Genomic DNA, 57,671 nt, shown 5'->3' on the forward strand with positions numbered 1-57,671 from the left:
ATGTTCCAGATGTCATAGATATTGCAAGCTGCGACATTACAGTGTCAACACCAAATGTATTCTTCAGAGGAACCAGAATCAAGCCAGTTGTAACAATAATGAAAAATGGTGACGTTGTTCCATCAAGCGAATATACACTCAGCTATACAAATAACCTTTCAGTAGGCACTGGTAAAATTACGATCAAGGGCAGAAACAACTTCACAGGCACTACTGTAAAGACATTCAATATCACTCAGCGTTCTGTTAAGAATTGTGATATCAGCATTGATTCAGCTGTATTCACAGGTTCAAGAGTTAAGCCAGAAGTAACAGTAAACTGCAACGGCACAAAGCTTTACAGCGGTAACTATACAGTTGCATACAGCAACAATCTCAGCGCAGGCACAGCTACTGTAACAATTACAGGTAAGAATAATCTTAAGGACAAGGTAACTAAGACATTCAAGATCAGCGCAAGAGATATAAACAGCTGTAATGTAGTGATCTCAAAGAATGCTTCTAACAGCAGCAAGCCAAATGTAAAAGTAATGTATAATGGCTCTGAGATCTATAAGGGCAACTACACAGTTTCTTATTCAACAGTTTCAAATGGCAAGGTAAAGGTGACAGTTAAGGGAAAAAACAATCTCAGCGGCACTTTCACCAAGGATTATACGATCTAAGCAAAACAAAACCAAAAAGCAAAGGCTGTACAAATTAGTACAGCCTTTGTTTTATTTCCATATAATAACCTCTGATCGGCAGGGCTTTCTGAATAGCTTATGAAGTTTGCGAACTTTATCCATAAGCTTTATCGTATCATCAAAACTTCCTGCGTCAGCATTTTTACCTTTTGTATTTATCATCCAGTTTAATGCCTTGCCAGAAAAATGTATGCCATCTTTACTGCCAAGCTGCAGCTTTCTTACAAGCTTCATGAGCTTTCCATTTGCCTCGCAAAAAACAGTACCGAAGTTTCCTCCTGAATTATCCTGTTTTACCTTACAAAGATCAAGACGTTCCTGTTTACGCTTAGCCGATTCATCTTTCGACATTTCAGGAAACTTGAATTTTGCTGAAAGAATAAGATACTCATTGTTATGAAATATAGAACTTCTGTATTTGAATTCACATTCTTCTTTGGTCAGTTCAATTATAGAGCCTCTTTCACCATACTTAGTATCAGTAAGGCACAATGCTTCTACGGAAACTATGTGATCGGCAATAGTGCAGTTATACGCTTTTCCACGACCTGCGTTCATATAAATAGCACCGCCGACAAGTCCAGGCACAGAAAAAAGATACTCAATACCACCCATACCATTATCGTTTATGAAGTTTATAAGCTTTTGAAGTCTTACTCCGGCAGATACAACCACCATATCGTTATCTATCATGATCTCATTTGAAAACTCTCTTAGCAATACGATATTGTCAAAATCATGACTATCATTGATAAGAAGATTAGATCCTCCGCCAATAAACTTAACATCTCTCTTCTCAAGAACAATTTGAACAAGTTCTCCCCTGTTTTCAGGGACATATAAATTTTTGCAATTTCCGCCTAAACCGAATGTTGTATATTTATTCAGTGGTTCGTTTTTCAGAACTTTCATTTTTTTATCTCCGTCTATTTCTTTAATTTTTTGAGTATGATATTTTTAGCATTAAAAATAATATTCTTGTTTATTACAAAAGCAAGAGTACAGCCAATAACAAAGTTGACTATATTTATCCACAGAACATTAAAACTGCACAATACGCACATTACTATCAAAACGGCAAGTATAAGCAATATTTTAGGATAGTTGTACTTTATTTTCACAAACTTATTTACATCATACATTCTGTATATAGTAAGAGCAAGATAGCTTATAAGTGTAGAGATAGAACCCGCAGTTATGCCGATAACCTTTACTAAAAGCAGATCTATAAGCAGATTTATCACAGCGGCAATAACAGTTGTAATGCCAACTTCTTTGGTTCGCATATATGCAACATATATGCCCCCTTGGAAAGCTGATAAACAGCAGAACATCATTCCCAAAAACAGCAGCGGCATCTGTACATAAGCGTCATCATAATCGCCTCGTATAAGCAGGAAAAATAAAATCGGTGTTGCCGCTATCAGAAGAGCCGTAAATCCCGAAATAATGCCGTACATATTGTCATACATACTCTCATAGTAGCTGGAAGCATCGTCATCCTGTGATGCGATAGTTGCATTTTCCTGCCATGCCATGGTAAAAGTGCTTTGTACCATGGATAAAAGATTAGGGATCTTACAAGCTACCGCATAAACGGCATTAGCTGTAATTCCCAGAAAAGCTGTAATAACCAACCTGTCTGAAAGTCTTAAAACCCATGATGACAGATTATTGAATACCATTGGCCAAGAGTAAGCAAGCATACGTTTGATCTCTTTAAAAGAAAAAAGACTTGGCTTGAACGTCCATTTATCTCTTATCTTATATGCTAAGAATATACAGCCGAAAGCATATGAAACCGCCATAGCGATCAGAACGCCGTTAAGACCGTTGCTTAACTTCCATACAAGCAAAACCGTCAGTATAAGGTTTGTGCTTGATAGAATAATGGCACTTATCGAGTAGGTAAGATTGTATGACAATCCCCTCGTTACCTGCTGTAATGCGACATAGATAATATCAAAGAAGTAATATATACATATCAATACCCTGCCGACAGCTGATACTCCAGGCATAAACAGATACAATATTATAAGCGCCGCAACTGATATCGGTGCGGTGAACATAAGTATATTGGTTACTATTGAGTCAACAGCTTCCCTATCGTCCCTTTTTTCAATAAGAAAACGGAATGCCGCCGATTGTATCTGTAATGTTATTATTGGCAGAAAAAGTGAAACCATAGTGGTGATAAGGTCATATGAACCAAACTCACTTTTAGATAGATACCCTGTCAAAATAGGAAGTGTCACAACGCTGACGAGTTTAGGGAAGAAAGTTCCGATAGATAGAATTATAGTATTTTTAAGTAAATTGCCTTCTCTGCTCATTATACTTTTTAATTCTCCTTTTTATCAAGAACCGTTTTGACTGCATTGTCCAGATATTTAAGTGATTTTTCCACTTTTTCAGCTTGCTTTATATCTGCAACAGAATAGTCTGTTTTTTTGTCAATAATGCTTTCAATTTCAGTAACATTACTTATAACGCAATTATTTAAACCAAAATCAGAAAGCATATTTTTGATCTTCTGTGCAGGATTTACTTCAACAAAGTTTTTCCTATATAAAATAGAAAAAACCGTACCATGAAATGTGTCGGTAATTACACATTCTGCATTATTCACATATCCTAAAAATTCAGACGGATCAGCAGCAACAGACAAATCGCACCATTTAAAGTATTTACCTACCGAAATGACCTTATATCCACGTTTATGACAAGCGGATATAACAGCATTGACCTGCTCGTCATTCTTAAACATTCTTGTGTAAGTATATATCATAACATACTTGTCTTTTATTTGCGGTAAGGTCTGCATTTTTTTGAAGTTGTCGATACCGAAAATAAAAGTCGGATCTGTAACAACTGTAATATCATTATCTATCAAATCTGACAGTACGTTTTTTGAGTGATCGTCACGCACCGAAATAAAATCGAACTTGCTTATTCCGTCTAAAAGCTGAGTATGCGTTTTCATATCTTCTTTTTTTACAGTATTTATAGTCGGAGCATATGCGATCTTATAGCCGCTTTTCAGACCAATTCCAAAAAACTCAGGAGAGTTCAGGAATTTGCTTCTGTTGACATTCCAAATCTCATCGCTGCCAAAAACATAGATGCTGTCAGACTCAGCATTTTTCATATCCACAATAGGCATTTTTTTCTTTAAAGCATTAAAAGTTTTATACTTTTTTATTTCAAAGCTAATGCCTTCAAACCTGCGTCTATAAATATGACCACAGATCTTAACCAATGATTGTTTTAAAACAGACTGGTGATGTATGTCAAGAAATGCTACTTTATCATACTTTTCTAATATGGTCTTTAAAGACAAAGCCTGAAGGTAGCTGCCATAATTAGGACTGTCATAAACAGTAAGTATATATATCATATCATATCCTCACTAAGATTAAACTGTTCATTCGACTTCTCATTTACTGCTTCACTGCTGCTTTCTTTATTTGCACAAAGAGCTAATGATATCAGCTGGTAAATAAGGAAATAGTGTGTACGGTAATATGAAACCTGACCATAGTCAAGCATAATTACAACAAACATAAAGACTGTGGCAAACATAAAGAAGGATTTTTCAGTTTTATTATAAAGAAAAACTGACTTTACAAGCATATAAATTAAAAATCCATAATAGCTTAAAAATCCGACCAAGCCTGTATTACAAAGTAATTCTGTATAATTACAGTGTGAATACAAAAACTTTCCCGTCTTTAATACGTACAGACCTCTGAATGCAGATACTCCATTGCCAAAAACAGGCTTGTCAGTAAACCACTGCATTGCAAAATTACGCATCATATAACGTTCAGAATATGACTGTGAATCCTCGCCGTTATTTAAAACAGAATTTATAAATGACTGCATTCTATATCCGATCGTTCTATACAAAACACTGTTATTCATAATGATAAGGTAAGCAATATAAACTGCTGCAAGGATTATGATTCCTATAAAAATAAGCTTAAAAGCACGTTTTCTATATTTGATAAAAAAGTAAACAGGTATAGAAACAACTACCGCTATTATAGTCTTTTTAGTTCCTGAAAGAGCTGCGGCAAGCAAAAGTATAACAAGTATAGGGATAAAAATAAATCTGTGCTTTTCAAACAGCGAATAGAAAGTCCAAAGTAAAGCAATTATTATGCTGTAAGAAAGCAGCATAAAGGTGCCATAATTTTCAAACAAGGCTTTTCCAAGACGCCAGTAGCTGCTCATTATGTACGAACGCTCATAGAACATTGTGTATACAGAAATAATAACTGTACCGATAACAAAAAAATCCATGACCTTTGATATACCGTCTTCAACAACGGTATTGCTGAAGAAAACATACTGAACTATTGTAAAAGTATACAAAAGCATTTTCAGCATTACCTGCACAGTATCAGAGCCGTTAGCATTGAACGGAGTATAAGAAAGGGAAATAATTGAGTATAAAATAAACAGCATCATAAAAATAGTTGCAGATGTAAAATATACCTTCTTATTTTTCAAAATAGTCCATACCAACAGACCTGCCATTGCTGCATAGCTAATCAGATCACTAATGATAGGCTCAGCAGGTATAGCAATTATCATAATAAATAAAAGCAGATCTCCGATTATATTCGTTTTTTTATCATACTTTTCAAGTTTTTGTGAATTAACCATTTTTATAGTCAAATCCTCTCAAATGTGGGGTTATATAAAAACAATCACCAATCAATAGGTTTAAGCTCTTTTATACAATAATACGAGCTATCAGAATCAGCCGTTGCAGAAACGCTTTCGTTCCAGAAATCAATACTTCCCTTTTCCATCATTGATACATACTGAACATATTCTTTACTGCCTGCGGAAAAGTTACCATCCTTTACACGCTGTCTGTATTTTTCGAGATCAGTAGGCAGAAATTTATAATGACGCAGCACCATGATATTGTCTGATTTAAAATTTTTATAAAACGGATATGACATATGCGACTGATACTGAATATCGCCACGCTGAATATAGATCAGAGGGAATTTAGTGAGCCATGGTTTTTTATCGTCATCATTCTGAGTAAAAATACGAACTCTGACTCCACCCTGTAAACCGTCAATAAGCAGTTCATCTTTACCCGCTATCTTTGTATATCCGCTCTTATCAAAGTATTTATATGTATTAAGAAAGTCTGTTTTCTCTCCATTAAAAACAATGCTCTTTGGATACATATCAAGCATAAGTGCTTTCGCACGTTTGATATTATTTTTTTTACAATGCTCAATAAGATCGTAGATCGACTTATTTTCAGAGTCATTGTAGTCCAAAAACTCATCTGAATCTACAACAAGATACCACTTATCAAAGCCGTAATGAGCCATTACCCTGTTTATCCAAACCTGTCGTCTAAGACTAGTATATTTTTCACTTGCAAGATAAACATTAACATCATTAAAGCTTGAGAAATACTCAGCAGTGCCATCATCTGACATATTATCTATAAAGGCAAATGACTTTACGCCTAACTTTTTGTAATGCTCATATATTAATTTTAGGTTATCAAGTTCATTTTTTGCAGGACATATCAAAACAAGATCCTGTTTATCTGGCAAGTGATTTTCCTTGACAATCTTAATTGGATCTGAATAAAACTCTTTAGCTAATTCAAGGCCTCTTTTATTTGTCACCATTGAAAGCCTTATCAAAGCTTTCTTCCAATACTGCACATCAGCTTCGGAAGCATAAAAGCTTTTATCATCAGACTCTGCCAACTTTGTGATCTCGTTCTTTATATCTTTACTATTTGATTTAATACGTCCACGAATCAGCAGAAGCTGTTCACGAATATATGGTGGAATATACTTTAATACATCTGCCAATTTTATACCTCGATCATACGTTATTTTTTACTATCCATTCAGATAAACTTTTCATTACCCTTTCAGGCTGATACTCTTTGCTTTTTTCAAGACAATTCTTGCGCATTTCGATGATTTTATCCTGATTATTTATAGAGTCGATTATCTTCTCTGCAAGCTTATCTGTATCATGTGCAGGCACAAGATAGCCTGTTTCGTTATCAGCAACAAGTTCATTATTAAAGCGCCAGTCAGATGCAATAACAGGCAGTCCTGACATAAAACTTTCACATACCGTTGTCGGAAATCCTTCGCCAGGATAATATGTAGGGAACAACAGCATATAATATTCTGACAGTGTCGCCAAACTATCATCACCACTTAGAATACCTTTATAAGATACAAAAGCTTTGCTTTTATCAAATAGTACCTTGTAATGTTCCGTATAATTTGGATCTATCGGGCCATAAACGTCAAGCTTACACACTTGACACTGCATTTTTTCATTTACTGCTTGTATGGCTTTTATAGCGTCATCTATTCCCTTTTCAGGTGTAACTCTTGAAAAAGTACAGAACTTTATAGGCTCAGAAAATTCCGACTTTATTGATTTTTCATCAACAGGAGTTCTGGTAGAAAAGATCGGCATAACCTCAATAGGGCAATCTGCAAACTCTTTCAGCTCGTTCATAAGTGCCTTGGTTTCAGGAAGAATATAGTCAACCTTCTTTATTCCCTTTGCAAGATAATTATGCTTTTTCAGTAAACCAGTAAGCCAGCCGCCCACAACCGGATAAGCAATTTTGTACCCGCACAATCCTTTCAAAGAACTGAAGAATGGCAAAACAAACTTTATTCCGTTTTTGTTCGGCATAATTATAACAGGCTTACACTTAAACGCTACTTTAAGACACTGCATAACAAGCTTGAACTTTTCTTCTTTCCAGTTAGAGGTGTCAACAACAATTACAGAATCTTCACCGAACTGCTTTTTCAGCTGGTCATAAATTCCTCTTGTTTTGCTCATCTGACCACCAATAATAGGATTTTCTACGGCATAGCCGAGATAACCTACCAAACCGATCTTATGCTTTGGCATCTTCTATTTCCTTTCTGAAATCTGCAAAGCAATCAAGCGCTCTTCTGATAACATCATCCATATCGTAATATTTATATTCTGCAAGTCTTCCAAGGAAAATAACATTCTTCTCCTGAGCAGCTTTTTCTCTGTATTTTTCAGCAAGAGCTTTCCACTCAGCCGTAGGATATGGATAATACGGTTCACCGCCAAAGCAAGGAAACTCTTTAAGGATCGTGGTCTTTTCATGCTTCTGACCTGTCATCTTCTTGAACTCTGTTATTCTTGTATAATCATAATCCATAGGATAACGTGAAGAAGCAGTTGGCTGATATGACTCCTTGTCATAGGTTTCAAATTTGAATTTTATACTTCTGTAAAGCAGTTTGCCAAATTCATAGTCGTAGAAGTAATCTATCGGACCTGTATAGATAAGCTTTTCATACTCAATGTCATCAATAACATCTTTATAGTCAGTATTGAGCATTATCATAATATTTTTATTTTCAAGCATTTTTTCGCACATTCTTGTGTAACCATGCTTAGGATTTCCCTGATAGAGATCAGTAAAATATCTTGTATCACGATTTTTTCTGAATGGTATTCTTGAAATTACTGTTTTATCAAGTTCAGCAGGTGAAACTCCCCACTGCTTTATAGTAAAATACTTGAAGAATTTTTCATAAATATCTCTGCCGCCCTGACTAAGAACAACATCTTCACTTGTTTTTATCTCATCAATTTTTTCTTTACGGCTGTTTATGAAATCTTCCATTTCATCTTCCGAAAGATTCATATTATAAAGCTGATTAATAGTTTCAAGCGAAATAGGCATAGGAACAAAATTGCCGTTTACATATGATAAAACTCTGTGCTGATAATCGTTCCATTCAGTAAATTTAAGCACATAATCAAAAACTTCTTTATCATTTGTATGGAAAGTATGAGGGCCATAGTTATGGATAAGTATACCATCATCATTATAACTGTCATATACATTTCCTGCTATATGCGCTCTTTTTTCAATAACAAGAACTTTTTCATTCATTTCGTTGGCAATTCTTTCAGCCATTGTCAGACCGGCAAGGCCTGCTCCGACTACAACATACTTTACTTTCATATATCTTACAAACCTCTTTCAGTTAGTTTTTCAGAGAATTATCTTCAAGAAACTTGACCATCTGTGCATATACCTTTTCTGCACAGAACTTCTCCTCATAAAGATTTCGTGCATTATTCTTCATACGTTCAGTTGTTTCTCTGTCATCAGCAAGTTTCAATATCTGTTCAGCAAGCTCATTTTCGTTTGAATAATGAACACCGCAGTCATATTTATTTGCGAAATCAAGCATCATACCCTCAGGCTGTATCAGCAGCGCAAGTCTGAGTGCAAGATATTCACAGAATTTGTTCGGCATTGAATTTTCATAGTTCTTACCAGGTCTGTATGACAGCAATCCTGCGCTTGAGATCTTACCAAGTGAACATATCTGTACTCTGTCTACCCAGCCAGGGAAGATAACATTATTTGCGTCCTTTACGATCTCTTTATAAGTTTTGAGCTTTTCGCCAACTCCACAGATAACAAATTTCACCTTTGGATTTTTCTTTGCAGTGATAACAGCAGCTTTCATTACAGTTTCTAGATCAACCGTAAAACCAAACTGACCAAAGAAACAGCATACAAAATCATCTGCTTCGATCCCCTTATCACGCCAGAACCTTATATCGTCATTATTAAGCTCTACATTGTTATCAGGATATGATACATAGAAAGCCTTGTCCATAGGAGTTGAAGACCGCTTTGCGTAATTCAGTCCCCAGTCAAGGAACTTTTCACTTGTTGCGATAATGCCTGTACATCTCTTAAGTCCTTTGGAAAGCATTATCTTATAAGGGATAATGCCGACTTTCATAAACGGACGCAGTTTAGGGCTGCAAAAGTCAACATACATATCAGGGAAAGTATCTCTTATATCTGCAAACACAGGCACATTATGCTTTTTCGCATACTTTGAAACAAAATACGCAAGTTCGGGTGTTGGCATAGAACAAAGAATAACATCTGGCTTTTCTTCTTTTTCAGCCAGTTCCATAAAATGCTTGCCTTCATAATACTGATGATACAAGCGCTTTACAGACATATTTTTTGAATATCCAGGACCATGTATAAGATAAAGCCTGTAATTATCTGCGACTTCTATAACGCCGTCTTTTTCCTGTCTGAATTCTTTCTTGAAATGGTTAAGTGTTGAACACCACCACGTTACTTCATTATCAGGATTAGATGCGCAGATCTGTGCAATAAGACCCATTCTGAAAAGTCTTGGAGAATTTTCATCTATCGGAAGTATTTCTCCCGTTCTGATAAGCCAGATTTTTCTCTTTTTCATTATTATTTAATTCACCTTTCGCAAATACATTAATCTCTGCAGAAAATATCTCTTGTGTATACTTTATCCCTAACATCATCAAGACATTCATCATATCTGTTAGCAATAATAGCACTGCACATTGACTTGAATTTTTCAAGGTCATTTACCACAAGACTTCCAAAGAATGTTTCTCCGTCCTCAAGTGTCGGTTCAAAGACAACGACCTGAACACCCTTTGCTTTGATCCTCTTCATAATGCCCTGAATTGAACTCTGTCTGAAATTATCAGAATTAGACTTCATAGTAAGTCTGTAAACACCGACTACTCCGCCATGCTCTTTTTCTGCATTATATTTGCTGTTCGACTCATATCCTCCAGCAATCGCAAGCACTCTGTCTGCAATAAAATCTTTTCTCGTTCTATTTGATTCAACAATAGCCTCAATAAGATTTTCCGGTACATCAGCATAATTTGCAAGCAGCTGCTTAGTATCCTTGGGCAGGCAGTAACCGCCATAACCAAAGCTTGGATTATTATAATGTGTACCTATTCTTGGATCAAGGCACACACCATTAATTATCTGCTGTGTGTTAAGACCTTTCATTTCAGCGTAAGTATCAAGCTCATTGAAATAACTTACTCTAAGTGCAAGATATGTATTGGCAAAAAGCTTTACAGCCTCAGCCTCAGTAAATCCCATAAACAGGGTATCTATATTTTCCTTGATAGCACCATTTTGAAGAAGTCCCGCAAAAGCGTGTGCTGCCTCTGTAAGTTCTTCGTCATTAAGATCTGTACCAACAATAATTCTGCTTGGGTAAAGATTATCATAAAGTGCTTTACTTTCACGAAGAAATTCGGGACTGAAAATAATTTTATTATTGTTGTATTTTTTTCTGACTGATTCTGTATAGCCAACTGGAACAGTTGATTTTATTACCATTACAGCGTCAGGATTACATTTCATGACCAGTTCAATAACTGCCTCGACAGCAGAAGTGTCAAAGAAATTTCTCTTGCTGTCATAATTGGTAGGAGCAGCTATTACGACAAAATCAGCTGCGCTGTATGCCATTTCTCCGTCAAGTGTTGCTGTCAAGTCAAGATCCTTTTCAGCAAGATATTTTTCTATGTATTCGTCCTGAATAGGTGATTTTCTCTGATTGATAAGTTCTACTTTTTCAGGTATTATGTCAACCGCATAAACCTTATTATTCTGTGCAAGCAATGTTGCAACAGAAAGACCAACATACCCCGTTCCTGCTACTGCTATTACAGGATTTTCGATATTCATATTCATTACTCCCATACTTATTTTATATAAAATTCCTTATACCACTGAGCAAATGCTCTTAAACCATCTCTGAGTGAGGTTGACGGTTTGAAGTTAAAATCTCTTACAAGTTCATCAACATCTGCATATGTCATCTCAACATCACCAGGCTGCATAGGCACAAGCTGTTTATGCGCTTCAAAATCATAATCCTCAGGAAGCACACCTGCTCTGACAAGTTCCTGCTGAAGAATATCAACAAAGTCAAGAAGATTTTCCGGTTGATTGTTGCCGATATTATAAACTTTATATTTTACACCGTAAGCATTTGCATCAGGCGCTTTCTGCATAACATTAACAACACCTGTAACAATATCATCTATATAAGTAAAGTCACGCTTACAGTTGCCATAGTTGAATATCTGTATCGTATCCCCTGCTAAAAGCTTGTTTGTAAAGCCAAAATAAGCCATATCAGGACGACCAGCAGGACCATAAACAGTAAAGAATCTAAGTCCTGTTGACGGTATATCATAGAGTTTGGAATAAGCATGAGCCATAAGCTCATTGGATTTTTTAGTAGCTGCATAAAGTGACACAGGGTTGTCTACTTTATCTTCTGTGGAATATGGTATCTTTTTATTGCTGCCATATACAGATGAACTGGAGGCATAAACCAGATGCTCAACCGGGTGATTTCTGCACGCTTCAAGTATGTTGAAAAATCCCACAAGATTTGATTCTATGTAAGCATCAGGGTTTGTAATGGAATATCTTACACCAGCCTGTGCAGCAAGGTTCACAACTACCTGCGGCTTATATTTTTCAAATACACTTTCTACAAGAGTTTTATCAGCAATATTGCCTTTAATAAAAGTAAAATTATCAAAATTATCAAGCTGCTTTATTCTTGCCTCTTTAAGACTTACATCGTAATAATCATTTACGCTGTCCAAACCAATAACTTTTATGCCATTTACAGTTTCAAGCAGTCTTTTTGAAAGATTTGCACCGATAAAACCAACCGCTCCTGTTACAAGAACCGTCTTATTACTCAAGGTGACATTAAAATTAACCATTTGCCCCACTCCTATAAATCAAATATTAACTAGGCTTAACCCAAAAGGGCGTAATTGACCCATTTCAACAATTAATTATATCACATTTTTCATAATATGTCAACGAAAATAGCCCTATTATGCGCTATTTCCATATTTTTTGTATATTATGATGATTTTGCCGAAAAATTATCTTTCATTTTGTAAGGACATAATACAAAAAGGAGCTGTGCAACAGCCACAGCTCCTAACTCACTTTATTTCTTTTCGCTTGTCATAACTTCTTTCAGACCTGTTGCAAGGCCTGCAAGTCCCTGAATCTCACTAGGAATAATGATCTTTGTAGCCTTTCCGTCAGCGGCTTTACCGAATGCCTCAAGGCTCTTGAGCTGGATAACAGCCTCATTTGGATTAGCAGCGTTAAGCTTTATGATACTGTCAGCGATAGCCTTCTGAACCATGTCAATAGCCTGAGATTCACCCTCAGCTTCAAGTATCTTCTGCTCTTTTACAGCGTCAGCTCTGAGTATCATAGACTGCTTTTCAGCTTCAGCAGCGAGTATCTGAGATTCCTTATCAGCCTGCGCTCTAAGGATCTTAGACTCCTTCTCACCTTCAGCAACAAGTATCTGAGATTTCTTTTCAGCTTCAGCCTGGATTACCTTTTCTCTTCTTTCACGGTCAGCTTTCATCTGACGCTCCATAGCGTCCTGAATCTCTCTTGGAGGCAGGATATTTTTAAGCTCAACTCTCTGTACCTTAATACCCCATCTGTCAGTAGCTTCATCGAGTATGGCAGTGATTCTTGTATTGATTATATCTCTGGAAGTAAGAGTAGCTTCGAGGTCTAGATCGCCGACAATGTTACGGAGTGTCGTAGCTGTAAGATTTTCAATAGCTGAAATAGGACGCTCAACACCGTATGTGAACTGCATAGCATCTGTTATCTGGAAAAATACTACTGTGTCGATCTGCATAGTTACGTTATCTTTGGTGATAACTGACTGCGGCTTAAAGTCAACGACCTGCTCTTTTATAGATACACGCTTTGCGATCCTATCTATAAAAGGAACTTTTACATGAAGACCTGTTCCCCATGCAGCGTGAAATGCTCCAAGACGTTCAACTACATAAACATATGCCTGCGGAACGATCTTAATATTTGAGATAATAACTATAATTATAAAAACTATAATTGCCAGAAGTATGTAAATACCATCCATGATTAATCCTCCATAAAATTATTTTTTCTTTTCAACTATCAGCTTTGCGCTGTCCACTTTTACAACAGTGACCGGTACGCCCTTTTCTATTTCGCTTCCGTCAGCGGAACGTGCCGCCCAGTTAGTGCCATCAAGCTTTACACGACCTTTGCTCATGGTGTTATCGATAGGTTCAGTTACGATAGCTGTTTTTCCAACATCAAGCTCATAGTTCGTCGGAACAGTCTTGTTGGCTACCTTCTTTACCAATGGTCTTGTCAGTATCAGCAGAATGATAGAACCCACTACAAAAACTATACACTGAACTATGAAAGAGAGTTTAGCTATTGCGCAGAACATAGAGATCAAAGCTGCAAGTGCAAACCATACAGAAATTAGAGCCGCACCATTAGCTACCTCACATATAACAAAGAAGACAAATGCTAAAGCCCAGATAATAATTGGTACTGTTTCGGGCATAATGTCACCTCCAATTTATAATATAAATTCATTATAACATACTTTTTTTCCGTTTACAAGTATAAATAATAATTTTTTTAATATTTACTTGAATTTACATAAATTACACAACTACATATTCAAGCTGTATTAATTAAGAAAAAAATAGCTTGTATATGCATAGTTTCTATGGTATACTTATTTTACGGAGGAGATATTCATGACTATAAAAGCTATACTTTTAGCATTAGAAACATTTTTACTTATTCTTTTTCTCACGCCTTTACCTATAATATGTTCTGGAAACATAGCAGGGATAATTTTTTGTTTTGCATTGCTTGTAATTACAGCAAATTTTAATATATTTTCGTCATTGCTTTCAAAGATGTGGACGCATATTGCAGGCAAAATAACTTTAATATTTCTTTCTCTAATTATTCTTGCAGGAATTATATATGCGGCTGTACTTTCCGTGCTGATGTATAAAGCTATGGAGAATGAGCCTGATGATCCCGATGTAATCGTGGTTTTAGGCTGTAAAGTCAATGGGAACAAGCCTTCAAGAATGCTCAGACGCAGACTTGATACAGCTGTTGAATCTTTAACAGAATATCCAGATGCCATATGCATAGTTTCAGGCGGACAAGGCTCAAATGAATCAGTTTCAGAAGCATCTGCCATGAAGAATTACATGGTTGAAAAAGGTATTGACGAATCAAGAATAATTATGGAAGACAAATCGACCTCAACATATGAAAATATCAAATTTACTATGAAAATACTTGATGATCTTGACAAACCATATGATATGACTTTGGTCACAGACGGTTTTCATCAATACAGGGCAAGTCTTATTGCCAAAGATCTAGGTGTTGGTAAAATAACTGCTTTCTCAGCACATACAGAAGCTCGATACGTTGTTACCTACTGGGTAAGAGAATGGCTGGGTATAACTCATTTTTATGTTTTCGGAAACTGACTAAACTAAAAAATCCGCAGATGCACGATATCTGCGGATTTTTTCTATTTGACTTTTATGTTATTTAACAATGTGGTTTATTGCGGAAAGCAGAGCATTTATAGATGCAACAATAATATCTGTGTTTCTGCCTGCACCCCATACTGTCTTATCATTTACTGAAATACCAACATAGGCAACAGCTTCTGATGAAGAATGTCTTTCTATTGCATGTTCCTGATAAACTTCAATGGTGAAGTCCAGCGGAATAGCTTTCTTTAAAGCTGTCGCAACAGCGTCAAGTCTGCCGTTACCCTCTGCTTTGTATACAGCAGTACCCTTTCCAGGTATAACAGCAGTTATCTCTGTGGAGATCCTGCCTTCGCCCTCCTGCTTGAAATGTGCCTCTGTAACATCAATAGGCTTACGGACGTTAAGATAATTCTCCTTGAATATATCATAAACTTCATTAGGCTTGAGTTCTTTATGGAGGTGATCTGAGATATCCTTAACAGCATAACCGAAATTCTCTCTCATCTTCTTTGGAAGGTCATAGCCGTACTGCTGCTGAAGAATAAATCCTATGCCGCCCTTACCTGACTGAGAATTGATTCTGATAACATCTCCCTCATACTCTCTGCCAACATCATGCGGGTCGATCGGAAGATATGGAACAGTCCACTTATCACAGTTCTTCTCTTCTCTCCACTTCATACCCTTTGCAATAGCGTCCTGATGTGAACCAGAGAATGCGGCAAATACGAGCGCACCGGAATAAGGAGTTCTTTCATAAACCTTCATTCTTGTAACTCTTTCATAGAGTTCGACCAGACTTGGCAGATCAGAGAAATCAAGTTCAGGATCAACGCCATGTGTGAACATATTCATAGCCAGTGTAACGATATCAACGTTACCTGTTCTTTCACCGTTACCGAAGCAAGTTCCCTCGATTCTGTCAGCACCAGCAAGCAATCCCAGTTCACTGTCTGCTACGCCGCAGCCTCTGTCGTTATGTGGGTGAAGAGAAACGATAACATTTTCTCTGTTGTGAAGTGTATCGCACATATATTCTACCTGCTGTGCATAAACGTGTGGCATTGACATTTCAACTGTTACAGGCAGATTGATTATCACCTTATTATCAGCTGTCGGCTCCCATATATCAATTACAGCATTGCATATATCTCTTGCAAACTCTGGCTCGGTACCTGTAAAGCTTTCAGGTGAATACTCAAAAGTGATATGACCGTTTGCTTTTTTCTTATACTCATTGCAGAGCTTTGCACCGGTAGTTGCGATCTCGATGATCTCTTCCTTAGATTTTCTGAATACCTGCTCTCTCTGTGCAACAGAGGTAGAATTATAGAGATGAACAACTGCGTGCTTTGCACCGTCGATAGCTTCAAAAGTTTTCTTGATGATATGCTCTCTTGACTGAGTAAGTACCTGAATGGTTACATCATCAGGGATCATATTTTTTTCTATAAGAGTACGGCAGAATTCATATTCTGTTTCAGATGCCGCAGGAAATCCTATTTCGATCTCTTTAAAGCCTATCTCAACAAGCTTTGTAAAGAATTCGAGCTTTTCTTCAAGGCTCATAGGGATTATCAATGCCTGATTTCCATCTCTAAGGTCAACTGAACACCACATAGGAGCGTGATCGATATATTCCTTTTCTGCCCACTTCATACATTTTACAGGCGGCATAAAATAGCCTCTTGAATATTTTTCTGAATTTTTCATTGTATTATCCTCCTTATAAACTATACTGTATACTTAAAGCTTTTATATTTTATCAGATCATGTTGCATAGTCGGTCGAACAGCCATTTTTCGCTTATCTTATACACTTTAAAAACATAGGAAAATTTCATAAGCTGCCACCGACCTTTCATAATTATTTTAGCATAAAAAAAACGCCGCTCCTAAATTAAGGAGAGACGAGCTGACCCGTGTTACCACTCTCATTCGTATATGACTTACATCAATATACCTCTGCCGCATCAAACAATGCGTAACTCTGTAACGGGAGTACCCGTGCACGGCTACTGAATTTCACTATGCAGGCTCAAGGACGAGTTATTACGAAACTGAAATACTGACTCGCACCTACCGCCAGCTCTCTGAAAATTCTGAAATTTCGCTTTGTTTCCTCTCAAAGCCTTTCAATTATTTATTACATTATATTCTTTTTCTTTTCATTTGTCAAGAGTTATGCTTTTGTTTTAATAAAATATTAATATTCACGACTTTGTTTTCAAATCTGTTGACTTTATTTTGTGATTGTAATATAATTGATTTATAGTAATTTGAATTGAAATGAGGACATTATTATGATTAACGACAGTATAACAAAGCTGGTGTCTTATGCTCTTGAAAATGGTCTTATCGAACCTTATGACAGAGTTTACAGTATCAACAGACTGCTTGAGGCACTGCATATTGATGAATACGAAGAGCCGAATGAAAAATATTCAAATATTGATCTTGAAACTGTTCTAAATGAGATACTTGAATATGCTTGTGAAAAAGGACTATGTGAAAATTCTGTTGTATACAGAGATCTGTTTGACACAAAACTTATGGGGCTGCTCACTCCACGTCCATCAGAAGTTGACAGCAAGTTTGCACAAAAGTATAAAAACTCACCTAAAGAAGCAACAGATTATTTTTATGATCTATCCCAAAATACGAACTACATAAGACGTTATCGTATAAAGAAAGATGTCAGGTGGATGACCTCAACTGAATATGGCGATCTCGACATCACTATAAATCTTTCAAAACCTGAAAAAGATCCTAAGGCTATTGCGGCTGCAAAAAATGCAAAGCAGTCAGGATATCCGAAATGTCTTTTGTGTTATGAAAATGTTGGATATGCAGGTCGTGTAAACTCCCCTGCCAGACAAAATCACAGGGTTATATTACTTAAAATCGACGGTCAGGATTGGGGATTACAGTATTCACCGTATGTTTACTATAATGAACACTGCATACTGTTTAACAAGCAGCACACACCGATGAAAATTGACAAAGCTGCATTCAGCAAACTCTTCTCTTTTGTTGAACAATTTCCTCATTACTTTATAGGTTCAAATGCAGATCTGCCCATAGTTGGCGGTTCAATACTTGCACATGAGCATTTTCAGGGAGGCAACTATGAGTTTCCTATGGCGAAAGCGACTATTGATAAACCTCTTACTTTTAAAGGATATGAAAATATCAATGCAGGAATAGTACGCTGGCCAATGTCAGTAATACGTCTTAACGGCAACAGCAAAAATGATATAATTGATCTTGCAGATAAGATACTAAATGCATGGAGAAACTATACTGACGAAGCAGCATTTATTTTCGCAGAAACTGACGGTGAACCACACAATACCATAACACCTATTGCAAGAATGAGAAACGGCAATTACGAACTTGATCTTGTACTGAGAAATAATATTACAACCGAAGAACATCCACTTGGCGTTTATCACCCACACGCAGAACTTCATCACATAAAGAAAGAAAATATCGGACTTATCGAAGTAATGGGACTTGCCGTTCTTCCGTCAAGACTTAAACACGAAATGGAAATGCTGAAAGACGCAATACTTGCAAAAAAAGATCTCCGAGCTATTGACGAACTTGAAAAGCACGCCGACTGGGCTGAAAAATTCATCTCAGAAAACAACATTACCGAAAGCAACATTGATGATATAATCCGTCATGAGATCGGAATTGTATTCTCAAAGGTTCTTGAACACGCCGGTGTTTACAAAAGAGATGAAAATGGACAGAAAGCTTTTATGCGTTTTGTTGATTCTCTCAATAATTATTAACTAAGTGTAAAATCTACATAAAAAGTGCGACAAACTAAAAATTTGTCGCACTTTTTTACAACTAAAAAATATTGTCTATTCAAAATGTAGTAATTTTAATATATAATTATAATAATGTTTACAACTAATATTAACTATTATTTATAGATTTTCTACAAATCCCTTACCGATAGCAACGTTTTCAAGGGCAAGTTCCTTCATTTGTAACATTACCGTATGCGGTGGATCTTTCATTCCGCTTTTAGCCCAATCAATTATCATACCGCAGAAACCATGTGAATAGAAATCAGCAAAGAATTTTGCTTTGTCACTTCTCTTTCTTGTATTGGCAACTGCGTGGTAAAAGAACCGCAGAAAAAGCTGATGCATACTTTTAAACAGATATTTTTCAAATGTCTGTTCGTTGCTTTTCAAGGTGTTGGAGTAAAACTTTTTATCCTTTTGCATATTTTCAAGAAAGCCTTCAAGACGTTCATACCAGTTGTCATAGTTTACGCCTCTGGTTATATTTTTAAAAAGCTCGTTGTAGTAAATATACGCAAGGAGTTCATATTTATCTTGAAAATGATAGTAAAACGATTGTCTGTTAAGACCGCATTCGCTGGTGATATCAGATATCGAGATCTTTTCAAAAGGTTTCTGATCGCATAAAGCTTTCAGTGCGTCGCAAAGGGCGCTTTTTGTTATTGCAGAACTGGACATTAATTCAATTCCTTTCAGTTCATTTGATATAATTCAATTATATCACATTCATAAAAAAATTCAAGTTATTTTTATAAATTTTAAAAAGGAAGTGTAAACTTATGGCGAAAAAAGATTTTCTTCAAGGACAAAGCTGCACTGCTTATGATGATTTTGGCGCAAAAATAGATAAAAATGGAGTTACTTTTACCACATACGCTCCTCACGCAGCTAATGTAAAATTGTTATATAATGACGCTGAATATCAGATGACTAAGGACAGCAATGGCGCTTGGGAAGTTTATGTTGAGGGTGCTTGTGAAGGCGGCATATACCAGTACGCTATCACAAATCACACATTTCAGACTTATGTAAGATCTGACCCGTTCGCTTTTTATAGTCAGGTACGCCCTCAGACTGCGTCAGTAGTATATAACATAGACGATTACAGCTGGAAGGATTCAGAATGGATCGAAAGCCGTGACAAATGCTATGAAAAGCCTATGAATATCTATGAAGTACATTTCGGTTCATGGCGCACGAAATTTGACAGTGAAGAAGATGACAGACTTTATTCCTATGACGAAATGATCGATCTGCTTATCCCATATGTCAAAGATATGGGATACACACATATCGAACTTATGCCAATAATGGAATATCCTTTTGACGGTTCATGGGGATATCAAGTCACAGGATATTTTTCGGCTACCAGCAGATATGGTGAGCCAAGAGGGCTGATGCGTTTTATTGATGCCTGTCACAACGCTGGAATAGGCGTTATTCTTGACTTTGTTCCTGTACATTTCGTTACAGATTTTTATGCTCTGCATATGTATGACGGTGGATTTCTTTTTGAAAGCGATTATGAAGATCAGCGTTATTCTGAATGGGGTACGGCACTTTTTGATTACACAAAACCTCATGTGCTGAGTTTTATAAAATCATCTATCAACTTCTGGATAGAAAAATATCATGCTGACGGCATACGATATGATGCAGTCGCTTATCTTATCTACAAGTATGGCAGAAAAGAAAATCCTATCAACGATTCGGGTATATGGTTCCTTAAAAACACAAACTACGCTATCCAGAAAATGCACCCAGATGTAATGCTGTTTGCTGAAGATTCCACCGATTACGAAAAGGTCACAGCTCCTGTGGAATTCGGCGGACTTGGATTTGACTATAAATGGGATCTCGGATATATGAACGATACTATTAATTATGTCAAAACACCGCCTTTCGAGCGTGGAAAGCACCATAACAAAATGACATTTTCAATGAGTTATTTTTATAATAATCTTTATATACTCCCCTATTCTCATGACGAAGTTGTTCATGGAAAACAGACCATGCTCGATAAATGTTTTGGAACACATGAAGAAAAAATAGCAACTATAAAAGCTTTATACACTTTCCAGTTTACACATCCGGGCAAAAAACTTAATTTCATGGGCAATGAACTGGGTGAATATATGGAATGGCGCTATTATAAAGAACTTGGCTGGAATCTCCTTGCTTATCCGAGCCATGATTCACTGCATGAATATCTGAAAAAACTTCACCATATATATCTTAATGAACCATCACTTTTCAAATATGATTATAACTCATCATCATTCCGTTGGATAGATGCAAATAATAACAGACAGTCAATTTTTGCATTCCAGCGAAACGATCTTAACGGAAATAAGCTGTACATGGTATTTAATTTCTCAGGAGCTAAGCAAAGATATGATCTTCACGTTGATGAAAACTGTCACTATGAAGAGATACTCAATTCTGACCGTGATATATATGCAGGTTCAAACTGTCTGAATAATAATCTTAATTCTTTCAATTATACTCTTCCTTTAAATCTTGCAGCGTGCAGCTGTACAATAATAAAAAAAGCATAACATAAAAACGCAGCAGAAATCTATTGAACTCTGCTGCGTTTTTGGGGTTTTATTGAAAAACTCCATAAAATACTATGCCAAGAATAGCCGATATCACTATTATCATTATCGGTGACAGTTTTTTATTTTTCGATCGGCTGACAATCAAATTTATAACCGCTAATATAATTAGTATAACTATTGCCCATATATCAGCAGAAAAGCTTGATTGGGCATTGATCACACCAAACAATGAACTTAAAGCCATGGTCACTGCGGCAGATAAGATCATAGCTACCACACAAGGTCTTATTCCTGAAAGAACAGCCTTTACACCTGCATATTTTAAAAGACTTTCAAAAGCCGCAGCTATTATCAGAATTATAATGAACGCAGGCAAAACAACACCAAGCGTTGCAATAAATGAGCCGAGCATACCACATTGAGATGCGCCGATAAATGTTGCCATATTTACTGCCATTGGTCCCGGTGTGGACTCAGATACGGCTATAAAATTTAAAAATTCACTTTCAGACATCCAGCCATTAGACAGAACAGCTTCTCGAATAAGCGATACCATTCCATAACCGCCGCCAAATGAAACTGCTCCTATCTCAAAGAATATAAGAAACAGTTTAAGGTATATCATCATTTTTCTCTTTTACCTTTCGTACAGTCTGGCCTTTTCTTATCTTTGTGATATAATAGAGCATCAAGCCGATCACACCGCATATTAAAATATAAAATACAGATGAAAAATTCACAGCAAGTAATGAAAAAGCGGTCATAATCGTTATTACAGAAATGATTATTATACTGTTAAACAAGTTCTTTTCCAAACTTTTGAGCATTCTGATGCCTGCTGAAAAGATCAGATATATTACGCCTACCTGAATTCCTTTAAATGCAAAGCCGACATATTTCAAGCTCAGGAACTTATCAAAAAATAATGAAATGATATAAATTATTAAAAATGACGGTATACACACGCCAATAGTTGCAGCAAACGCTCCCAAAAATCCACCTATTTTGTATCCGATAAAAGTTGCGCTGTTTATCGCAGTAGGACCTGGAGTAGACTCGGATATGGCAGTCATATCAATAAACTCTTCTTTAGTGAGCCAGTTCTTTTTCTCTGAAAATTCATTTTCCAGTAAAGCAATCATCGCATATCCTCCGCCGAAAGTAAATGCACCTATCTTAAAAAAAGTAAGAAAAAGCGTTAATATTTTTCTGTCCTCAGTTTTTTTCTTCATTCACATCGCCTCACGGATAATTATACCGCACTTTACATTACAAGTCAACAATACATAAGAAAAACGACACTATAAACAGTATCGTTTTTTTGAATCATTATAAATACATATCAGCAAATTTGTTCTCGTCGCCATTGAACAAAACCATTTCAAGATAATCTCCGCTTTCATAATATGAAAACTTAACTCTGTTTGAATAGCCCCAGAAATCCCAGCGTATATCATCATCTATCTTTGAATACTGACTCTCATACCAAACAGGACAATTATCAAAACGCTCATCAGAAACGATATTTTTATATGTTCGGCTGCTGCATTTTATAATTGGTTCTGATCCATAGTAAGATTTTATCTCTTCTACAAAGTCATACAGTCTATCCGAAACTTTATCATAGTCTGCGGGAAATAAATTCATAAATCCTGTTATCTTGACTTCAACAGCAGGTTTGAGCCAGCCATTCATATTACCGCACACATCAATAAAATGCTTTGCCTGCTCTTTGCCGTCCATATTAAAATCAAATATATGAAGCGCTCCGACAGGAAGATCTGTTTCTGTAACACCGCTTTTATTTGTCTGAAAATTTTCATCTTCATAAGCTGTACTTTTAGTGGCTCTTATGAATACCAACTGTATATTCTGCTGAGCAAAACTGTTCCAACTGATCTTCCCCTCTTTTTCGGTTATAACAGGACCACGAACGGGATAATCACGCTTTCTTGGTTCATTGAACCAAAGCTGTCCTGTGTAAAGCATAATAACTAGATTTATCAAAAGAACTGCTGTACATAATAATATTGATCTGATTATAAGCTTTCTTAAAAAAGGATGCTTTTTTCTTTCTGCGGCAGGTTCTTCTATGTCATAGGACTCAACATCTGAGAATTCCATTTCTATACGCTGCTGAGCATCTTTATCCAGCTTGAACTTCTTTTTATCGGATCTTTGCATTTTTCTCCGACTCATCGGCATTTTCCTCTCTGCCAAGACACTCAGCACCGTCTGCTGTGAGGTCGGCAAAATTGTACTGTTCAAGCTTATCACGCACAGCTAATGTTATATCACAAAAAGCCTTCTGATATGCACATTTTCCTGACATATCCCTGTTGCATATTCCGTCAGGCGCAAGACATCTTGAAAAACAGTATGTACCTTCTATTGCCTCGACGACCATTCTGAGAGTGATATTGTGGGAATCAATATTTATCTGATATCCGCCCTGAGTACCTTTGAATGACTTGACAATACCTGCTGCAACAAGTTTTCTTAAAATTTTAAGCGCAAAACGCAGAGTAACACTTGCCCTGTCAGATATCGTCTTTGCATCAAGCTTGACCTTTGCACGGCAAAGCTCAGCTACTATTCGGACAGCGTAATCTGTTTCCAGCGTTATAAACATCTATACATTTCCTCTCAATGAATTAGAAAATTAATCAAGATAATCTCTTACCTTATTGCTTCTGTTAGGATGACGAAGCTTTCTGAGAGCCTTAGCCTCGATCTGACGTATTCTTTCTCTTGTAACCTTAAATTCCTGACCAACTTCTTCAAGTGTTCTGGAACGTCCGTCCTCAAGACCAAAACGCAGTCTGAGTACCTTCTCCTCACGTTCTGTAAGGGTAGAAAGAACCTGATTGATCTGTTCTTTAAGAAGTACCAAAGACGCTGCCTCTGCCGGTGCTGGCGCATCATCATCAGGGATAAAATCACCCAGATGTGAATCTTCCTCTTCACCGATAGGAGTTTCCAGTGAAACAGGATCTTGAGCTATTCTCATGATCTCTCTTACTCTTTCTACGCTCATATCAAGTTCCTGAGCTATCTCCTCTGGTGAAGGATCATGACCGTTCTTATGGAGCAGCTGTGATGAAACCTTCTTGACCTTAGTTATGGTTTCTACCATATGAACAGGGATCCTTATAGTTCTTGCCTGATCGGCAATAGCTCTTGTGATAGCCTGTCTGATCCACCATGTGGCATATGTGGAGAACTTAAAGCCCTTCTTATAATCAAACTTTTCAACTGCCTTGATAAGTCCCATATTACCTTCCTGAATAAGATCGAGAAAACTCATACCTCTTCCAACATATCTTTTGGCAATAGAAACAACAAGACGAAGGTTAGCCTCAGCAAGTCTTTTTCTAGCCTTAGAAGCTTCCTTTTCATTATCGCCTGACATCTTTTCAGCAAGCTGTATCTCCTCTTCAGAAGTCAGCAGCGGAACTCTGCCTATCTCTTTCAGATAGATCTTAACAGGGTCGTCAATGGCAATGCCGTCTGTTGAAAGAGAAATATCCACTCCGTCAGGTTCAAGTTCGTCCTCAGGATTTACAAAATCAAGAGTATCATCAACAACAACGTCATCAATGATCTCAATATTAAGACTTGCGCAGGTGTCATAGAAATTATCCATCTGCTCTACATCATAATCAAGCTTTTCCAGTGCATCTGTTATTTCCTTTGTTGTCAGTTTACCTGTCTGCTTGCCATGCTCCATAAGGTTATCCATAATGGCTTTTTTGTTCTCTGTCATAATTAACTCTCCTTTATTTTTACAAAATTCATTTACTCGTAATTGTATAATATATATGTAAAAAAACGATCAGTTCTTCTGACTTCTCATTTTTTCTATCATTTTAAGAAAATCATCATCTGATTGTTCGGTCTTTTCATTTTTACTGCCGTTATAGTTAAGCAGTACATTTATATAATCACCGACAACATTATGATCTACGGAAAGCTTATCAAACTTGTCGATAATACCTGTTATCCTGCCGACTTCATCAGGCGAAAATTCGTCATTAAAAGAAGAAACAGAACAGTCCTCCAGATTATTTATTTTTCTCACAAGGCTTTCATATATTCTGCGGTTAAAGTCAGTAACAAATTTTTCCGCAGGCAGTCGGCTTGAAATATCACCGCAAGCGTCAGGATTGTTAAGCAGATAATAAATTATCCCGCTTTCAGCCTGAGCTTCTTTAGGATGTGCATTAGCCTCAGGATTTATCTCATCTCTCGGACGATTTGTAAAGGTTATCGTGCGATGCCACTCTTTTTTATTTTGAGCAGCGATTTCTTTTTTGATTATTGACTTTACTTCCTGTTCAACCGCCATTTTAGAAATCCCCTGCTCCTGAGATATTTTTGATATATAAATATCTTTTTCCACAGGTGATTTTATAGCGGCAATAATACGGCAGGCTTTTCTCAGATAATCATTTTTGCCTACCTCTGTATCAGTATCAACACCGTCACGGCATTTGTTCAGTTCAAAATTTATAGCTCCGTCAGAGTTATTCAGCAGATATCTGAAATGCTCTGCACCGAATTTCTTTATGTACTCATCAGGGTCTTTAGCACCATTCATCTTTATAACAGATGTTTTCAGTCCTGCGTCGCTCAGTATACCTATTGCTCTCGATGTCGCTTTTTGTCCTGCCTCATCAGAATCATAGCATATAACTGCCTGCTCGGCATAATTAGAAATTATTTTTGCTTGTTCAGGAGTAAGAGCCGTACCGCATGATGCGACAGCGTTTTCAAAGCCTGCCTGATTTAATGATATAACATCAAGATTTCCTTCACATAGTAATATCTGCTTATCCTTTACAGCCTGATTTTTAGCAAAATTCATCGAAAAAAGGAATCTGTTTTTTGAATAGCACAAAGTATCCTTTGAGTTGAGATACTTCCTTTTATCGTCATCAGATAACGCACGTCCGCCAAAGCCCACAATATGACCTGCAAGATCAATAAACGGGAACATAGCTCGGTTTACAAAGAAATCAAACGTCTTATCTCTGTACTTCTGCGAGCGTGATATAAGCGAACCTGCTTCAAGTTCAGCTTCAGTATATCCCTCACCCATCATATAGGTTTTAAGAGCGCTCCAACTATTCGGTGCATAACCCATACCATATTTCTTTATGGTATCCAGAGAAAGTTTACGTTTATTTATCAGATAATCAAGGCACTCTCTGCCCTGCGGAGTTTTAAGCTGATGATAAAAAAATCTTGCAGCAGTTTTATTCATTTCGTACATTCTCTTCCGTTGATCTGTACGCTGGCTATTATAGCCATTGTCCTCAGGAAGAGGTATACCTGCACGTTCTGCAAGTATCTTGACAGCTTCCCAGTAGTCAAGATTATTATATTTCATTGTAAATGTTATCACATCTCCGCCTGCACCGCAGCCAAAGCAATGAAAATATTCCTTATCGGGGTGAATATGGCATGACGGAGTTTTTTCATTATGAAAAGGACAAAGGCATATGTAATCACGTCCTGTACGTTTCAGCGTAACATAGCTGCTCATTACCTCTGCAATAGGGTTTGCAGCTTTTAACCGTTCAAGAAAATCAACAGGCAGCGCCATATTTACACCTCCCGACAATGCCAAAAATTATACTAATATATGTTCCAACCCTCAGGGATAAAGAGATGCTTGAAAGTCTGTATAGCAAAGCTGTCAGTCATGCCAGAAATGTAATCACATACTGCTTTATCAATACCATAATGATATGCCAGATTTATATACATGGCAGGCAGTTTTTCAAGATGATTTACATAGTAATCATAAAGCCTTGCTATCATCTCCTGCGCCTTGCTCTCCTCAGATTTACATTTTGGATTAGTATAAACGCTGTCAAACATAAATCTGTGCAGCGCTTTATAAGCTTTATCCACTTCGTCGGACATCTTCACCGTATACTTATGTGTATCAGTGATCTCGTCTTCCTCATTTTGCTCAACAGGAACTATTCCGTTCTCCACAAGTGAGGATACCAACGCAGTTATTCTTTCAGATTTCGAGTGTCCCAGAACTTTTGTTATCCACGACGGAATATCCTCTTCGGAAATTATTCCTGCTCGGATAGAATCGTCGATATCGTGATTTATGTAAGCAATAACGTCTGCAAACCGTACTATATAGCCTTCAAGGGTATCTGCTACCTGGTTTGTGTGCTTTAATATCCCATCACGAACCTCAGCGGTAAGATTAAGACCTTTGCCGTCATTTTCAAGAATATCAACTACTCTCAGGCTTTGCTCATAGTGATGAAACCCGTCAGGTGAAAGCTGATTAAGCGCACGTTCACCTGCATGACCAAAAGGCGTATGCCCAAGATCATGTCCCATTGCTATCGCTTCTGCAAGATCCTCGTTAAGACGCATTGCTCGTGTTATGGTCCTTGCGATCTGACTTACCTCAAGTGTGTGGGTAAGTCTTGTTCTGTAATGATCTCCCGCAGGCGAAAGAAAAACCTGTGTCTTATGTTTTAACCTTCTGAACGAATTACAGTGTATTATCCTATCTCGATCACGCTGGAAATCCGTTCTCATGCTGCATTTTTCTTTAGGATATAGTCTGCCTTTTGAATTTGATGAAAGGCAGGCATATTCACAAAGCATCTGTTTTTCAAAAAGTTCATACTGTTCTCTTGGCAGCATATATATCATCTCCCTAAAAATGCTTTACTGTTATACTTTAACAAGCATATTTCAAGTTCTAATAATATATACCCTTAAAGGCCTTAAAAAGCCTTTATTTTTCAGATAAAGGCTTTTGTTTTGGAATATCAAACAAATTATACACAAGTCTTAATATATCCGATTATGCACTTTTACGTTCATTCATACCCTGCAAAATCAGCCATAAGATCCTTTTCTTCATCGATCGCAAGCTGACCGTTTGAAATATCCGTAAGCTTTTTTAAAAGCGGAGATACAAACTCATTTTTCACGAGTACAGATATATTTACAGTATCAGCAAAATCTTCTTTTTCTGTAATGACTTTAAATTCAGGCAGTGCATAAGACACTTTTCCATACATAGTGTAATCACAAGAAAATGATATCCTTGAACATTCACACATAACCAGTTTTCTTGCAGCGTTCACCGCCATAGAACAAGCCTGAGAATATGCTCTAACAAGTCCGCTCGCTCCAAGCAGTATGCCGCCGAAATATCTTGTCACCACAACGCACACATCTGTCAAGCCTGCTTTATTTATTACATCAAGGACAGGGATCCCCCCTGTTCCCTGCGGTTCTCCGTCATCTGAATAACGTGATGCATTGCCCTCACGCACAACATATGCATACACATTATGTCTTGCCTTACGGTTTTCTGACTTTATCTTATTTATAAATTCTATCGCTTCATCTGCTGTTTTCACAGGGCATATATGCCCGATAAATTCAGACTTTTTTTCTATAAAGCTTTCACTTGCATATTCATAAACAGTTGTATAGCTCATCACTTTCACCGTCCTGTTTTTATCAAGAAAAAAGAGCGGACAAAAAATCCGCTCTTAAAAATCTTAGTCAAGCTTGAATCTCTTCTTGAATCTGTCAACACGTCCGCCGCTGTCTACAAGCTTCTGCTTTCCTGTGTAGAATGGGTGGCACTTAGAACAGATTTCAACCTTGATATCCTTCTTTGTAGAACGAGTCTTGATCACGTTGCCGCAAGCACATGTGATCGTAGTCTCTTCATAATTAGGGTGAATACCTTCTCTCATCAGAAAAACCTCCTTCCAAACTAAAAATTATGACTCATAGAAGCCCATCATCCTTAGTTCAGACAGTAGTTCTATGTAGCGTTCTTAAAAGATGTCACTTAACTGACTAAAACATTATACCACTTACAATTTGATTTGTCAAGTTTTTAATATTTTTTTTACAATTAAAATCTTCTTCCGCCGCCCATATCTCCCATTCCGCCGCCGAAGCCTGAACCTGTGGAGTTAGATGTTATGATATCTGAAATAGTTATCTCATCACTCATGTCTCCAGCAGTAACTGTATAAGTTTCTCCCTCTTTAAGATCAGGAGATGAGAAAACAACACCCTGCCATGTCTTATCATTTGTATATGAAAGTATTACATTTCCGCTGCTGTCCTTGACTGTAAATTCAGTACCTGCTGATAAAGTCTGTGAAAAATCGTGAAGAACTGCATACTGTGTAGAATTCTCTCCGAAACATTCTTCCATTCCCACTGCACCGCTCGCTATGATAGTTCCGCCCTTTATTGTTGCTTCACCGTTGTAATCAAGCGCTCCATTTCCGCCATTAGTCGGGCCGCTTATATAAACTGTACCGCCCTCCATATAGAAATCACCGTTTGAGTCAAGTCCGTCACCGCCTGCATCGACATTGAGCGTACCGCCTGTTATGCTCAGATATACTCCTTCCTGTGCAGCGAACTGGTCACGGCCCATTCTGTCGTCAGAGCTTGTATCACTGCCGCCTGCACAGTTTACACCATCATCAGATGATGTAACGTCTATATTTCCGCCGCTTATAGTTACTGTAAGACCTTCAATGCCCTCGTAACTTTTGCTTATTGTAATTTCTCCGTCGCTGATAGAAAGATTATTGTCGCTGTGCATACCGTCGTCACCAGATGCAGCATTAAGTGTTCCTCCGCTGATTATCATATCTCCGCCACAGTGGAAGCTGTCATCAGCTGAATCTATATTGAAAGTTCCTGCTGTTATTTCAAGATTTCCTTCTGCCTTTAATCCCTTTGCAGATGTTGACTCACTATCTGTATCTGAAGTCTGATCCTGTGATGAAGCACTCAGCGTTTCTACATTAAGTTCAGTTGTATTATCTGTCTGCTGCATATCAGGCGCACCACCATTTGTGCCATCTGGCGGTGTAGGAGGATCTCCGCCCATATCTCCTCTTGGACCTCCGCCTCCGTTGCCCATATCATTCTGCCAGTCACCATTAGGAGTGCCGTCAGACTTCATAGATGCGTTTGCACTTCCGCCGCCTGTTGTAATATTAAATTCTCCGCCGTCAACAGAAAGTACAGTTTCAGCTTCTATTCCGTCACCATTAGCAGTAATGTTAAATGTTCCGCCTGAGATGCTGATAAATCCCTTTTCAGTATCTTCAGTATTTGTAGACCTTATACCATTAGTACCTGCTGAGATGTTGAATGTTCCTCCGGAAATTTTAACGCTGTCCTTGCCCTCGATAGCCGTTGATACTGACGTAACAGTAATATTTTCTCCTGTTATAACAAGATCGTCCTTTGAAACGATACCATGCTTGTAATTAGCATTTACCGTCAGACTTCCCTCCCCATTGATAGTAAGATCCGCCTTAGAGAAAATAGCAGCGTCTGTATTTTCATCTTCAGACAATTCATACTCTCCGCTGTCGGATATTACATTTTCCGTATTATCCTCCATGGTTATGTACACCTTATCAGCTTTTGTTACAAGTATCGGTGCATTATCTTTGCAGGTAAGATCAAGTCCATTGAACACAAGTCTGACTTCAGCCTTTTTGTCTGCGTCTACTATGATCCTGCCATCTGAACAGCTGCCTGATAAAATATAAGTTCCTGCACTTGTTATAGTAATATCCGTTCCGTTAGCCTCAACACCGCTTCCACTCAACTGAACATCAGTATCAGAGAATGTGATCGTTGCGGCTTCTGATTCATCGTAGCCAACGTCCATATCTTCTGCTGATATCTTATTGTCTATATTGCTTGCTGTAACAGAAGACGAGGCTGAGCTGCTGTCCGTACTGCTGCTTTTAGAACAGCTTGTCATAGCTAATAAAGCGATAGCTGCTGCAAAAGCGGCAATTCTTTTAAATTCTGTCTTAGAGGAAACTTTCTTAATGTTTTTCATAATGCGTCACTCCTTTTACTAATATGTTTATATTTTAAAATTTTTAATATTATTTTTTGCTTTTTATATACCCGACAAATCTTCGGCAGTTTTCTGTCGGGTATATACAGTTTATTTTCACGGATATTAAAGTTTCTCCTGCTCGCTTATAACCTGAGCGCAGGTAATCTCAAGATTACCATTTCTGCATCTGATCTCATCGATCATTTCTTTTTCGCTTACGTCTGATTTTATTACGATATTATAAGTAAGTTTAAAAAGGCTGCCCATATGCGTTGTCTTTACAGATACCAGCTTTGCGCTCTTAGTATACTTATCAAAAATGTCATTGAATACGTCTGTATAGTCAAGGCTTTCAGGAATAATAACAGACAACATTTTTTCATTGCTTCCTGTTTCACCAAATGGTGAGAGCGTATAGATAATGCCTATCACACATACGACCGCAGTAAATATTACTGCAAGGAGCAGATGATTTGTACCTGTTGCAAGTCCTACCGCCATAGACAGGAAGATAGCACATATGTCACGGGCATTTCCTGGGATAGAACGGAACCTTACAAGACTGAAAGCACCCATTACAGCTACGCCTGTGCCAAGATTTCCGTTTACAAGCATTATAACGACCTGTACGATAAGAGGAAGAAGAGCAAGGGTAAGAGTAAAGCTCTTTGAAGTTTTCTGCTTTATGCTGAATGAAAATGCTATCACCGCTCCAAGTACAAGCGATACAATGGTACAAAGGATAAATGTTCCGGTAGTCATTACCGTTGATGTCGATGTAAGATCGATAGTTTCAGTTAGAGTTGTTATATTAAGCACAATAGATCACCTTTCCGTCTTTGATTTTTTTACTGCATTCCTTTTTGAACGCTTCTCCATATTTGGAGAATGAAGCAGGATATATTTTCAGCTCATCGAGTATCTCAGAAAGCCACATCGGCATTGATCCCGGTATTTTGATCTCCATTATTTTAAGATCAGGCGGGAGAAGTTCGTTTCCCCATATTCCCTTATCAAGCTCCAGTGCCTCTTCACGATACAAAATGTGATTATCAAATGTTACCCTGAGTGCAGGATCTTCTATGCCATAAAGTGCGATCCTGTCATAGCTAAGATACATCGCCGGAGATATTTCCTTGTAGTATTTCAGAAAATATGATATCTCATTTTCGATCTGCTTATTTTTTTCGGGAGATATTCCTTCAAAAATAAACTTATTCGATTGATCCAGAGTCATATCTATTCTTCTTTTATAAACTACGCCTTTGTATTTTTTCTTGAGTTCAACAAAAACGAGTGAATTTTTATCAGGTGTTCCATAGCTTCTGACTCTCAGTTTTTCCTTATATACAGGCTTTTCCATAGAGGTCCTTATAAGCTGATGCGACGGAGTATCATAATAGATGTTGCATATGGTAGTTTTACCATACTGATCGATCTTCATTTTACCATCGAATCGTTCCATAAGTGCCCGATAGTCCTTTTCGTCTATCAGATACTTTTTTTCCACTCTTTCAAAAATTTTCTGAACAGAGTTCAATGCATTCATTCCTTTCGTGTTTTTCTCTATGTCTATAAGTATACAGGCTTTACTTTAAATCAAGCTTAATCTAATGTGTAATTAAAATGAAAATTAATTGTACATTAATTTCACATTACATTTTCAGCACTGCAGTGAAAACGATCTCACCTTTTTCGGCTTTACAGGTTATCTTGCCCTTATGCGCCTCGCAAACGGCTTTTGCAATAGAAAGTCCTATTCCGTTGCCTGTCTTTGTATCATCTTCACTTCTACTGCGTGACATATCGGCACGATAAAATCTGTCAAACAGTCTGTTAAGATCCCCTTTAGGCGGAACTTTACAGGTATCAGATACTCTTATCTTCACATTTTTTCCATTAGCCGTTCTGTAAAGCTCTGCTTTTATCAAGCCGTTGTCATCAGAATATTTTACAGCATTCTCTATAAGGATAGATATAAGCTGCCTTACAGCACCCTCATCACCATTGAACCTTATGCCCTCTTCAGTAATGATCTTTAATGTTTTTCCCTTTGTCTGAGCAAGGGTTTCAAATGGTGCAGCCGAATCATCAAAGGCTTCTGACAGGTCAAATTCATTAAAAGTCAATTTGATATCATTTTCTTCCATTTTAGAAAGCCTTAACAGATCAGCCACCAAAATATTCAGACGTTGTATCTGATTTTTTATACTATCCGTCCATTCACTTGGCTCAGAAGTCATTTCAATAACTTCTGTATTTGCCATAATTATAGCTATGGGCGTTTTTATTTCATGACCTGCATCGGTAATGAATTGTTTCTGCTTTTCATAGTTTTCTATAAACGGTTTTACAGCACGTTTTGACAAAATCAATATCATTGCGCAAACAAGCACATATCCAGCCGCAGCTATACCAAGTGAAATGGCTATGAACTGTGATTTGGTTTCATTATCCTTACGGCAGTCAAGGAAAATATACAGTTTTCCGCTATCATCACAATCACTAACAAGATACTTGTAATTTCCGATATACCCGCTTGTGTTATCACTTTTTCTGACCTCATCAGCATATTCTACTGCCTCATTAGATGTTACAGCAGCTATATGTCCTGTATCGACCTTATCAAGACTGTTGCTGCCGTTATACCACACAGTAAAATACCTCGTCTGATATTTTGTTTCTTCGTTAAAGAACTTCTTTTTTATATCAGGCGAAGGCTTATGATCTTCATTATCATCTGACATACTGCTTGTATCTGTTTCATCAGTGCTGTCAGGCGGTGTTTTCTGATCGTGAGGTTTATTGAATTCAGGAAATCTGCCGTCATTGTCAGCTATAAGCTCAAGCAGCTGATCTTCCTCATTATTTATGCGATAAACGTTTACTATATTTATTGAACCGATTATAAGCGTTTCAACTATCAGCAGACTTATTGCTGCAATAAGCACGAATCTCCGCCTGAGCCGTTTTATCATTTTGCAGCCTCTTTCTCCTCTATGGTGTATCCCACTCCTCGTGAGGCTTTTATCTCAATATCTGCTTTAATAAGATTAAGTTTTTTTCTGAGATATGAAATATATACCCAGACAACGTTTATCTCAGCATCTGAGTCATAACCCCATATCTTCTCCATAAGCCGCTCAGTGGAGATAAGCATATTATGATTAAGCATAAGCATTTCAATGACCTGAAATTCCTTATTTCCAAGCTTCTGCGTACCTTCGGCAGTGGAAATGGTAAAGTTCTCTCTGTTGAGCGTAACATTTCCCATTTTCAGAAGATTGGGGGCAAATTCACTTTTTCGTCTTGTCATCGCCCTTATTCTGGCAAGCAGTTCTCCCATTGCAAAAGGTTTTGTAAGGTAATCATCAGCACCGCTGTCAAGTCCTTGTATCTTATCATCAAGCTCGGACTTTGCAGTGAGCAGCAGTACAGGCGTTTCAATTCCAGTTTCTCTAAGACATTTTAAAACATCTATGCCGTTCATACCAGGCATCATGATGTCAAGAATGATACCGTCATATGTTTCACTTAAAGCATAGGCTCTGGCATCAAGTCCATTATAGACCTGATCCACATAATAGTTATTGTGTTTTAATATTGCTGTCAGAGCATTAGAAAGTTCTTTTTCATCTTCTGCAAGAAGCAATCTCATAATAAACACTTCCCTTTTTAGTATAATTTTATATTATGATTATACTTTGTCTGCCTTAAATTTACCTAAAAAAATTATAGCACAAATATTCGGATATAGCAAGTACAATTTTACTTGTTGTTTACAAAAAAGACAGCCGAACCTTCAAAGTACGGCTGTTTTATCATAAAGTGAATCAATATTTTTTACTGAACGTAAGATACGAAACAAAGCTTAACGTTTCCTTACTGTTATTTATATACTTATGCTCTTTGTCACATTCAAAGCACATGGCATCACCCTCAGGTATTTCATAGAACTCTCCGTCTATTTTTAATGTAAGCGTACCTTTGGTCACAATAACATATTCACAGGAATGCTCTCCGTGTGAGTCGCTTTGATACATTCCGTCAGCTTGTATGACTGCGCCATACACTTCAAATTCTCCTGTCTTTTCAAAAGGAAAATACTTATAGACTGCATACTGACCTTCTTCATTTTTTATGGGGGTAAGGTCATCTCTGCATATCTGGCAGGCTTCACTTACAGGCGCTTGGATAAGATCGTCAACGGTTATACGCATTCCGCCTATTATCTTTGCTATCGTGCTTATAGTAGGATTTGAATCCCCTCTTTCTATCTGCCCCAGCATACTCTTGCTCACACCCGTGATCGCAGCTGCATCGTCAAGCGAGAGTTTTCTGCTTAGTCTGATACGTTTTAAATTTAAAGATATGTTTTTTGAAAGATAGTCCATTCTACTCCCTTCCCTCCGAAAAAATAAAAAATGACGCTTTTAAACCCTCAGATCTAAAAGCGTCATTGCTCAAAACAATATTATAATATAATAAAGTATAACTTATTTTATTGATTTTGTCAAGCATAAGTTTACCTTAAAAATTAGGAATTGATCTTACCAACCGGGTGGACCTCATTCTGTATTCTTGTATCAAATCTGAAAAACTCCTTATCCCCTGCCACTATTGCACGGTTTATAGATGTATAACCATATTTTTCTCGTATCTTATCCACAGCTGTATTTATACGGTCACGCTTATCGAGCATCAACGGATTTGTAAAAAAATCCAACTGCATAGCCGATCTTTCATCACACAGATCATACACCCCTACTGATATAGATCTTACCGCTGTATCCTTATCCCAGTTGTATGAATCCTGAAAAAGCTTCATTGCGTATTCAGAAACAGTAACGCCGTCGCTGGTAGGTATTCGCAGCTTGCACTGCCTTGTATATGTTCTCAATTTACTGTCCCTCACATTTATAGAAACTCCCATTGCTTTTGAACCTATCCTGCGTAGTCTTGCAGCCACGCTTTCAGAGAGTGCTGCTGTAAGTATATGCACATCGTCATTGTTCATAAGATCACGATAGGCTGTTGTACCATTGGAAAGAGTTTTTACAGGAGGTTTATTCCAATAAAAATCTATGGGCGTTTTATCCAGTCCGTTTGCATATATCCAAAGATCTCTTCCACGACAGCCTAGCCAGCCTTCAAGCGAGTCAACAGGTGTTTTTGCAATATCTCCAATAGTTTCTATGCCATGCACTTCAAGCTTTCTGGTGCAGTTTTTACCAACAAAAAGAAGATCGGCGGCAGGAAGTTTCCATATTTTATCCCTGAAATTATCTTCCGTTATCAGCGTTACTGCGTCAGGCTTTTTCATATCAGAACCAAGCTTTGCAAAAATTTTATTAAAGCTTGCGCCTATTGAAACTGTAATGCCCAATTCATGTTTTATAGTATGACGTATCTCTTCGGATATATCTTCAAGTTTTCGTCTTGCGCAGGTAACATCAAGCCAGCACTCATCTATACCAAACGACTCTATTCTGTCGGTATAACGTTCATAAATACGTTTAGCACGTTTTGAATAGTCAAGATAAATGCTGTAATGCGGAGGGACTGTAATAAGTGAGGGACATTTTTTCTTTGCCTCCCTTATCGTTTCACCTGTTTTTACGCCGCATGATTTTGCAGCCTCATTTTTCGCAAGTATTATTCCATGCCTTTCCTCGACACGTCCCGAAACAGCCACACACTTTCCTCTCAGAGATGGATTTAAAAGACATTCTATTGACGCATAGCAATTATTTATATCAACGTGCAAGATCTGCCTGCTCATAGTATTACCCCCAGCAATATAATAAACGTACGAACATTAGTTCTTATATTTATTATATACCAGAACATTTGTTTTGTCAAGAACAAATGTTTACGTTTGTTGTAAAGGCAGAAAAAAAGCGCCCGCCGTAAGACGAACGCTTTTATGTACTAAAAAATTACTCAGCCTGAGGAGCGCCAACAGGACATACACCTGCACAAGCACCACAATCAAGACATGTATCAGCATCGATAACGTACTTGCCGTCACCCTCTGAAATTGCGCCAGCAGGACATTCTGCTGCACAAGCGCCACAGCTGATGCAATCATCGCTAATCTTATAAGCCATATTATTGACCTCCTTTAATAATACTATCAGAACCTCAAAACGGTATCTCCGCTTTGCTTGGTTCTATAATAATATAATACCACATTTACAAAAAAAATCAAGACTTTTTTGTTATTTTACGAAAATTTCATAATTAGTTATGCAAAACTAACCAATTAAATATAACTGCCGTCAGAGCTATTTATCCGACGGCAGATGTAAAAAATTATCAAATGTTTTTCATTTCTGACTCAGAAAGAAGCTTAAAGTTTTTCTCAGTCAAAGCTGTTACAGCCTTTTCATTGCTGTCAACACGGAGTATCAGACAAGCTGTATTTTCTGATGTGTTAAGGAATGCAGCGTACATATATTCCACGCTGATATTATCCTTATAAAGTGTTTCCATAACTTTAGCCATACCGCATGGCTCATCATCTATCACAACTGCGATAACATTTGATTTCGTAACAATACAGCCATGTTCTTTAAGGACTTTTTCAGCACTTTCCGTATTGCTTACGATAATTCTCATTATACCGAAATCCTTTGTATCAGCAATGGAAATAGCTCTGATATTTATACCTGCTGCACCGAGAACGCCTGTTATCTCGGATAATCTTCCGGGTCTGTTTTCTACAAAAACCGACAACTGTTTTACTGTCATAAAACAACCTCCCTTATAATTGGTATGCCGAATCCTATACTAACTTTCTCTTATCTATTACTCTTACGGCTTTACCCTCAGAACGTGGTATGCTCTTTGGCTCTACAAGGCTGATCTTTGCCTTTATGCCGAGAATAGAATGTATATCAGAACCGATCTTTCTTTCAAGCTCTTCAATAGATTTTATAGTATCGGAGAACATATCATCTGAAAGCTCAACTCTGATCTCAAATGTATCAACGTTATTTACTCTGTCAACAACTATCTGATAGTTAGGTGTAGCATTTGACATCTTAAGAAGAACAGATTCGATCTGTGACGGGAATACGTTTACACCCTTGATGATCATCATATCATCGCTTCTGCCCATAGGCTTGCACATCTTAACAAGAGTTCTGCCGCATGAACATTTTTCTCTTGTAAGAACGCAGATGTCTCTTGTTCTGTATCTGAGAAGCGGGAATGCTTCCTTTGTGATACTTGTAAATACAAGCTCACCCTTAGAACCCTCAGGAAGAACCTCACCTGTGTCAGGGTCGATGATCTCAGCAATAAAGTTATCCTCATTGATGTGCATTCCTGTCTGTTCTTCACACTCAAAAGCAACACCAGGACCGCTTGTTTCGGTAAGTCCGTAGATATCATATGCCTTGATGCCGAGAAGTTTCTCGATCTCTTTTCTCATTTCCTCTGTCCAAGGTTCAGCACCGAAAATACCGGCCTTGAGTTTGAGTTCATCAGGCTTTATTCCCATTTCCTTTACAGTTTCGCCTATGTATGCTGCATAAGATGGTGTACAGCAAAGGATCGTAGAACCGAGATCCTGCATAAACTGTATCTGTCTTTCAGTATTACCTGATGACATTGGCAGTGTAAGGCAGCCGACTTTATGAGAACCGCCGTTAAGACCTGCACCGCCTGTGAAAAGTCCATAGCCGTATGCTACATGACAAACGTCATTCTCATCTCCGCCTGCAGCTACGATAGCTCTTGCACAGCAATCGTCCCACATATCAATATCATTCTGTGTGTAGAACGCTACGACTCTCTTACCTGTTGTACCGCTTGTAGAATGAATTCTGACGCACTCAGAAAGCGGCTTTGCAAGAAGTCCATAAGGATATGCCTCACGCAGGTCTGCCTTAGAAAGAAACGGCAGCTTGTGAAGATCCTCGATGCCATGGATATCATCAGGTGTTACTCCCTTTTCTTCCATTAGCTTTTTATAGTAAGGCACATTATCCCAGACGTGCTTTACCTGTGCTACGAGTCTTTCGCTCTGGAGCTTTTTCATCTTCTCACGGGGCATACACTCGATTTTTTCGTTCCAATACTTTGCCATTGGAACACACCTCCTATTACTTTATTATTCAAGACCGAACATATCGTTCAGCATTTTTGTTCCTGTATTGGTTATGAAAATTTTATCACGGAAGTTTATAATGCTCTCTTTTGAAAGGTTATCCTCAAAAGCATTGACCATAAAATCAGCTTCAAGCAATATCTGCCAGTCGTCACCATCAACACCTGTATATGTATGATGATGAGCTATCAGAAAACAAACTCTGTCTATGACACCCTCGTCATATCCAAGTTCGGTAAGCATTTTTCTGGCTGGCTCAGGACCAAGCTCTTCCTGAAGTTTGCCGCCGCAGTGTCCTGCACCATATTTCTCCTCAGCAGGCTTTATACCGATATCATGCACAACAGCTGCAGTATCAAGGCAATACATACTGTTTATATCAAGCTGTTCAGCTCTTCCTATAACACGAGCAAAAGTATATACCTTGATAAAGTGCTGGATACGCTTAGGATCATTATTAAAGAACTCAGTCATTTTTATAATAAGACTGCTGATCTCATCCATTTATTTTACCTCTCTGCCGAGTGCGAAAGCTTTCTTGTTAAGCTCTAAGAATTTAGCAGGAACGCACTGTTCAAGAGCCTGCTGCCAAACGCTTTCTTCAAAATTCATCTTAGTAGATACCACACCCATGAGAACTACATTGGAAGCCTTTGATGTTCCAGCCTGTTCAGCAAGAGTAAGAGCGTCGCAGGCAATAACGTCTATGCCCTGTGCCTTAAGCTTGTCGATAATATTCTCAGGATATTTTGCTGCACCTGTGATAACAGGCATAGGATCTATCTGCTGAGTTGAAGTTATGATATGACCGCCTTTTTTAAGATACGAAACATATCTTGCGGCCTCCAGCTGTTCAAAGCTGATAATGATATCAGCCTCACCCTTTTCTACAACAGGTGAATATACCTTATCACCATATTTTACATATGTAACAACAGAACCGCCGCGCTGGCTCATTCCGTGTACTTCACTGACCTTTACATCATATCCCTGTGAAAGGAGAACATTTCCTATAATTCTTGATGCAAGCAATGAGCCTTGTCCGCCCACGCCTACTATCATAATTGATTTTGTTTCCATTTTTACACCTCATCATTAATTATGTCTGTGTGTTTATACAGCGCATATTACAGTCTTTTCTTAATAAAACCGAAGCCGGCAGCAAATGTCATAACATATCCCAAACCGAGATCAAGGTAAAATCTTGCTTTTGAATCAGCAAACTCTACCCACCGCATGATATCGCTGAAGCATTCCCATAAACTTCTGTCACGTCCAAGTCCTGTACTAAAAGCTTTTTGTAATGATATTGCCCAGTTAAGTCTGGTCGCAATATATACAGACAGGATCATAAGCACGATCGAAAAGATAACGCCGAATTTGCTTACTTCTTTTCCGAGAAGTATATATCCGCCAAAAGTGAAAACGCTTATTGCAAATCCGCCTATCCATGATATGTATCCCAGCTTTCCGATCAGACACCATACTATAATTCCAAGAACTGCACCAACTGCTGCGCCTACTGCTCCTAAAACCTTATTTGTGTTACTCATATTCTATTACCCCATATATTATTTACCCTATATTTATTCTCCGATAGCGTTGAGCTTGCACATTTCCTTACATATTCCGCAGCCTACGCACTGTGTATGATCTATTACGCACTTGCCGTTATGTATTGAGATAGCCGGACAGCCGATCTTAAGACACTGCTTACAGCCTACGCACTTATCGCTGTTTACCTTAAGCGGTGGGTTATGCTTAACATATTTAAGAAGTGCACAAGGACGTCTTGAAATAATTACGCTAGGCTCTTCCTTTGCAAGTTCTTCCTTTATTACTGCCTCTGTTTCTGCCATATGGTACGGATCAACGACTCTTACGCTGTTTATTCCGATAGCATGGCAAAGGTTTTCAAGGTTTACTGCCGCAGCAGGATCTCCCTTAAGGTTTTTACCTGTTGTCGGATTCTGCTGATGACCTGTCATACCTGTAATAGAGTTATCGAGGATTATAACAGTAGAATTTGTGGAGTTATATGCAATATTTACAAGACCTGTCATACCGCTGTGCATGAAAGTAGAGTCACCGATAACAGCAACAGATCTCTTTTCAGCCTCAGCTCCCCTAGCCTTGTTAAAGCCGTGAAGTGCAGAGATCGACGCACCCATACAAATAGTAGAATCCATTGCGCAAAGAGGTGCTGTTGCGCCAAGTGTATAACATCCGATATCGCCTGAAACTGTTACCTTAAGCTTTGAAAGGCAATAGAACAGACCTCTGTGAGGACATCCTGCGCACATTACTGGTGGTCTTACCGGAACGGTATCTTCAAAAGTATCAAATTCGTATGTTTCGCCAAGTACCTTCTCTCTTATCTGTTTCTGAGATATTTCTCCCAGCCAGCCAAAGATCTCCTTGCCGACAACATCTACACCGTTTTTCTTACAATGTGTTTCTATTACATCGTCAAGCTCTTCAATAACGTATACCTTTTTGCACTTAGCTGCAAAATCCTTTATTATCTTAACAGGCATAGGATTAACGATTCCAAGTTTCAGGTAGTTCACCTTGTCGCCCAAAGCTTCCTTTGCATACTGATAGCAAATACCTGCTGTTATTACACCAATTTCAGAATCATTCATTTCAACTGTATTGAGTGGGCAATCTTCGCCATATTCAGCGATAGCAGCCATTCTGTCCTCAACGATAGGGTGACGGCGAATAGCGTTGCCGGGCATCATTACATACTTCTGTGGATTTTTTTCATATGGAATAAGATCTCTTTTTACTCTGTCGCAGAGTTCTACTGCTGACTGTGAATGAGAAACTCTTGTTGACATTCTGACAATAACAGGAACATCAAATTTTTCAGACAGATCAAAAGCCATCTTTGCGTATTCCTTACATTCTGCAGAATCAGAAGGTTCGATCATCATTGTCTTTGATGCAATAGCGTGATGACGTGAATCCTGCTCGTTCTGTGAAGAATGCATTCCAGGGTCATCGGCAACACATATGACCATACCGCCTGTAACACCGGTGTATCCAGCTGTATAGAGCGGGTCAGCAGCCACGTTAAGTCCAACGTGCTTCATTCCGCAGAAGCTTCTCGCACCTGCTATTGACGCACCAAGTGCAACTTCCATAGCGACCTTTTCATTTGGCGCCCATTCAGCATAGATCTCCTCGTACTTTGCAGCCTCTTCAGTTACCTCTGTTGAAGGTGTTCCAGGGTAAGAAGAAACCACTTCGCAGCCCGCCTCGTATAATCCTCTGGCAAAGGCTTCATTTCCAAGCATAAGCTTTTTCATAAAATTTCTTTCCTTTCATATAGTTGTTTGGTAGTTTAAACAATATTCAATACAAATATAAATAATTATATCACAAATTTAGCTAAAATGCAACATTTTTCAGATATTTTTTCATAAATTATATCTTTAATGTTGAAGGCAAGAAAGTATCATCAAAAAAGCGTTTTATTATCAGTCGCAATCAAAATTAAACAGGTTGTAAAAAATGCTCATAATTATGCTTTACAAGGCTGAATACTTCTTTAACTTTGACGTTGCATAAAAAGGAAAAAAGTTATATAATGATTATGTATCATCAAATCAGAGATTATATTATACAATTCAAGGGGAATTTTTATGACGGATCTTACAATAGGAAAACCATGGACAGTGTTATGGAAACTTTCACTGCCTATGTTCATAAGCGTTATCTTCCAGCAGATGTATTCTATTTTTGACAGTGCTATCGCAGGAAAATTTGCAGGTGAGGACGCACTTGCAGCAGTTGGTGCATCTTATCCAATAACAATGATATTTATGGCAGTAGCGATAGGCTGTAACGTTGGCTGCTGTGTTGTAATATCACAATATTTCGGAGCGAAAGAATATGAAAAAGTCAAAACTGCTATTTCAACCACTATTATAGCAGGATTTATATTATCATCATTGCTTACAATACTTGGCCTTGTCTTTTCAAAACCGCTTATGATAATGATAAATACACCTGACAATGTTATGTCTGACGGAACACTTTATCTGAAAATTTATATCGCAGGTCTTATATTCCTGTTCTTATATAATGTATCAACAGGAATTTTCACATCACTTGGCGACACAAAAACACCGCTGTATTTTCTCATAGGCTCATCTATCGTCAATATAATACTCGACTACATATTTGTAGCGATTTTTAAATACGGCGTAGCAGGCGTTGCATGGGCAACTTTTATCGCACAAGGAGGAGCGTGTATTCTTGCACTTATAACATTAACACGCAAGATATCATCGATAAAAACTGAATATCCTGCACCCAAATTTTCACTTCCTATGCTAAAGCGCATAACACTATATTCCATACCAAGTATTCTACAACAGTCATTTGTATCTATCGGAAATATTTTCGTACAGTATCTTGTAAACGGATTTGGCTCATCTTGCATAGCAGGATATTCTGCTGCAATAAAACTGAACACATTCGCTATCACAAGCTTTTCTACCCTTTCAAATGGCTTATCAAGTTATGTTGCACAGAACTACGGTGCAGGAAAATCATTGCGCATAAAGCAGGGTTACAAAGCGGGACTTATACTTTCTTCGATAGTTGCTGTTCCTTTCATTATATGTTTTTTTGTTATCCCACATAATTTCGTCGGATTTTTCCTTGATGACGGCGGTGCAAAGGCTATGAAAATAGGCATTGAATTTTTAAAAATAGTATCACCATTCTACATCTTTGTGGGAATTAAGATAATGTCTGACGGAACGCTCAGAGGAAAAGGTGATATGCCTTATTTTATGATAACAACATTTGCCGACCTGATACTTCGTGTTGTTCTCGCATTCATTCTTGCAAAGCCTTACGGTTCAAGAGGAATATGGCTTTCATGGCCAGTTGGCTGGCTTACATCGACAGTTCTTTCAGTTGTATTCGTTCTTATCAAACTCAAAAAACTTCCCGATGAGAAAAACATAGAACAATAAACAAATTATCCCCCGATCACAATTTTCAAAGTGATCGGGGGATATTATTTTACAATATTACATCATTTCTTCCGTCTGATACGGAAGCTCAACATTAAAGCATACGCCGCCTTCAAACAGGTTTTCTACCCAAACTTTACCGCCGCAGAGATCAACTATTCGCTTTACAAGAGCCAGTCCCAGACCATTTCCCTCAGTCGCACGGGATTTATCTCCTTGATAAAACTTCTCAAATATCTTATCCTTTTTATCATTTGGTATGCTGGGTCCGTTATCAGAGATCTTTGCTATAATTCCTGTTTCACTTCGGAAAAGTTTTATCTTCATTTTGCCGTTCATAGGTGTAAATTTGATCGCATTATTAATGATGTTCTGCCAAACCTGTCCCATAAGATCTTCATTTCCTATGTAGAAAATATCCTCCAGATCAATGTCAAGGTCGATCTGTTTTTTGGACCACTCAGGTTCAAGCATAAGTACGATCTTTCTTATCTGCTCATCAATAGAAAATCGTGATTTTTTACCTATGGTCGTCTGATTTTCAAGTTTAGTGAGATTAAGAATATTTGATGAAAGCTTTGACAGTCTTGATGTTTCATCAATGATTATCTGCGTATATTCTTTTCTGTCTTCCTTACTCAGTGTTTCATCCTGAAGCAGTTTTGCAAAGCCTTGAATTGACGCAAGGGGCGTTTTGAATTCATGAGAAACATTCGATATAAAATCTCCTCTTAACGTTTCTATTCCCGAAAGTTCCTGCGCCATTTTATTAAAATTCCTTGCCAGTGTACCATACTCATTATCATTAGGCTCTTTTACTCTTACTGAAAAGTTGCCTCGTGCGACTTGTGAAGTAGCCTTACTGAGATCATGTATAGGCTGGAGAATGGTTCTGCCGACAAATCCTGTGATGATCGTACCTATAATAATGCAGACAATAAAAGCCACGATTATTACAAAGTTGATTATCCAATAAAGATTTTCACTTGTAAAACTATTTACAGAAACATATTTGCCGCATATCGAAGTAACAAGGGTCACATTTGGTATTATTCCGTTTTCCGTTGTGTAATAGCCTTTCTCTTCGATCTCCTTTTTATGTTCCTTTATCTTAGGAGAATTATTATCAAGGCTGTCGATGGAATAGGAATTAGTGTTTATTATTGACACTATATCTTCATAGCTGTAACCGTCTTGTTCAAGCATTTTTATAGATGCGGCAAAATTGCTCATCTGCCGCTCCGAATTATCTCTCATTATAGGACTGAACACAAGCAGCAATATGCTTATCGAAATTGATGCAGAAATGACCATTACCATAAAAAACATCAAGGCAAGTTTGAATTGCAAGCTTGTTCTTGGGAATTTATGATCTTTACTTTTATTAGCGGATATCACGACTTGACCGCCTTATAGCCTAATCCACGGACAGTTACGATCTGAAACTCGCCGCACTCACCGTAACGTTCACGCAGTCTTTTAATGTGTACGTCCACAGTTCGTTCATCAACATCCTTATCCATACCCCAAAGCTCATCGAGGAGCTGTCTTCTTGTGAATATTTTATTTGGATACGATAAAAGCTTAAAAAGCAGTTTGAATTCCATTTGAGGTATAGTTTCACCTGGCTGACCGTCAAACGAAACTGACTGTGCATCATAGTCAAGGACGCACTTCCCTACCGTCAATGAATGTTCAGAAGCCATTTTTGCACGCCTGAGCAAAGCACCGACACGCAGTATCATTTCATTTATATCAATAGGCTTGACCATATAGTCATCTGTACCTGCCAGAAAACCTTCCTGCTTATCTTCAAAGGTTTCCTTAGCCGTTACCATAAGTATAGGCAGCTGATATTCGGCTTTTCTCAGCTGTCTTGTCAATTCATAGCCGTCCATATTAGGCATCATAACATCTGAAATAATCAGATCTATATTAGTTTTTTCAAGCATATCCAAGGCTTCTATACCATCATTTGCAGTAAAAGACTGATAACCATGCTGTTTTAGAGCCGCCGACATAAGCCTTCTGAGGCTGGCATCGTCCTCAACTACAAGTATCTGAAACATTTATTTATCCTCCTTACCAGATCATGGGCAGTATTTCAAACAAAATACTACTATATATTATATATTAAAATTATGAACTTGTAATTAAATTTATTTCATCTCTTCAAATCGAGTAAATGAATAAAAATTCTTCCTAAAATTCATACTCGGTTCACACAGGAATGATATTATTATAACATCAACAAAAGAGTTGGATAAAAGGTAAAGCCTATTGTGCAGCGATTCTTATGTTCTTTCCCTCAGCGATTCCCCAAGTCGCCGTTTATGTCACTGTTCATTAGGTTTTACCATTTATCCAAATCCCTTTCATAATTCTAAAAATTAATGCTCGTTTCAGCCGATAGAAATGAGTGTTAATTTTTTTATTATCTTACAACAAAAACTTTGCTGTAATTATTTGAAAAGTGCTGAAAATACTCCCAAGAATTCATACTCGGTTCACATTGGAATGGTATTATATATACAGTAAAGAAAATGCTTGTAATATAGCAAAGTTAACAGTAAATGTTCCTGTTGATTTTGCCATATTACAAATCCCTTTCATAATTCTATAAAAATTAATGCTCATTTCAGCCGATAGAAGTGAGTATTAATTTTTTATGCAATAATTTTAATCTGCTGCAAGTAATTCATACTTACAGCAGATTTTTTATTTGTTATTGACCATTCTTAGAAAGAAGTTCATTTTTAACGTTCCAAAGCTTTTGCGAGAGATCCACATAATAGGTATGAGGATTTTCAAAACGAGTAATCTCGTCCCAAAGCGTATTTATCTCTTTCTGACAATAATCAGCTATCTCAGCAAAAGTCGGCTTTTTATATACACACCTTCCGTCTTTGAAGATTGGAACAAGCAGATCACGGACTTCAAAGTCAGTAAGCGTTTTCTTTTTCCATGTATACTGAGGGTCAAAGATAACTAATTCCTTACTGCTGTCGATTACTTCATCGTGAAGGGTCAGCAGATCTGCGATAGCTTTATGATTTTCTTTATCATAAAGTCTATACACTTTTTTGAAATGCGGATTGGTTATCTTTATGACATTTTCTGAGATCTTGATTTTAGGGATTATCGTACCGTCGTCATTTTCAGCTGCAACAAGCTTATAAACACCGCCGAAAACAGGCTCGCTTTTCGCAGTAATTAGTCTTTCGCCTACTCCGAAACTGTCAACCTTTGCTCCCTGAAAGATCATATCTCTTATTATATATTCATCAAGAGAATTAGAAGCTATTATCTTACAGTCAGAATACCCTGCCTCATCAAGCATTTTTCTCGCCTTTTTAGAAAGATAAGTTATATCTCCCGAATCAATGCGCACACCAAGAGGTCTTTTGCCAAGAGGCTTTAAAACCTCATTAAAAGCCTTTATGGCATTTGGTATTCCGCTTTTAATAACATTATATGTGTCAACAAGCAGCACCGCACTATCGGAATAGCACTCACAATAGGTTTTGAAAGCTTCATACTCACTGTCAAACATCTGCACCCATGAATGTGCCATAGTACCTGTTGCATTAAAGCCAAACTTCTGGTCGGTTATTGTGCAGGCTGTACCGCTGCATCCGCCTATGCCGGCTGCTCTTGCGCCAAATATAGCGGCATCACCGCCATGGGCACGTCTTGAACCGAATTCAGACACCGCTCTGCCCTGAGCGGCACGAACGATACGGTTAGCTTTAGTAGCGATAAGGGTCTGATGGTTTATACACAAAAGTAAATATGTTTCAACCAGCTGAACTTCAATAGCTGGGGCACGAACGGTTATTATAGGCTCATTCGGGAAAATAACCGTTCCCTCAGGTACTGCCCAGATATCACCTGTAAAATGAAAATCCTTTAAAAATTCAAGAAAGTTCTCATCAAATATCTTTTTGCTGCGTAAAAACTCAATATCTTCTTCATAAAAATGAAGCTCACTGATATAATCAATTATCTGTTCAAGTCCACAGGCAATAGCAAAACCGCCGTTATCCGGTATCTTTCTGAAAAACAGATCAAAGTAGGATATCTTGTCTTTCATACCGCTGACAAAATATCCGTTGCCCATTGTCAGCTCATAAAAGTCACACAGCATTGTATAATTAAAACTATTCATTTTGCTCTCCTTTTATAATAAGGTATCAGCCCTCAACAGCAGCAATAGAATACTTATCAGAATATTCCTTTATCTTATTTTCATAATAATCAGGACCATTTCTATGGAGATTATCAAGATACTCATGCTTTTTAAGAGATGTATACTTCTTCTGATTTGCTATCAGATAAATAGCGATATTTGAGCAATGATCTGAAATACGCTCTACATTTGTAAGAATATCGAGGAAGTTGATACCGGTTTCAATATTGCACAGACCATTTTTTGATCTGTCAATATGTATAGCCTTAAGCTCCTCAACAAGTCTGTCAACAACTTCTTCAAGAGGTTCGATCTCAGTAAGGACTTCCATATCGTTGCTCTGTGTTGCCTTTATAGCAAGATCAATTATTTCCGTTATAGCACTGCACATTACTTTAAGCTCACGCTGTGCGGTTTCAGAGAACTTCATCTCACGCTCATACATAAGGTCAGCTGTTTCATAAATATTGATAGTATAATCACCTATGCGCTCATACTCTGAGATCAAGTGGAACAATGTTGTTACCATTCTTGATTCGTCCTCATTCAGACCGCAGTCATTAAGCTTTATAAGATACTGACCAACTCTGTCTTCAAGGCGATCGAGAAGTTCTTCCCTTTCCTTGATCTTATCGATCAGCTTAAGATCATACTTATCAAAAAGTGATGTAACAGACTGGAAGTTCTTATATGCAAGATAACCCATCTGTACAACAGCCTCATTAGCCTGAGTTATAGCAACGTTTGGAGTAACAAGGAATCTGTCATCAAGAAGATCTTCCTTAGTGACAGTTTCATCTTCCTCAGCGTTTTTCTTATCTCTGATAGTGATGACAGCAAGTTTTTCAAGTACAGTATAGAATGGGAGGAAAAGGATAGTAACGACCACATTGAATATTGTATGGAAATTAGCTATACTTCCTGTTGTGAAATTACTGTTCCAGAATGGCAGTCCTACTGTATACTGCATAGCATATACAGCAATAAGGAACACTATTGTACCAATAAGGTTGAAATAGAAATGTATCATTGCAGCTCTTTTAGCATTCTTAGAAGCACCAAGGCTGGAGATAAGCGGTGTTGCGCAAGTTCCGATATTTGTACCCATAATTATAGGGAACGCAGACGCAAATGTTATTGCACCGGAAGTTGAAAGCGCTTGAAGAATACCGATAGATGCGGCTGATGACTGGATAATAGCTGTAAAGATAGTTCCGACAAGTACGCCAAGTATAGGATTTTGAAGAGCAGCAAACATTTCTTCAAACTGAGGAAGATCTGCCAGAGGTGCTATCTTTTCCTGCATTATTATCATACCTGTGAAAAGAATACCAATGCCCATCATAATTTCACCGACATTTTTATTCTTATTCTTCTTGCTGACCATAATGATTATCAGACCGATAACAATAAGTATGGCAGAAAAGTTCGATGGCTTACAGAGCTGTAAAATGACAGGTCCTTCTGTAGAGCCTTCAAGCCTTGTTAGTCTAAGTATCTGCGTTGTCATAGTTGTACCGATATTGGCACCCATTATAATTCCGACAGCGCCTTTAAGCTTAAGCAAACCTGCATTTACAAGTCCGACAACTATTACCGTAGTCGCTGATGAGGACTGAACAGCTGCTGTTACCAAAGCACCAAATAAAATGCCGGAAAATACGTTGCTTGACATTTTAGCCAGAACCTTCTCCATAAGTCCGCCTGAAGCTTTTTCAAGTCCGTTGCTGAGAATAGTCATTCCATATAAGAAAAGACCTAATCCTCCTGCCATACCAATAATGTTAAAGATGCTCAAAATATTTTCATTCCTTTTCCAATTTACTTAATTTTCAAATAAATTTAATTAAATATAAATATACACTATACCACAAAAATAAACAAAGCCAAAGCCTACACAAAAATGCTGTGCGACTTTGACTTTGCTATCATTTTTTACCTGCCACTACAAGTCTGTTCATTGCCCTTTTAAGCTTTCTTTCCGCCATGTCAAACTCCTTACGGCTTGCATTCAGTTTCATTTCCTTTTCAGCAATTTCCTTTGCTTTTTCAGCTCTTGCGATATCAATTTCATCTGACCACTCTATTGCAGAAGAAAGTATAGTTACTTCACCGCTGTCAGATACCTTGATAACACCATCTGAAACTGCCGCTGATCTGAAACTGCCATCGATCTTGATCTTAAGCTCAGAGGCAGGAAGATTAGCGACATATGGTGAATGCCCCGCAAGTACACCAACGTTGCCGGCCATTGTTTTTGCTATGATCTGCTCTGTACTTCCGTCAAAAAATATTTTTTCAGGAGTAATTACTTTTAGCTTGTACGGCGTCATATAAAATCTCTCCGATTAATTAGTTTTACTTTTACTGTTCAGCGTTTTTCTTAGCCTTTTCCACAGCTTCATCTATTGTACCAACAAACAGGAACGCTGATTCAGGAAGATCGTCATGCTTACCTTCGATGATCTCCTTAAATCCTCTTATTGTTTCCTTAAGAGGTACATACTTGCCCTTATAGCCAGTAAACTGCTCCGCAACAAAGAAAGGCTGTGACAAGAATCTCTGTATTTTTCTTGCTCTTGATACTGTCAGCTTATCTTCATCTGAAAGTTCGTCCATACCCATAATAGCAATGATATCCTGAAGTTCAACATATCTCTGAAGAATGGACTGCACCTGTCTTGCAACGGTATAATGCTCATTACCCACGATCTCTGGTGACAGGATACGAGAGGTAGATTCAAGCGGATCAACTGCCGGGAAGATACCGAGTGAAGAAATACTTCTCGAAAGTACCGTCGTTGCATCAAGGTGTGCAAAAGTTGTTGCAGGAGCCGGATCCGTAAGGTCATCGGCAGGCACATAAACAGCCTGTACCGATGTGATAGAGCCTTTATTGGTAGATGTTATTCTTTCCTGCAAAGCTCCCATTTCAGTAGCCAGTGTCGGCTGATATCCAACGGCAGAAGGCATACGGCCAAGAAGCGCAGAAACCTCTGAACCCGCCTGTGTAAATCTGAAAATATTGTCAATGAAGAGAAGAACGTCCTGTCCCTCAACATCTCTGAAATATTCAGCCATAGTAAGACCTGAAAGTGCTACTCTCATTCTTGCTCCGGGCGGTTCATTCATCTGACCATAAACAAGAACGGTTTTATCAATAACTCCCGACTCTTTCATCTCATAATAAAGGTCATTGCCCTCACGGGTTCTTTCACCAACACCGGTAAATACGGAAATACCGCCGTGCTGATTGGCAACGTTATTGATAAGCTCCTGAATAAGAACTGTTTTACCTACACCTGCACCACCGAAAAGACCGATCTTTCCGCCTTTAAGATAAGGTGCAATAAGATCTATGACTTTAATTCCTGTTTCAAGTATCTCGTTTGCCGCAGTCTGCTCTTCATAACTTGGCGGCTCTCTGTGTATTTCCCATCTTTCAGCTGTTTCAGGTGCTGGAAGATTATCAACAGGTTCGCCGAGAAGATTGAACATTCTCGAAAGTGTTTCCTTGCCGACAGGAACTGATATTGCTTTACCAGTGTCAACAGCGTCAACACCTCTTACAAGTCCGTCAGTAGATGACATTGCGATACATCTTACTACGTCATCACCTATATGCTGAGCGACCTCAACAACAAGCTTCTGACCATTATTATCTATTTCAAGTGCATTAAGAAGATCGGGCAGCTTATCTTTTTCAAAACGTACATCGACAACAGCGCCGACGATCTGTACGACCTTACCTATATTTTTGACGTCCATTTACCTACCGCCTTTCACTAATTATTTATAGAAGCAGAACTGATCTCAGTGATCTCCTGAGTGATCTGAGCTTGTCTTGCTCTGTTATACAGCAGCGAGAGCTGATCTATCATTTCACTCGCATTATCGCTTGCCGATTCCATAGCTGTACGTCTTGCAGCCTGCTCAGCTGCATAAGAGTCAACTATTGCTGAATAGAGCATTCCGCAGATATACTGAGGGATAATGCCGTCAAATACTTCTTCCGGAGAAGGATCATAAATAGTCACTGCCTTTTTCTCAGGAACGTGATTGAGATTTTCTACCGGAAGTATTCTCAGCTCATTAGGTTCCTGCGTCATAGCAGAAACAAAAGTTGTATATATCAGTTCTACTGAATCAAACTCACCGACTTTGAATCTATGGATTATATTATCGGCAAGATCTATCGTTTCAGTTATATCTATACCTTCGGCGATATGAGGATATTTGTCAGTAAGATCGTAATCCCTCTTCTCAAAAAATTCAACAGCTTTTTTGCCTATCGCCATGATCTTAACTTCTCCGCCGGAACGCTTTATCTCCGAAGCTTTCGCCTCAGCCATTTTAAGTACGTTAGAATTAAATCCTCCTGCCAGACCTCTGTCGCCTGCTATGACAACTATAAGTGAGGCATTCCTGAATTTTTTCTTTGTGAAAACAGACTTAAAATCGCTGTCGCTTGATATCTCACACATTACTTTAAAAACATTTTCAAAGAATGGGTGTATCGCCTCGGCACGTTCCTTAGCTCTCCTCATTTTTGAAGAGGCAACAAGCTGCATCGCCTTAGTTATCTGCATTGTGCTTTCAACGCTTTTTATACGACGCTTGACATCCTTCATGTTTGATGCCGCCATAGCTACAACTCCTTACCTGCTCTGTAAAAACTTATCTGCAAATGTTGTAAGAACTTCCTTTAGCGCTGCTTCATTTTCATCTGTCAGAACCTTAGTATCCCTTATGGAAGAAAGAATATCGGGATGTGACTCATCAATATAAGCAAAAAGATCTGATTCATATTCTCTGATATCTTCTACCGGGATCTTTTTAAGATAATTATTGACAACAGCATAAATAATTACTACCTGTTTTTCAACGTCAACAGGTGCATTTTTACCCTGTTTCAATACCTCAACGATTCTTTCGCCCTGTGCAAGTCTGTCCTTTGTATCCTGATCGAGATCAGAACCGAACTGTGAGAAGGACTGCAATTCTCTGTACTGGGAATAAAGCAGTTTCAGCGGACCTGAAACCTTTTTCATAGCTTTTATCTGTGCCGCTCCTCCAACCCTTGATACAGAGATACCAGGGTTTACAGCAGGTCTTACACCTGAGAAGAACAGTTCTGTTTCAAGGAATATCTGACCGTCAGTTATTGAAATAACGTTGGTAGGGATATATGCAGAAACATCTCCTGCCTGTGTTTCTATGATAGGCAGTGCAGTTATTGAACCACCGCCATTTTCCTCATTAAGACAGCAGGCACGTTCAAGCAATCTTGAATGGAGATAGAATACATCACCAGGATATGCCTCACGGCCTGTCGGACGTTTCAGCAGCAGTGACATTGTTCTGTACGCAACAGCGTGCTTGGAAAGATCGTCATAAACGCATAGAACATCCTTACCCTGAAGCATAAAATACTCAGCCATTGCAACTCCTGCATATGGAGCTATATACTGAAGCGGTGCCATTTCAGAGGCAGTAGCTGATACAACGATAGAATAATCCATTGCACCATTCTTTGTGAGCGTATCTACAATATTTGCAACGGTAGATATTTTCTGACCGATAGCCACATAGATACATATAACATCTTTGCCCTTCTGATTTATTATCGTATCAAGAGCAATAGTAGTTTTTCCGGTCTGTCTGTCACCGATTATAAGTTCTCTCTGACCTCTTCCAACAGGGATCATTGAGTCGATAGCTTTGATACCTGTCTGTAAAGGTCTGCTGACAGACTTTCTGGTAATTATACCAAAAGCAGGGCTTTCAACAGGTCTGTATTCTTCTGTAAGTATACTTCCCTTTCCGTCGATAGGCGCACCAAGAGAGTTTACAACTCTGCCGAGAAGTGCCTCGCCGACAGGAACAGAAACTATTTTTCCTGTTCTTTTGACAGTAGAACCTTCCTTGATACCGTCTTCTGTACCAAGCAGTACGCAGCCGACAAAATCTTCTTCAAGGTTCATCGCCATGCCATAGGTCCCATTTGCAAATTCAAGAAGTTCGCCAGACATACACTTTTCAAGACCATTTACTCTCGAAATTCCGTCACCAACCGTGCAGACAGTTCCGACATCATCAAGCGTCAGCTTAGAGCGATAATTCTTGATCTGCTGTTTTATCAAACCTGTTATTTCATCAGGACGTAAATTCATAATAAAACTCCGTACCTTTCAATTATATTTCACAATATGCTGCAGATCAGGCAATAACGCCATTGATCTGTGATCTCAGCTTATCCAAAGCGGTTTTTACACTTGAATCAAGCTCAGTATTGCCATATCTCAGTACAATACCTCCGATAACAGCTTTATCGACTTTTTCAGTGAGCCGTATAGTTTTTCCGCTGACAGCTGAAAGCTTTTTTATCAGCTTATCTCTCAGAACAGCCGACAAACCTGTGCTTGTGATAGCAGTTACCTCAAGAATATTCATTTTCGCATTATACTTATCGGTAAAAGCTTTAGTGATCTCAGGAAGGAACTTAAACCTTCCCTTTTCATTAAGCAAGCACAAAAAATCCATTACAAGCGGACTTATCTTACCATTGAACACTTCCGACAGTGCTTTATTTTTTTCAGCCGCCGAGATCTGCTGAACATTCATAAGCTGAAAGAAATCACTGTTTTCATCACTGCACAGAATATCATTGATACTCACAAGTTCTTCGTAAACATTTTCAAGGCAGTTCTGCTCGCAGCACAAGTCGAACAATGCTGTGCTGTATACATTTGCTACACTATCCGCCATCACACTTCACCTATATTATCTATAAACTGCTCTATAAGACGTTCATTATCCTGTGAAGTCAGATCCTTTTCAATAACTGCCTGCGCAGCCGAAAACGCAATATCTGTTATGTCATCCTTTATCTGATTAACAGCGATTTTCTTCTCACGTTCGATCTCAGCTCTCGCCTGCTCCGTTATGCCCTTTGCTTCCTGCTTGGCATCTCCGATTATTTCGTCAGAGCGAAGCTGAGCCTTTTTAGTTGCAGCCTGAATGATCTTTGCAGATTCTTCTTTTGCACCACTGATCCTTTCAGCATATTCAGCTTCAAGCTTTTTAGCGTTTTCTTTTGCATCATCAGCGTCCTGATAAGTCTTTGCGACTTCCTCTTTTCTGCTTTCGATGACTTTATTTACTTTATCAAAAAGAAAATGTTTGAGTACAAGAGTGAGAATAAGCAGGTTCAGCCAAGTAGCAACAATTACGCTCAGGTTGACAGAAAGAAAATCCGTTACATCTCCCACAGCTAAAACCATTTAAAAACCTCCCTCTCTGATCATTGTTTTTAAAAATCTATTATCAGAGCTTTCCGAGGAATGGGTTAGCAAACAGCAGAATAAGTGCTACTACGAATGCATAGATACCGGTAGATTCAGCCATGGCAACACCGATGAACATTGTTCTTGTGCAGTCGCCCTGTGCCTCCGGCTGTCTTGCGATAGCTTCGATAGTTTTGCCTACTGCGTAACCTTCACCAATACCAGGTCCGATACCTGCGATCATTGCAAGTCCTGCGCCTATTGCTGAGCAACCCAAAACAAAAGCCTTTTCAGTCATATGAATATCCTCCAATTATAAACTTATATTTGTGCGCTTTTGCGCATTTTTACATTTTTATGATTCTTCTGCCGCTGCTCCAACGTTTACCATTGTCAGCATTGAGAAAATGTATGCTTGTATACAACCTGAGAACAAGTCAAAGTATATCGAAAGCACAGCAGGTATTCCTACTTGAAATACGCTGAATCCCCATGAGCCTACTTCAAAGCTAAGATGCAGTGCAGATGAAAGTGCGCCCAGTGCACCATAGAGCAACCCTGTAATTACCATACCGCCTGCCACGTTACCAAAAAGACGGAAAGCCATTGATGCAGGTGTTGCAACTTCACTGATGATATTCAGCGGAAGTATGAAGGCAACAGGTTTAGCAAAGCCTTTAAGGTATCCGCCAAAACCGTTAGCTTTTATCTTATGATAAGTAATAAGGATAAACGTCAGCACAGCCCATGCTGCTGTAACATTTATATCAGCCGTCATTGGTCTGAGACCGATCATGCTTATCAGCGCACCTAAAATCGCTGATATAAGCAATGCTCCGATATATGGGGAATAGTACATTAACTTTTCACCCATATTCTGACGTACCATATTATTTATGAAATTCACAAACATCTCAGCAAGCACCTGACGTTTTTTCTCAGGGACTTTCTTCAGATCTTTAGTAAGCCACAGACAAAGCAGTGTAACGGCTACTATAATGAGCCAGCCCATGACTACTGTTTCGGTTATTTGGATCTTGCCGTCAAACAGTTCAAAAACGATTTTGGGACCATCACCTATACCGTTCATAGAATTTATCCTTTCTCAGTAAACTGAATTACAGACAGAATTATTTTTGGAAAAAGCTGAGGCAGCACAACTCCAACAAAAGCAAGCTTTCCTGAAAACATACCAACAGCACATATAATAAACATTCCAAAAAGCCTTATCATATAGCATGAAGTCACAGACCTTGAAGCTTTCTTTTTATCGAGCGTGACTGCTTTTTCACAAACATATCCCAGATATGCCGTACAGCCGCACATATAAAAATAGCCAGCTATGAAACCTAGCAGCATATTGAGCCTGAATCCCCAGATAAGAGTAAAAAGCCAACATAACATACTAGCTGCCGCACCCCATAAAAATATTTTTCTTATAAGAGGTCGTATTTCAGATCTATGGTCTGTGTTCAAATAATCAACCTTTCTTACATAGGCAGGACAGCGCAGCGTCAGCACAATTTCTGCATAATTCGTTATAATTTTAATTATGTTTCAATACTTCACCATTATAACACCTTTTATTTGTTTTTTAAAGGGGTTGTAAAAACAATGTACATTATTTTTACATTATATTAATATTTAATACACATTTTAATATAAATTTGCTAACAGAATATAACCAATAAATATATTGTAAATAATCAACATTTGATTTTAGTCTAATTAGTATAAACATTGCAAAAAACGCTGCACTTTTCTTTCAAAGTGCAGCGTTGCTCATGAAGACAAATGAACTATGCTGACAATATGTGCTTATCTTATAATATCATCAATAACTC

At 38.1% G+C, this 57,671-nt stretch carries 56 protein-coding genes and 1 other annotated feature (2 of these 57 cut by a window edge); of the genes, 5 read left to right on the forward strand and 51 right to left on the reverse strand.

What is annotated here, in order from left to right:
• Positions 1-665, forward strand: partial view of a X2-like carbohydrate binding domain-containing protein gene (locus tag Q0E19_RS06115; protein ID WP_294408208.1) — the end only. Its footprint begins 2,470 nt before the window's first position; only the last 665 of its 3,135 coding nucleotides appear in the window; its start codon lies off the left edge, out of view; its stop codon occupies positions 663-665.
• 51 nt (positions 666-716) lie between these two features.
• Here the strand turns inward: Q0E19_RS06115 and Q0E19_RS06120 are convergent, their stop codons facing one another.
• The 12 genes from Q0E19_RS06120 to Q0E19_RS06175 form a co-directional block, all read right to left on the reverse strand.
• Positions 717-1,598 (reverse strand): FAD-binding protein, encoded by an 882-nt coding sequence (locus Q0E19_RS06120; RefSeq protein ID WP_294408209.1) that lies wholly within the window; start codon positions 1,596-1,598, stop codon positions 717-719.
• 14 nt (positions 1,599-1,612) lie between these two features.
• A complete protein-coding gene (locus Q0E19_RS06125; protein WP_294408210.1) occupies positions 1,613-3,019 on the reverse strand; it encodes an oligosaccharide flippase family protein in 1,407 nt (468 codons plus the stop codon).
• Between the two features lie 8 nt (positions 3,020-3,027).
• On the reverse strand, positions 3,028-4,083 hold the full coding sequence (locus tag Q0E19_RS06130; protein ID WP_294408211.1) for a polysaccharide pyruvyl transferase family protein: 1,056 nt from the start codon (positions 4,081-4,083) through the stop codon (positions 3,028-3,030).
• The gene (locus tag Q0E19_RS06135; protein ID WP_294408212.1) at positions 4,080-5,357 is read right to left on the reverse strand and encodes an O-antigen ligase family protein; all 1,278 of its coding nucleotides are present in this window, start codon (positions 5,355-5,357) and stop codon (positions 4,080-4,082) included. The genes Q0E19_RS06130 and Q0E19_RS06135 overlap by 4 nt, the downstream gene beginning before the upstream one ends.
• A gap of 44 nt (positions 5,358-5,401) precedes the next feature.
• A complete protein-coding gene (locus tag Q0E19_RS06140; protein ID WP_294408213.1) occupies positions 5,402-6,547 on the reverse strand; it encodes a glycosyltransferase family 2 protein in 1,146 nt (381 codons plus the stop codon).
• 13 nt (positions 6,548-6,560) lie between these two features.
• On the reverse strand, positions 6,561-7,625 hold the full coding sequence (locus Q0E19_RS06145; RefSeq protein WP_294408214.1) for a glycosyltransferase family 4 protein: 1,065 nt from the start codon (positions 7,623-7,625) through the stop codon (positions 6,561-6,563).
• Positions 7,612-8,724: a UDP-galactopyranose mutase gene (gene glf, locus Q0E19_RS06150; protein ID WP_294408216.1), complete on the reverse strand. Its 1,113-nt coding sequence runs from the start codon at positions 8,722-8,724 to the stop codon at positions 7,612-7,614. Before glf ends, Q0E19_RS06145 begins: the two co-directional genes overlap by 14 nt.
• Before the next feature lie 22 nt (positions 8,725-8,746).
• Positions 8,747-9,997 carry a glycosyltransferase family 4 protein gene (locus Q0E19_RS06155; protein ID WP_294408217.1) on the reverse strand — a complete coding sequence of 417 codons (1,251 nt, stop codon included), beginning with the start codon at positions 9,995-9,997 and terminating at the stop codon, positions 8,747-8,749.
• A 29-nt stretch (positions 9,998-10,026) separates the two neighbouring features.
• Entirely contained in the window at positions 10,027-11,274 is a 1,248-nt protein-coding gene (locus tag Q0E19_RS06160; RefSeq protein WP_294408219.1) for a nucleotide sugar dehydrogenase, read from the reverse strand.
• Between the two features lie 17 nt (positions 11,275-11,291).
• Positions 11,292-12,332, reverse strand: coding sequence for an NAD-dependent epimerase/dehydratase family protein (locus Q0E19_RS06165; RefSeq protein WP_294408220.1), 1,041 nt, complete (start codon positions 12,330-12,332; stop codon positions 11,292-11,294).
• Between the two features lie 236 nt (positions 12,333-12,568).
• Complete coding sequence (locus Q0E19_RS06170) at positions 12,569-13,534, reverse strand: stomatin-like protein (RefSeq protein ID WP_294408221.1); 966 nt, start codon at positions 13,532-13,534, stop codon at positions 12,569-12,571.
• 18 nt (positions 13,535-13,552) lie between these two features.
• Positions 13,553-13,993 (reverse strand): NfeD family protein, encoded by a 441-nt coding sequence (locus Q0E19_RS06175; protein WP_294408222.1) that lies wholly within the window; start codon positions 13,991-13,993, stop codon positions 13,553-13,555.
• Between the two features lie 199 nt (positions 13,994-14,192).
• Here Q0E19_RS06175 and Q0E19_RS06180 point away from each other — a divergent pair, with 199 nt between their 5' ends.
• Positions 14,193-14,951, forward strand: a complete 759-nt coding sequence (locus tag Q0E19_RS06180; RefSeq protein WP_294408223.1) for a YdcF family protein — start codon at positions 14,193-14,195, stop codon at positions 14,949-14,951.
• A gap of 60 nt (positions 14,952-15,011) precedes the next feature.
• On the opposite strand, the gene Q0E19_RS06185 is transcribed toward Q0E19_RS06180, so the two are convergent.
• Positions 15,012-16,676, reverse strand: coding sequence for a 2-isopropylmalate synthase (locus tag Q0E19_RS06185; RefSeq protein WP_294408224.1), 1,665 nt, complete (start codon positions 16,674-16,676; stop codon positions 15,012-15,014).
• Between the two features lie 189 nt (positions 16,677-16,865).
• Positions 16,866-17,100, reverse strand: a binding site (T-box leader).
• Between the two features lie 165 nt (positions 17,101-17,265).
• Here Q0E19_RS06185 and galT point away from each other — a divergent pair.
• Positions 17,266-18,762 (forward strand): UDP-glucose--hexose-1-phosphate uridylyltransferase, encoded by a 1,497-nt coding sequence (gene galT, locus Q0E19_RS06190; protein WP_294408225.1) that lies wholly within the window; start codon positions 17,266-17,268, stop codon positions 18,760-18,762.
• A 141-nt stretch (positions 18,763-18,903) separates the two neighbouring features.
• On the opposite strand, the gene Q0E19_RS06195 is transcribed toward galT, so the two are convergent.
• Positions 18,904-19,464 (reverse strand): TetR/AcrR family transcriptional regulator C-terminal domain-containing protein, encoded by a 561-nt coding sequence (locus tag Q0E19_RS06195; protein ID WP_294408228.1) that lies wholly within the window; start codon positions 19,462-19,464, stop codon positions 18,904-18,906.
• Between the two features lie 101 nt (positions 19,465-19,565).
• Between Q0E19_RS06195 and glgB the strand changes: the two genes are divergently transcribed.
• Positions 19,566-21,344 carry a 1,4-alpha-glucan branching protein GlgB gene (gene glgB / locus Q0E19_RS06200; RefSeq protein ID WP_294408229.1) on the forward strand — a complete coding sequence of 593 codons (1,779 nt, stop codon included), beginning with the start codon at positions 19,566-19,568 and terminating at the stop codon, positions 21,342-21,344.
• Positions 21,345-21,393: 49 nt separating this feature from the next.
• Here glgB and Q0E19_RS06205 read toward each other — a convergent pair whose 3' ends face one another.
• The 23 genes from Q0E19_RS06205 to iorA all read right to left on the reverse strand — a co-directional run bounded on the left by Q0E19_RS06205 (position 21,394) and on the right by iorA (position 42,672).
• Positions 21,394-21,975 (reverse strand): chromate transporter, encoded by a 582-nt coding sequence (locus Q0E19_RS06205; RefSeq protein WP_365904714.1) that lies wholly within the window; start codon positions 21,973-21,975, stop codon positions 21,394-21,396.
• Positions 21,959-22,579 (reverse strand): chromate transporter, encoded by a 621-nt coding sequence (locus Q0E19_RS06210; protein WP_294408230.1) that lies wholly within the window; start codon positions 22,577-22,579, stop codon positions 21,959-21,961. The genes Q0E19_RS06205 and Q0E19_RS06210 overlap by 17 nt, the downstream gene beginning before the upstream one ends.
• Positions 22,580-22,676: 97 nt before the next feature.
• Positions 22,677-23,546: a GH25 family lysozyme gene (locus tag Q0E19_RS06215; protein WP_294408231.1), complete on the reverse strand. Its 870-nt coding sequence runs from the start codon at positions 23,544-23,546 to the stop codon at positions 22,677-22,679.
• Positions 23,515-23,979 (reverse strand): Rrf2 family transcriptional regulator, encoded by a 465-nt coding sequence (locus Q0E19_RS06220; RefSeq protein ID WP_294408232.1) that lies wholly within the window; start codon positions 23,977-23,979, stop codon positions 23,515-23,517. The genes Q0E19_RS06215 and Q0E19_RS06220 overlap by 32 nt, the downstream gene beginning before the upstream one ends.
• Positions 23,980-24,009: 30 nt before the next feature.
• Complete coding sequence (gene rpoD, locus Q0E19_RS06225) at positions 24,010-25,113, reverse strand: RNA polymerase sigma factor RpoD (RefSeq protein ID WP_294408233.1); 1,104 nt, start codon at positions 25,111-25,113, stop codon at positions 24,010-24,012.
• Positions 25,114-25,182: 69 nt separating this feature from the next.
• On the reverse strand, positions 25,183-26,955 hold the full coding sequence (dnaG, locus tag Q0E19_RS06230) for a DNA primase (RefSeq protein ID WP_294408234.1): 1,773 nt from the start codon (positions 26,953-26,955) through the stop codon (positions 25,183-25,185).
• A 32-nt stretch (positions 26,956-26,987) separates the two neighbouring features.
• On the reverse strand, positions 26,988-28,031 hold the full coding sequence (locus Q0E19_RS06235) for a deoxyguanosinetriphosphate triphosphohydrolase (RefSeq protein WP_294408235.1): 1,044 nt from the start codon (positions 28,029-28,031) through the stop codon (positions 26,988-26,990).
• A gap of 179 nt (positions 28,032-28,210) precedes the next feature.
• Positions 28,211-28,840, reverse strand: a complete 630-nt coding sequence (locus Q0E19_RS06240) for a YigZ family protein (protein ID WP_294408236.1) — start codon at positions 28,838-28,840, stop codon at positions 28,211-28,213.
• A gap of 63 nt (positions 28,841-28,903) precedes the next feature.
• A complete protein-coding gene (gene rpmE, locus Q0E19_RS06245) occupies positions 28,904-29,104 on the reverse strand; it encodes a 50S ribosomal protein L31 (protein ID WP_294408237.1) in 201 nt (66 codons plus the stop codon).
• Positions 29,105-29,268: 164 nt separating this feature from the next.
• Positions 29,269-31,239, reverse strand: coding sequence for a carbohydrate-binding domain-containing protein (locus tag Q0E19_RS06250; protein ID WP_294408238.1), 1,971 nt, complete (start codon positions 31,237-31,239; stop codon positions 29,269-29,271).
• Between the two features lie 126 nt (positions 31,240-31,365).
• On the reverse strand, positions 31,366-32,061 hold the full coding sequence (locus tag Q0E19_RS06255; RefSeq protein WP_365904720.1) for a DUF4956 domain-containing protein: 696 nt from the start codon (positions 32,059-32,061) through the stop codon (positions 31,366-31,368).
• Positions 32,054-32,791, reverse strand: a complete 738-nt coding sequence (locus Q0E19_RS06260; protein ID WP_365904722.1) for a polyphosphate polymerase domain-containing protein — start codon at positions 32,789-32,791, stop codon at positions 32,054-32,056. Before Q0E19_RS06260 ends, Q0E19_RS06255 begins: the two co-directional genes overlap by 8 nt.
• A gap of 106 nt (positions 32,792-32,897) precedes the next feature.
• Positions 32,898-34,220 carry a HAMP domain-containing sensor histidine kinase gene (locus tag Q0E19_RS06265; protein ID WP_294408239.1) on the reverse strand — a complete coding sequence of 441 codons (1,323 nt, stop codon included), beginning with the start codon at positions 34,218-34,220 and terminating at the stop codon, positions 32,898-32,900.
• Complete coding sequence (locus tag Q0E19_RS06270) at positions 34,217-34,900, reverse strand: response regulator transcription factor (protein ID WP_294408240.1); 684 nt, start codon at positions 34,898-34,900, stop codon at positions 34,217-34,219. Before Q0E19_RS06270 ends, Q0E19_RS06265 begins: the two co-directional genes overlap by 4 nt.
• 175 nt (positions 34,901-35,075) lie before the next feature.
• A complete protein-coding gene (locus Q0E19_RS06275) occupies positions 35,076-35,636 on the reverse strand; it encodes an XRE family transcriptional regulator (RefSeq protein ID WP_294408241.1) in 561 nt (186 codons plus the stop codon).
• A gap of 143 nt (positions 35,637-35,779) precedes the next feature.
• A complete protein-coding gene (locus Q0E19_RS06280; protein WP_294408242.1) occupies positions 35,780-37,024 on the reverse strand; it encodes a DNA polymerase IV in 1,245 nt (414 codons plus the stop codon).
• Between the two features lie 157 nt (positions 37,025-37,181).
• The gene (locus tag Q0E19_RS06285) at positions 37,182-37,352 is read right to left on the reverse strand and encodes a 4Fe-4S binding protein (RefSeq protein ID WP_294408243.1); all 171 of its coding nucleotides are present in this window, start codon (positions 37,350-37,352) and stop codon (positions 37,182-37,184) included.
• Positions 37,353-37,560: 208 nt separating this feature from the next.
• A complete protein-coding gene (locus tag Q0E19_RS06290) occupies positions 37,561-37,995 on the reverse strand; it encodes an ACT domain-containing protein (RefSeq protein ID WP_294408244.1) in 435 nt (144 codons plus the stop codon).
• Positions 37,996-38,029: 34 nt separating this feature from the next.
• Positions 38,030-39,337, reverse strand: a complete 1,308-nt coding sequence (locus tag Q0E19_RS06295; RefSeq protein WP_294408245.1) for a phenylacetate--CoA ligase — start codon at positions 39,335-39,337, stop codon at positions 38,030-38,032.
• Positions 39,338-39,361: 24 nt separating this feature from the next.
• Positions 39,362-39,862, reverse strand: coding sequence for an HD domain-containing protein (locus tag Q0E19_RS06300; RefSeq protein ID WP_294408246.1), 501 nt, complete (start codon positions 39,860-39,862; stop codon positions 39,362-39,364).
• Positions 39,863-40,438, reverse strand: a complete 576-nt coding sequence (locus Q0E19_RS06305) for an indolepyruvate oxidoreductase subunit beta (RefSeq protein ID WP_294408247.1) — start codon at positions 40,436-40,438, stop codon at positions 39,863-39,865. It abuts the gene before it with no gap.
• Between the two features lie 47 nt (positions 40,439-40,485).
• Complete coding sequence (locus Q0E19_RS06310) at positions 40,486-40,911, reverse strand: hypothetical protein (protein WP_294408248.1); 426 nt, start codon at positions 40,909-40,911, stop codon at positions 40,486-40,488.
• Positions 40,912-40,944: 33 nt separating this feature from the next.
• A complete protein-coding gene (gene iorA / locus Q0E19_RS06315; RefSeq protein ID WP_294408249.1) occupies positions 40,945-42,672 on the reverse strand; it encodes an indolepyruvate ferredoxin oxidoreductase subunit alpha in 1,728 nt (575 codons plus the stop codon).
• A 336-nt stretch (positions 42,673-43,008) separates the two neighbouring features.
• Between iorA and Q0E19_RS06320 the strand changes: the two genes are divergently transcribed.
• Complete coding sequence (locus tag Q0E19_RS06320) at positions 43,009-44,352, forward strand: MATE family efflux transporter (RefSeq protein WP_294408250.1); 1,344 nt, start codon at positions 43,009-43,011, stop codon at positions 44,350-44,352.
• A 57-nt stretch (positions 44,353-44,409) separates the two neighbouring features.
• On the opposite strand, the gene Q0E19_RS06325 is transcribed toward Q0E19_RS06320, so the two are convergent.
• The 14 genes from Q0E19_RS06325 to Q0E19_RS06390 all read right to left on the reverse strand — a co-directional run.
• Entirely contained in the window at positions 44,410-45,750 is a 1,341-nt protein-coding gene (locus Q0E19_RS06325; RefSeq protein WP_294408251.1) for a HAMP domain-containing sensor histidine kinase, read from the reverse strand.
• Positions 45,747-46,421: a response regulator transcription factor gene (locus Q0E19_RS06330; RefSeq protein WP_294408252.1), complete on the reverse strand. Its 675-nt coding sequence runs from the start codon at positions 46,419-46,421 to the stop codon at positions 45,747-45,749. The genes Q0E19_RS06325 and Q0E19_RS06330 overlap by 4 nt, the downstream gene beginning before the upstream one ends.
• 656 nt (positions 46,422-47,077) lie before the next feature.
• A complete protein-coding gene (locus Q0E19_RS06335; protein WP_294408254.1) occupies positions 47,078-48,520 on the reverse strand; it encodes a nicotinate phosphoribosyltransferase in 1,443 nt (480 codons plus the stop codon).
• Positions 48,521-48,545: 25 nt separating this feature from the next.
• The gene (locus Q0E19_RS06340) at positions 48,546-50,339 is read right to left on the reverse strand and encodes a Na/Pi cotransporter family protein (protein ID WP_294408255.1); all 1,794 of its coding nucleotides are present in this window, start codon (positions 50,337-50,339) and stop codon (positions 48,546-48,548) included.
• A gap of 130 nt (positions 50,340-50,469) precedes the next feature.
• Positions 50,470-50,874 (reverse strand): ATP synthase F1 subunit epsilon, encoded by a 405-nt coding sequence (gene atpC, locus Q0E19_RS06345; RefSeq protein ID WP_294408256.1) that lies wholly within the window; start codon positions 50,872-50,874, stop codon positions 50,470-50,472.
• Positions 50,875-50,905: 31 nt separating this feature from the next.
• A complete protein-coding gene (atpD, locus tag Q0E19_RS06350; RefSeq protein ID WP_294408257.1) occupies positions 50,906-52,309 on the reverse strand; it encodes a F0F1 ATP synthase subunit beta in 1,404 nt (467 codons plus the stop codon).
• A 17-nt stretch (positions 52,310-52,326) separates the two neighbouring features.
• On the reverse strand, positions 52,327-53,187 hold the full coding sequence (atpG, locus tag Q0E19_RS06355; RefSeq protein WP_294408258.1) for an ATP synthase F1 subunit gamma: 861 nt from the start codon (positions 53,185-53,187) through the stop codon (positions 52,327-52,329).
• A 12-nt stretch (positions 53,188-53,199) separates the two neighbouring features.
• A complete protein-coding gene (atpA, locus tag Q0E19_RS06360) occupies positions 53,200-54,714 on the reverse strand; it encodes a F0F1 ATP synthase subunit alpha (protein ID WP_294408260.1) in 1,515 nt (504 codons plus the stop codon).
• A gap of 46 nt (positions 54,715-54,760) precedes the next feature.
• Positions 54,761-55,309: an ATP synthase F1 subunit delta gene (atpH, locus tag Q0E19_RS06365; RefSeq protein ID WP_294408261.1), complete on the reverse strand. Its 549-nt coding sequence runs from the start codon at positions 55,307-55,309 to the stop codon at positions 54,761-54,763.
• A complete protein-coding gene (gene atpF, locus Q0E19_RS06370; RefSeq protein WP_294408263.1) occupies positions 55,309-55,824 on the reverse strand; it encodes a F0F1 ATP synthase subunit B in 516 nt (171 codons plus the stop codon). Before atpF ends, atpH begins: the two co-directional genes overlap by 1 nt.
• Positions 55,825-55,867: 43 nt before the next feature.
• Positions 55,868-56,125 carry an ATP synthase F0 subunit C gene (gene atpE, locus Q0E19_RS06375; protein ID WP_294408264.1) on the reverse strand — a complete coding sequence of 86 codons (258 nt, stop codon included), beginning with the start codon at positions 56,123-56,125 and terminating at the stop codon, positions 55,868-55,870.
• A gap of 57 nt (positions 56,126-56,182) precedes the next feature.
• On the reverse strand, positions 56,183-56,917 hold the full coding sequence (locus Q0E19_RS06380; protein ID WP_294408266.1) for a FoF1 ATP synthase subunit a: 735 nt from the start codon (positions 56,915-56,917) through the stop codon (positions 56,183-56,185).
• A 5-nt stretch (positions 56,918-56,922) separates the two neighbouring features.
• The gene (locus tag Q0E19_RS06385) at positions 56,923-57,231 is read right to left on the reverse strand and encodes a hypothetical protein (protein WP_294408267.1); all 309 of its coding nucleotides are present in this window, start codon (positions 57,229-57,231) and stop codon (positions 56,923-56,925) included.
• A 414-nt stretch (positions 57,232-57,645) separates the two neighbouring features.
• Positions 57,646-57,671, reverse strand: partial view of a hypothetical protein gene (locus tag Q0E19_RS06390; protein ID WP_294408268.1) — the 3' end only. Its footprint extends 274 nt past the window's final position; the window shows 26 of its 300 coding nt (coding positions 275-300); its start codon lies beyond the right edge, outside the window; its stop codon occupies positions 57,646-57,648.

The sequence above is a fragment of the uncultured Ruminococcus sp. genome (genome assembly GCF_934476685.1).
In the GTDB taxonomy this organism is placed as follows: domain Bacteria; phylum Bacillota; class Clostridia; order Oscillospirales; family Ruminococcaceae; genus Hominimerdicola.

Excerpts from the sequence above, each read along its gene's own strand:
- galT (WP_294408225.1), top strand. The coding sequence starts at position 17,266 with ATGATTAACGACAGTATAACAAAGCTGGTGTCTTATGCTCTTGAAAAT.
- Q0E19_RS06215 (WP_294408231.1), bottom strand. The coding sequence starts at position 23,546 with ATGAGTCGGAGAAAAATGCAAAGATCCGATAAAAAGAAGTTCAAGCTG.
- atpG (WP_294408258.1), bottom strand. The coding sequence starts at position 53,187 with ATGGCGGCATCAAACATGAAGGATGTCAAGCGTCGTATAAAAAGCGTT.
- atpF (WP_294408263.1), bottom strand. The coding sequence starts at position 55,824 with ATGGTTTTAGCTGTGGGAGATGTAACGGATTTTCTTTCTGTCAACCTG.
- Q0E19_RS06260 (WP_365904722.1), bottom strand. The coding sequence starts at position 32,791 with ATGAATGCATTGAACTCTGTTCAGAAAATTTTTGAAAGAGTGGAAAAA.
- Q0E19_RS06125 (WP_294408210.1), bottom strand. The coding sequence starts at position 3,019 with ATGAGCAGAGAAGGCAATTTACTTAAAAATACTATAATTCTATCTATC.
- Q0E19_RS06185 (WP_294408224.1), bottom strand. The coding sequence starts at position 16,676 with ATGAAAAATTCAGAAAAATATTCAAGAGGCTATTTTATGCCGCCTGTA.
- Q0E19_RS06295 (WP_294408245.1), bottom strand. The coding sequence starts at position 39,337 with ATGGCAAAGTATTGGAACGAAAAAATCGAGTGTATGCCCCGTGAGAAG.
- Q0E19_RS06240 (WP_294408236.1), bottom strand. The coding sequence starts at position 28,840 with ATGAGCTATACAACTGTTTATGAATATGCAAGTGAAAGCTTTATAGAA.
- Q0E19_RS06270 (WP_294408240.1), bottom strand. The coding sequence starts at position 34,900 with ATGAGATTGCTTCTTGCAGAAGATGAAAAAGAACTTTCTAATGCTCTG.
- Q0E19_RS06235 (WP_294408235.1), bottom strand. The coding sequence starts at position 28,031 with ATGCTGCCAAGAGAACAGTATGAACTTTTTGAAAAACAGATGCTTTGT.
- atpA (WP_294408260.1), bottom strand. The coding sequence starts at position 54,714 with ATGAATTTACGTCCTGATGAAATAACAGGTTTGATAAAACAGCAGATC.
- Q0E19_RS06175 (WP_294408222.1), bottom strand. The coding sequence starts at position 13,993 with ATGCCCGAAACAGTACCAATTATTATCTGGGCTTTAGCATTTGTCTTC.
- Q0E19_RS06310 (WP_294408248.1), bottom strand. The coding sequence starts at position 40,911 with ATGAGTAACACAAATAAGGTTTTAGGAGCAGTAGGCGCAGCAGTTGGT.
- Q0E19_RS06180 (WP_294408223.1), top strand. The coding sequence starts at position 14,193 with ATGACTATAAAAGCTATACTTTTAGCATTAGAAACATTTTTACTTATT.
- glf (WP_294408216.1), bottom strand. The coding sequence starts at position 8,724 with ATGAAAGTAAAGTATGTTGTAGTCGGAGCAGGCCTTGCCGGTCTGACA.
- Q0E19_RS06130 (WP_294408211.1), bottom strand. The coding sequence starts at position 4,083 with ATGATATATATACTTACTGTTTATGACAGTCCTAATTATGGCAGCTAC.
- Q0E19_RS06250 (WP_294408238.1), bottom strand. The coding sequence starts at position 31,239 with ATGAAAAACATTAAGAAAGTTTCCTCTAAGACAGAATTTAAAAGAATT.
- Q0E19_RS06165 (WP_294408220.1), bottom strand. The coding sequence starts at position 12,332 with ATGGTTAATTTTAATGTCACCTTGAGTAATAAGACGGTTCTTGTAACA.
- atpE (WP_294408264.1), bottom strand. The coding sequence starts at position 56,125 with ATGACTGAAAAGGCTTTTGTTTTGGGTTGCTCAGCAATAGGCGCAGGA.
- Q0E19_RS06385 (WP_294408267.1), bottom strand. The coding sequence starts at position 57,231 with ATGTTATGTTGGCTTTTTACTCTTATCTGGGGATTCAGGCTCAATATG.
- Q0E19_RS06265 (WP_294408239.1), bottom strand. The coding sequence starts at position 34,220 with ATGATAAAACGGCTCAGGCGGAGATTCGTGCTTATTGCAGCAATAAGT.
- Q0E19_RS06155 (WP_294408217.1), bottom strand. The coding sequence starts at position 9,997 with ATGAAAAAGAGAAAAATCTGGCTTATCAGAACGGGAGAAATACTTCCG.
- Q0E19_RS06320 (WP_294408250.1), top strand. The coding sequence starts at position 43,009 with ATGACGGATCTTACAATAGGAAAACCATGGACAGTGTTATGGAAACTT.
- atpH (WP_294408261.1), bottom strand. The coding sequence starts at position 55,309 with ATGGCGGATAGTGTAGCAAATGTATACAGCACAGCATTGTTCGACTTG.
- Q0E19_RS06280 (WP_294408242.1), bottom strand. The coding sequence starts at position 37,024 with ATGAGCAGGCAGATCTTGCACGTTGATATAAATAATTGCTATGCGTCA.
- Q0E19_RS06220 (WP_294408232.1), bottom strand. The coding sequence starts at position 23,979 with ATGTTTATAACGCTGGAAACAGATTACGCTGTCCGAATAGTAGCTGAG.
- rpmE (WP_294408237.1), bottom strand. The coding sequence starts at position 29,104 with ATGAGAGAAGGTATTCACCCTAATTATGAAGAGACTACGATCACATGT.
- Q0E19_RS06160 (WP_294408219.1), bottom strand. The coding sequence starts at position 11,274 with ATGAATATCGAAAATCCTGTAATAGCAGTAGCAGGAACGGGGTATGTT.
- Q0E19_RS06195 (WP_294408228.1), bottom strand. The coding sequence starts at position 19,464 with ATGTCCAGTTCTGCAATAACAAAAAGCGCCCTTTGCGACGCACTGAAA.
- Q0E19_RS06135 (WP_294408212.1), bottom strand. The coding sequence starts at position 5,357 with ATGGTTAATTCACAAAAACTTGAAAAGTATGATAAAAAAACGAATATA.
- Q0E19_RS06170 (WP_294408221.1), bottom strand. The coding sequence starts at position 13,534 with ATGGATGGTATTTACATACTTCTGGCAATTATAGTTTTTATAATTATA.
- Q0E19_RS06285 (WP_294408243.1), bottom strand. The coding sequence starts at position 37,352 with ATGGCTTATAAGATTAGCGATGATTGCATCAGCTGTGGCGCTTGTGCA.
- Q0E19_RS06300 (WP_294408246.1), bottom strand. The coding sequence starts at position 39,862 with ATGGATGAGATCAGCAGTCTTATTATAAAAATGACTGAGTTCTTTAAT.
- atpC (WP_294408256.1), bottom strand. The coding sequence starts at position 50,874 with ATGACGCCGTACAAGCTAAAAGTAATTACTCCTGAAAAAATATTTTTT.
- Q0E19_RS06210 (WP_294408230.1), bottom strand. The coding sequence starts at position 22,579 with ATGAAGAAAAAAACTGAGGACAGAAAAATATTAACGCTTTTTCTTACT.
- Q0E19_RS06120 (WP_294408209.1), bottom strand. The coding sequence starts at position 1,598 with ATGAAAGTTCTGAAAAACGAACCACTGAATAAATATACAACATTCGGT.
- atpD (WP_294408257.1), bottom strand. The coding sequence starts at position 52,309 with ATGGACGTCAAAAATATAGGTAAGGTCGTACAGATCGTCGGCGCTGTT.
- dnaG (WP_294408234.1), bottom strand. The coding sequence starts at position 26,955 with ATGGCGCTGCCTGTTGATTTTCTTGAACGGTTAAAAGCTGCAAACCCT.
- glgB (WP_294408229.1), top strand. The coding sequence starts at position 19,566 with ATGGCGAAAAAAGATTTTCTTCAAGGACAAAGCTGCACTGCTTATGAT.
- rpoD (WP_294408233.1), bottom strand. The coding sequence starts at position 25,113 with ATGACAGAGAACAAAAAAGCCATTATGGATAACCTTATGGAGCATGGC.
- Q0E19_RS06380 (WP_294408266.1), bottom strand. The coding sequence starts at position 56,917 with ATGAACGGTATAGGTGATGGTCCCAAAATCGTTTTTGAACTGTTTGAC.
- Q0E19_RS06275 (WP_294408241.1), bottom strand. The coding sequence starts at position 35,636 with ATGGACTATCTTTCAAAAAACATATCTTTAAATTTAAAACGTATCAGA.
- Q0E19_RS06305 (WP_294408247.1), bottom strand. The coding sequence starts at position 40,438 with ATGGAAACAAAATCAATTATGATAGTAGGCGTGGGCGGACAAGGCTCA.
- Q0E19_RS06330 (WP_294408252.1), bottom strand. The coding sequence starts at position 46,421 with ATGTTTCAGATACTTGTAGTTGAGGACGATGCCAGCCTCAGAAGGCTT.
- Q0E19_RS06145 (WP_294408214.1), bottom strand. The coding sequence starts at position 7,625 with ATGCCAAAGCATAAGATCGGTTTGGTAGGTTATCTCGGCTATGCCGTA.
- iorA (WP_294408249.1), bottom strand. The coding sequence starts at position 42,672 with ATGAAAAAGCTTATGCTTGGAAATGAAGCCTTTGCCAGAGGATTATAC.
- Q0E19_RS06290 (WP_294408244.1), bottom strand. The coding sequence starts at position 37,995 with ATGACAGTAAAACAGTTGTCGGTTTTTGTAGAAAACAGACCCGGAAGA.
- Q0E19_RS06335 (WP_294408254.1), bottom strand. The coding sequence starts at position 48,520 with ATGAATAGTTTTAATTATACAATGCTGTGTGACTTTTATGAGCTGACA.
- Q0E19_RS06205 (WP_365904714.1), bottom strand. The coding sequence starts at position 21,975 with ATGATGATATACCTTAAACTGTTTCTTATATTCTTTGAGATAGGAGCA.